Below are 57671 nucleotides of genomic sequence, written 5' to 3'. Positions count from 1 at the left end.
CAACGGTTTCTAAAAACGCGTTTGACTGATCAATAGCTAAGTTTTCTTCATAAAAAATAGCACCATGAAATTCGTCCTCAGTCATAGTTGGTAATTTAACTGTTCGACTAACAAGACCGCTAACTGTTGCATTAAGACATGCACTTGGGATAAGGAAATCTTGTCTAGTTCCATAAAGCTTTGTTACCGATGCTGGATCACTCAATACTGCAAGTTCACTATCAAGTTTTTGAAAATTCTTTTGAGCTCGAAGTTTTTGACAGGCTTCATCTAAAACAGTATTAATGGCTCCTTTACCGACCCAACCGTCTATAAATTGAATATTTTCAGCAGCATGACGGTCAACGATATAATGCATAGCTGCTGAGTCAATCCCCTTCCCACGTATAATTGAGATACTGTAGTGCGGTGGCGTTACCCCGTATCTAGCTTTGAGATAACGTTGAACGAGAATGCCGATAGGTGTTCCTGCTCTGGCAAGTGAAACTAGAACAAGTTCAGGTCCTTTTGAACTCCATAATTTTTCAGCAAGAGCGACTGTGGCAGATGCTGTTTCAAAAGAGAGTTGGTCTAAGCTATTAAAGTAAAGGTCCATGTAAGTTTTTGTAGGTGCGTATTCTAAAGGAAGCATTTCAGAATAATGGATACCTTGCTGGTTTAATTTTTCACGTTCTGCAGTATCTAAGATGGGGACTTTTCCTTTAACATCTTGTAGTAAGAAAGTTACACTTTCTGCTGGGTAACTGGTGCGAACAAAACGCATGCGTTTCCTCCTATTTATATTTGTTTTATTGTTGGATAAAAATAATTTCTTGTCTTGAATATGGCTGTAATTGTTCCTTGATGGACTCTTCGAAAGCCTTTGTCATTTCTTCGTAGACGATGATGTAGCGGTCAACTTCCTCAGTTACATTGTAAAGATATGTTGATCGTTGGCTATCATATGCGCTAGGGAGATGAATAGCATTTTTGATGAGGTAATTATCCTCAGTTGAGATAGCTATAGGACTTCGTGTCGTTGAACGAACCTTCGCACCAATTTCTTGTGCAAGGAGAATTGGAAGCCACATATTTTCTTCAGTTCCGATTACTCTTACTTCATACGAGTCTCGATCTAGTGGGGAGTCATCTAACTTAGAAATGAGAGTCTCAAGAGACTTGCTGTAATTTCTGAATTCAGTTTGAGTTAATCCAAGACGTGGATTATTTTTAGAAGATAAGGTAACCTTTTCATTTTGATCCAAGTTATTCTCGGGAAGACTCTGATAATCGATAGAAATGGTCGGAACATCATCCTTAAGGTGTCCCTTAATCAAGTAGATAGTGTCGATATTTTCTTCTTTATAAATAGAAGCATGAGCCATATTTTGCCAGTTAAGGATGGAAGCCACTGCATACTTAGTTCTTTTATTCAATTTTTTAAATTCAGTAATGAAGTTAAGAATAGTATTTCCTGTCGTAATTTCATCTTCAATAAACAAAATAGTGTCATACTCAGGAATGACCTCACGGTAATACAATTTCTGATTTGTTGCGTGAGAATGTTCTTCTTCAAATGAAAGTGTTTGGATAGTTGTATCCAAATCTTCTCGTGTTGTTTGTAGGTAGAAAACGGCGTTTAGGTCATCATTTTCCAAACAAAAATGCATGATGGCTTGACCGATGGCAGTAGCAGTCTCGGCAAAGGCGATGATGAGTATGCGTTCTTGTGAACTTAAATGATTTTTAAGTTGTTCGTAAAGTTCTTTAAAAAGCTGAATTGTTGTATTGGCTTGACTAGGATAATGCTTAGCTTGATATTTATTAACAAAGAGATAGTCTCTTTTAGGATTCTTGTATCGTTTACAGATATGAATCAGATCATCTGGATTAGAGCTTGATTTATTTTCGATTATATTTACAAAATCATTTAGTTTTAATTGATAGGTCATATCAATACCTTTCTATGTAATGGTTCATTAGTTTACATATAGAATAGTAAAAATTGTACAGTTTTTTTGATTTATTTCTCCACCTTCAATTCATACAACCCTCTCACCGCATTACATCCATAGATGGTCTGAGCCTGTTTCAGATCTTTTACAGTCAGGACTTTTTCTTTCAGCTTATTTTCAGCTATAAGACTTTGTCTGTAGATGCCATTTAAGAGGCCGAGGTGAACTGGTGGTGTGTAGAGTTGGTCTTCGATTTTAAGAACGATGTTACCGATAGAGGTTTCTAGGAGTTGTCCCTCGTGATTATAATAGATTTGTTCGTGAGGTTCGATACTAAGGTGAGGACGGTAACTTGTTTTAAAGAAGGTATAGGGGCTATCCAACGGATATCTTTGCTCAACTAACCTTGCTTGGTAAAAGTCATCAGATAAGTTTGTTAATTGGCTATGTTCAAACTTCAGTTCACCATCTTTTTTAAAGGACAATTTAAGACGGTAGTCTGTGTCAAAATCTAGTGATTGGCACAGAGCTGTGGCTTGATAGTGCGCTTTTTCTGCATTGAAAGGATAGTCGAAGTATCGGCTACTCTCTTGTAAACGTTTTATATGCTCCTCCAGAAAGAGAAGTTTTCCTTGATGAATACGACCGGTAGAAATGAGATAGAATTTTGGGTTCTGACGGTATAGAACAGCAGCTTTTTGCTTGGTTTCTTCGTATTCGGATTCCCAGTTACTGTCCCAGGTAATCCCCCCTCCGACACCATAGATAGCCTTGGTTTCTTCCATTTGTAGTGTCCGAATGGCTACGTTGAAAATACTAGGTCCCTGTGGCACCAAGATTCCAATGGCCCCACAATAAACACCTCGAGGTTGTTTTTCAACCCTCTTAATAATCTCCATGGTTGCTATTTTGGGGGCACCTGTAATAGATCCGCATGGAAAAAGGGCTTGGAAGACATCGCATAAACTTCTATTTGTCAGGAGTTGCGTTTCAATTGTCGAAGTCATTTGCCAAACTGTAGAGTATTGTTCAACTTGGCAAAGGCTCTTAACATCTTCACTTCCTATTTTAGAAATACGATTCATGTCATTTCTAAGAAGATCGACAATCATCATATTTTCAGAGCGATTTTTCTGGTCCTGAGCTAGCCATCTTGCTTGTGCAAGGTCAGTTTCACTTGTTAAACCTCGATTGGTAGTACCTTTCATAGGACGAGTAGTCAACTTATCGCCATCTTTTTTAAAGAAGAGTTCTGGACTTATAGAAATGATAGAAACGTCATCGTGCTGAATAAAGGCATTGTAATGTGCATTTTGCTCAACAACCAATCGATTGTAGATGGCAAAGGGATCAGCTGTCAGGTTCTGTTGAAGTTGAACAGTATAATTGACCTGATAAGTATCACCTTGTCGAATATGGTGGTGTATATGCTCAATAGCAGCCTTGTATTCCTCAGCAGAAGTTAGCTCTTGCCAAGATTTTGGTAAGGTAATAGGGTCATAAGTAAGTGGAATAGGCTCTGTTTGAACAGTTTCATGAACAGTGAAGTAGAGGAGATACTCAGACATTAATGGACCATCAATAACCTGAAATTTTGTCTCGAAGGCAGGGGCTGCTTCATAGGAAACATAACCTACTGCATAATAACCTTCATTTTGATAGGCTTCGAGTTCATCTAAAAGGGGTTTGACTTCCTTAATGTCCTTTGTTTTTAGTTCTTTAATGGTGTCTGTAAAGATTTGTCTGACACCAAGTTCTTTAAAATCAATAACAGTTTTCTTATGCATACTTAGAGTATAACATAAGAAGTTTCCCTCTGGTTCTTTTTCATGTTTTAATTATCTTTCTCAAAATTTTAACCAAAAATGAACTTTTCAGATAGTTTTACATATGTTATAATGATAGGGACTAAAAGAAGATTTTAGAGGGAAATATGACTGAAAAAAATAACTTTGAGAAAGGCAACAGCAACCTTTCAAACAATAAAATGAAAAAAGGCACTTCTAAGAATTCATGGAAGCACCAGATGTACGAGCTAGAAATAGCTATTGCTAAAGAGTCAAGTAACAAAAAAAGAAATGAACTCATTAAACTTCATAATGGCTATATGAGTGAGTATGATAGCTTAAAGAAACAAATCATATGGTTAGCCGTCTTGGGAATTTGTTTCTTATTAGTATTGGCAATTTTTGGTTATTTTATTTGGAATAGTTACAATAGTGAGAATATGTCTTATACATCATCTTGGCTTCAAGAGAGGGTACTGAGCACTTATAGAGCTTAGTGTTCTGATCCTAGTAAATAATAGAGTCTCTAGACAAAAGTCTAGGGATTTTTTGATATAAAAAGGGATTTAGTAAGTCAATATATAGTTATTAGCTATAACGATATCTAAGCAAAAGGAGATAACAGAAGTCGGTAACCCTTTATTTTATAGGGTATAGTCTAAAACTATATATAGAGAAAACTAATAGCAATTATACAGCTACCCATTTCTTTGGTAAGATAAGTTCAACAACAAAGAGGAGGACACAAGATGTCAACTACTATCATTGGTTTCCCACGTTTGGGTGAATTCCGCGAATTAAAATTTACAACAGAAAAATACTTTAGAAATGAAATTACTGCAGATGAACTTTTAGCAGCAGCCAAAGACTTGCGTGCAAAACACTGGAATATTGTTAAAGAGAAGGGTATCACTGAAATTCCTTCAAATGATTTTTCACATTACGATAACTTCCTTGATGCAGCTTTCCTTTTCAACGTCGTACCTGAATCTGTTCAAAACTTGGATTTGACAGATCTTGAACGTTACTTTGCTTTGGCGCGTGGTTACCAAGGTGAAAAAGGGGATGTACGTGCCCTTCCTATGAAAAAATGGTTTAATACTAACTACCATTACATCGTTCCTAAATTTGAAAAAACAACAGAAGTTAAACTTGCTGGTCACAAGATTTTTGATGAGTACCAAGAAGCAAAAGAATTGGGTCTTAATACACGTCCAGTTGTGGTTGGACCATTCACTTTCCTTCAATTGTCTGATTTTGAAGATGGTGTAAAAGCTGAAGACTTCGTAGATAGCTTTGTTTCTGCATACCAAGATGTCTTTGCAAAATTGGCAGAGCTTGGTGCTACTCGTATTCAACTTGATGAGCCAGCTCTTGTTAAAGATTTGACATCTGAAGAAAAAGCTCTCTTCTTGAACCTCTACAACAAGCTCTTGGCTGATAAGAAAGGCCTTGAAGTTTTGATTCAAACTTACTTTGGTGATGTTCGTGATGTCTACAATGACCTTGTGAACTTGCCAGTTGATGGTATTGGTCTTGACTTTGTTGAAGGTAAGAAAACACTTGAATTGGTTAAAGGTGGTTTCCCAGCTGATAAGATTCTCTATGCCGGTATCGTCAATGGTAAAAACATCTGGCGTAACAACTACGAGAAGAGCCTCGCAATTCTTGAACAAGTTCCAGCTGAAAATGTTGTTTTGACAACCTCTTGCTCACTTCTCCACGTACCATTTACAACTGCTAATGAAGATTTTGAACCAGCTATTTTGGACCACTTCGCCTTTGCGGTTGAAAAATTGGGTGAATTGCGTGACTTGGATGCCATCCGCAATGGTCAAGGTGCAGAAGCACTTGCTGCTAACAAAGAACTCTTTGCGACTGAGCGTGTTGGTGAAAATGCTGAGCTTCGTGCTCGTATTGCAGGTTTGACTGAAGCCGATTACACTCGTTTGCCAGCGTTTGCAGAACGTGAAGCGATTCAAAAGGATGCTTTCAAACTTCCATTGCTTCCAACAACAACTATCGGTTCATTCCCTCAAACTAAGGAAGTTCGTGCTAAACGTTTGGCTTTCCGTAAGAATGAATTGTCACAAGAAGAATACGATGCTTTCCTTGCTGAAATCACTGATGAATGGATTAAATGGCAAGAAGAAGTTGGATTTGACGTTCTTGTTCATGGAGAGTTTGAACGTAATGACATGGTTGAGTACTTCGGTCAGAACTTGTCAGGTTACCTCTTCTCTAAAAATGGTTGGGTTCAATCATACGGTATGCGTGGGGTTAAACCACCAATCATTTGGGGTGATGTCACTCGTCTTAACCCAATCACTGTTAAATGGTCTAGCTACGCTCAAAGCCGTACAGACAAACCTGTTAAAGGTATGTTGACTGGACCTGTAACTATCCTTAACTGGTCATTCCCACGTGAGGACATCTCTATTAAGGATTCAACTCTTCAAATTGCTCTTGCAATCAAAGACGAAGTGCTTGACCTTGAAGCTGCAGGTGTGAAAATTATCCAAATTGACGAAGCTGCTCTTCGTGAAAAATTGCCACTCCGTCGTAGTGACTGGTATGAGGATTACCTCGACTGGGCAATTCCAGCTTTCCGTTTGGTACACTCAACTGTAGCACCAGACACACAAATCCACACTCACATGTGTTACTCAGAATTTACAGATATCATCCCAGCCATCGACAACTTGGATGCTGACGTTATCTCATTTGAAGCTAGTCGTTCAAATCTTGAAATTTTGGATGAACTTAAAGCACAAAACTTCCAAACAGAAGTTGGACCTGGGGTTTACGATATCCACTCACCACGTGTCCCACAAGACGGTGAAATTGACCACACTATCGAAGCAATCTTGGCTAAAGTACCAAGTGGTAAAGTCTGGATTAACCCTGACTGTGGTTTGAAGACTCGCGGAATCAAAGAAACTAAAGAAAGCTTGATCAAGCTTGTAGAAGCTGCAAAAGCAGCTCGCGAAAACTTGTAAGCAGAAGTTATCATACGTTGAAGACCTTCTTCCTTAAGTGTAGAAGGTTTTCAATAGCTAATAATATTCTAAAGATTTTTGCAAGCAGGCTATGATTAACAAGTGTACGCTACTTATGAAGTCAGTAGGCACTTAAAACTGCTTTTGTCTTAACAAAAATCTAAAATAAGAAGGTATAAAATATGACAAGCCAAACACCATCACTCTCTTTTGAAGTATTTCCACCCAACCCAGCAGTGGGTAATGAAAAAATTCTACGTGCCCTCGAGGATATGCAAGGATTGGCCCCACACTTTATCAGTGTGACAGCAAGTAATAACAAATATAATATCAAAGAGACGACGGTTCCTTTGGCAGATCATATTCAAAATGACCTAGCCATCCCAACGATTGCCCACCTTCCAGCTATCTATTTGAGTAAAGAAAAGGTTGCTGATACCTTACGTGACTTGGATGCTGTTGGTGTACACCGTATCTTAGCTCTACGTGGCGATATTATCCCAGGTGTGGAACCTCTTAAAGATTTTAGATATGCCACTGATTTGATTGAGTTTATCAAGGACCAAGCTCCTCAATTTGATATCATCGGTGCCTGCTATCCTGAAGGGCATCCCGATTCAGCAAATCAAATCTCTGATATCCAAAACCTCAAGAAAAAGGTTGATGCAGGTTGTTCTAGCCTTGTAACCCAACTCTTCTTTGACAATGAACGTTTCTATGATTTTCAAGATAAATGTACCTTGGCAGGTATTGACGTACCAATTCATGCTGGAATTATGCCTATCTTGAATCGTAACCAAGCTCTACGTTTGCTTGAGACTTGTGAAAATATCCATTTACCACGTAAGTTCCGTGCCATTTTGGATAAGTATGAACATGATCCTGAGTCACTTAGAGCGGCAGGTCTTGCCTATGCTATTGACCAGATTGTCGACCTTGTTACGCAAGATGTTGCAGGCGTTCACCTCTACACCATGAATAATGCAGAAACTGCTCGTCATATTCACGAAGCGACTCATTCCTTATTTAAGCATCATTCACAAGTTAGTGCTCTATAATTGAATCATAAAATTACCACCTATAGTTTAATCTATAGGTGGTTTATTGGTTCTAGTAGCAAAAAAGATAGCTTGCTTCCGTAATCCAAGTTTTGTCGGTATAAAAAAGACTTAGAGCTTAGCTCTAAGTCTTAAATATTATTCGCCTACGAAAGCATTGATTTCTGCTTCGATATTCGCAATTTTTTCTTTAGCATCTGCTTCAGATTCACCAACTGTAGCGATGTAGAATTTGATTTTTGGTTCTGTACCTGAAGGACGAACGGCAAACCATGAATCATCAGCCAAGATGTATTTAAGCACGTTACTTGGAGGAGTTGTTAATTTTTCAACGCCATCAGCAGTAGTTGCTGTTTGTTCCAAGAAGTCTTCTGTCTTAGCAATGTCTGTGTTGTTGAATTGTTTAGGAGCATTGTCACGGAATTTATCCATGATTTTCTTGATTTCAGCAGCTCCGTCAACACCTGAAAGGGTAACAGAGATAGTTTTTTCTGCGAAGTAACCATATTGTTTGTAGATTTCTTCGATACCGTCTGCCAAAGTCATGCCACGTGAACGGTAGTAAGCAGCGATTTCAGCAACGATAAGAACAGCTTGGATAGCGTCTTTGTCACGTACGAATGGTTTGATGAGGTAACCGAAGCTTTCTTCGAAACCAAGCATGTAAGTGTGGTTGTGTTGTGTTTCAAATTCATGAATTTTTTCACCGATAAATTTGAAACCAGTCAAGACGTTAAACATAGTTGCGCCGTAGCTTTCTGCAATCTTAGTAACCAACTCAGTTGATACGATTGATTTACAGAGGGCAGCATTGGCAGGAAGGGTACCAGCTGTTTTGTGAGCTTCAAGAATATATTTAGCAATGATAGCTCCGATTTGGTTACCAGAAAGGTTGAGGTAAGAACCATCTGGTTGGCGGATTTCAACACCAAGGCGGTCAGCATCTGGGTCAGTTGCAACCAATACATCAGCGTCTACTTTGCGACCAAGTTCTTCAGCAAGAGCAAATGCTTCTTGGTTTTCAGGGTTTGGAGATTTAACAGTTGAGAAGTCAGGGTCTGGTACAGCTTGCGCTTCAACAACTTGTACAGCTTCAAATCCAGCTTGCGCAAGAGCACGACGTGCCAACATTTCACCAGTACCATGAAGTGGAGTGTAGACAATCTTCATGTCACGACCGTATTCATTGATCAAGTCTTGGTTGATGTTAACGCCTTTCACTTCTTTCAAGTATTCAGCGTCGACGTTTTCACCGATAACTTCAATCAAGCCGTTAGCTTTGCTTTCTTCAAGATCAGCCAATTGTACAGTGAAAGGATTTTCGATAGCGCGGATGTAATCTGTCAAAGCATCGGCATCTGCAGGTGGCATTTGTCCACCGTCTTCACCATAAACCTTGTATCCATTAAACGGAGCAGGGTTGTGGCTAGCTGTTACCATGATACCAGCAAATGTGTGGAGATGACGAACAGCAAATGACAATTCAGGTGTTGGACGTAGGCTTTCAAATACATAAGATTTGATACCATGAGCAGCCAAAACTTGAGCAGATTCAAAAGCAAACTCAGGAGAGAAGTGACGGCTATCGTAAGCAATAGCAACACCACGTTTTTTAGCTTCTTCCCCTTTTGAGTCAATCAATTGGGCCAAACCTTCAGTTGCTTGGCGAACAACGTAAATGTTAATGCGGTTAGTACCAGCACCAATCAATCCACGCATACCAGCTGTACCGAATTCAAGGTTGGTATAGAAGGCATCTTCTTTCGTTTTTTCATCCATTGCGACCAACTCATCACGAAGGTAAGCAGGCAATTCAGCGAAGTCGAGCCATTTTTGATAATTTTCAGTGTAAGACATAGCAATCTCCTTTATATTTTTAAACGCTTACATTATACCATAATTAAAGAAAAAAAACATGGTAATTACCATGTTTTTTCTTTATTTTTTCAATCGCAGTAACACTGGTGTGATACTTAGAGTTAACAGACCGGCGATAATCATTTCAGCAATCGAATTTGTTGTGAAAATAGTTGCCATTAGTGTTTTGCCACCTGCTGTGTAGAAGTTAGGAATTAGGAAGTAGATACCAAGAAGTACAAAAAATGTATTTGTGAAAGCACCTAAAACCCCAGATAGAGCCAGACCTAGACGGTTTTGAAGTAACTTGTAGACAAAGTATGGGAAAATACCGATTAGGATACGAGGGACGATGGCAATGACTGCTGATGCCCAAGTTCCCCCTTCAACAAAAGGACTAAAGAGATAGCTACTAACCGTATAGATAACAGTGTTGCGAATAATACTCATAATTCCCATGAAGCCACCCAAATAAGCTCCAATCTTAGGACCGTAGACGATGCTAGCGATAATAACTGGGATATGGGTTAGGGTTGGTTTGATTGGAAGTACAAAAGCAGCAAAGATGGTTTGACTGAGTACTTCGATTACAACCATTGTAGCTATCAAGAGGGATAACTGAGCCGTTTGGTTTGCTTTATTTTTCTTATTCATCATAAACTCCTTTTTATTCTCTGCAAGGCTATTTTGTTAAAGCATTGTCAATGGATTCAATAATGTCATCAATATCAGCTAAGGCACCACGTCCTGTATCTCCACAAGCCAGTAAACCTGATTTTGGAAGAATTTCTTGGTAGCCAAGGTCATGCAAAGTATCTAGATTCTTCTTAGTCAGTGGATTTTCATACATTTTCGTATTCATTGCAGGGGCAATTAGTTTAGGTGTGGTGCTAGGTAAAGCTAAAGCAGTAGCAGTAAGCATATTATCAGCTAGGCCGTGTGCTAATTTGGCAATGGTATTTGCTGAAGATGGAGCTACAACAAAGAGGTCAGCTTCTTTACCTAAGTCAATATGATTAATACGTTCAGCCAATTTTTCTTCCATGACATCAGTGTGAACAGGATTCTTCGAAAGGACTTGAAGTGTCAGAGGGGTGATAAAGGCTTGAGCAGCTTCAGTCATAATGACGTGAACGTCATAACCTTTTTTCTTTAACCTACTTGTTAGATCAGCTGCTTTATAGGCGGATATTGATCCTGAAACAGCAAGGATGATACGTTTAGTCATGGCATATCCTTTCAAATAAAGCTTGAGCAATTGCAGATTTAGTCGTAACTTTCTCCTCGTTTTTTTCGTCAACAAGATAGGCAATATGCTGATCTGGAGTAATATCACTCAAGTCGTTGGCAACAATAATATCAGCTTTGTTGCGTTTCAGACTTGCACGAGCAACCTCAAAAAGCTCTTCTTTTCTTACATTAACCAAAAGTTTGAAGCCAATCAATTGAATATCAGGATTCCATTGTTTGACGAGGCTAATGATCTTCGGTGTTTTTTTTAGAAAAAGAACCTGATAATCAGAAGCCGATGATATCTTGCTTTCAGTGTTAGATTTATGCAAGAATTGAGCGAGATCTTCGGTGTCCTCCAGTTCAGCAAAATCCGTCATATAAATAGGAGTATAATCAGAGACTGCCATACTATGTATAAGAACATCGTGCTCTTTGACGAGTGGCTCCATCTTTCTGAGAAGACTTTCTACGTTCGTAATTTCTGTAATCTTTAGATTTTCTTTCGGTTCTGGTTTAACCGCTGTCTTGGTCGTTACTAAGGTTACTTGGTGACCCTTAGCTAAGAAAAGTTCAGCGATTTCCTTTCCTAGATAACCTGTTGAATGGTTTGTGATTCCACGTACAGCATCAATCTTTTCAGTGGTACCACCCGATGTAATCAAAATTTTCATAGTAGTATTGTACTAAAAATTGAGTCTTTTGTAAATAATAGTAGGTATTTTTGGGGTGTACCCCTATAAATTAAAGTTATAACGATTTATAACAAAACAAAAACCGAACATTGAAAAGTAATTAACCAAAAATAATGCGTTTTTTATCAAACTCTGATATAATAGATTCTAGAAAAATATAGAGGAGTGTCTCATGAAAACAGATATCGAAATTGCTCAAAGTGTAGAATTAAAACCAATCACAGAAGTAGTTGAAAAAGTTGGAATCGGCTTTGACGATTTGGAACTCTACGGAAAATATAAGGCAAAATTGTCATTTGATAAAATCAATGCAGTCAAAGACAATAAGCCAGGAAAATTGATTTTGGTGACAGCTATCAACCCAACACCAGCTGGTGAAGGGAAATCAACCATGTCAATTGGTCTTGCAGACGCTCTTAACAAAATTGGTAAGAAAACAATGATTGCCCTTCGTGAACCATCTCTTGGTCCGGTTATGGGAATCAAAGGTGGTGCTGCAGGTGGTGGTTACGCTCAAGTGCTTCCGATGGAAGATATCAACCTCCACTTCACAGGGGATATGCACGCTATTACTACAGCAAATAATGCTTTGTCAGCCCTTCTTGACAACCATATTCATCAAGGAAATGCTCTCGGCATTGACCAACGTCGTATCATTTGGAAACGTGTGGTTGACCTTAATGACCGTGCACTTCGTCATGTAAATGTTGGTCTTGGCGGACCACTTAATGGTATTCCACGTGAAGATGGTTTTGATATTACTGTTGCGTCTGAAATCATGGCGATTCTTTGCTTGGCTACTGATATTAATGACCTTAAAGAACGTTTGGCTAATATTGTAGTTGCCTACCGTTATGACCGTACACCAGTTTATGTACGTGATCTTGAAATTGAAGGTGCGCTTACCCTTATTCTTAAAGATGCCATCAAACCTAATTTGGTACAGACAATTTATGGAACACCAGCCTTGGTACACGGTGGTCCATTTGCCAATATCGCTCACGGATGTAACTCAGTTCTAGCTACAGCTACAGCTCTTCGTTTGGCTGATTATACGATTACTGAAGCAGGTTTCGGTGCTGACCTTGGTGCTGAAAAATTCCTTGATATCAAGACTCCAAACCTCCCAACAACTCCTGATGCCGTTGTTATTGTTGCGACACTTCGTGCCCTCAAAATGCACGGTGGGGTAGCCAAAACTGACCTCTCTGAAGAAAATGTTCAGGCCGTTCGTGATGGCTTCGCAAACTTGAAACGTCATGTGGAAAACGTTCGTAAATTTGGTCTTCCAGCAGTCGTTGCTATTAACGAATTTGTTGCTGATACTGAAGCTGAAATTGCAGCCCTTAAAGAACTTTGTGCAGAAATCGATGTTCCTGTTGAATTGGCTAGCGTTTGGGCTAATGGTGCTGATGGTGGTATTGACCTTGCCAACGCAGTAGTTGATGCTGTTGAAAATGGTAATGCCAACTATAAACGTCTTTATTCTGATGATGATAGCTTGGAAGAAAAAATCACTAAGATTGTTACTGAAATCTATGGTGGTAAATCAGTTGTCTTCGAGAAAAAAGCTAAGAACCAACTCAAACAATTTGCAGAATTCGGTTGGGATAAATTGCCAGTATGTATGGCCAAAACACAATATAGCTTCTCAGATAACCAATTCTTACTTGGAGCACCAGAAGGTTTTGATATCACTATTCGTGAATTTGTTCCTAAAACAGGTGCTGGATTTATCGTAGCTCTTACAGGTGACGTCATGACAATGCCTGGTCTTCCAAAAGCACCAGCAGCCCTCAAGATGGACGTAGCTGAAGACGGAACAGCTGTTGGTTTGTTCTAAGAAGAAATATCGATATAAAACAGTACCTATTGGTGCTGTTTTTTGTTTGAGTTATGAAAAACTTAAGGAAAGTTTAGTAGACTAAATCTAAATAAAAGAAGATCAAAGCACTAGATGATTACGTCTATTTTAGATATAATGATAAAACTTAGTCAAAGTGTTATTTGTATCTTTGACACCTAACAAGGGGGATAACTATGATTAAAATACTACTAGTAGAAGATGATTTGAGTTTGTCGAACTCAGTTTTTGATTTTTTAGATGACTTTGCTGATGTGATGCAAGTCTTTGATGGAGATGAAGGTCTCTACGAAGCTGAAAGTGGCGTCTATGATTTGATTCTTTTAGACCTTATGTTACCTGAAAAAGATGGTTTCACGGTTCTTAGAGAATTACGTGAAAAAGGTGTAACAACTCCTGTACTTATCATGACGGCTAAGGAAAGTCTAGATGATAAGGGTCATGGCTTTGAACTGGGTGCAGATGACTATCTAACCAAACCTTTCTATTTAGAAGAGTTGAAGATGCGTATTCAAGCACTTTTGAAACGATCTGGTAAATTTGACCAAAACACACTTTCTTTTGGTGATGTTCGTGTCAATCTTGCTACAAATTCAACCTTTGTGGGGGATAAAGAAGTAGAACTTCTTGGTAAAGAGTTTGATTTATTAGTTTACTTCTTACAAAATCAAAACGTGATTTTGCCTAAGTCACAAATTTTTGACCGTCTTTGGGGATTTGATAGTGATACCACGGTATCAGTTGTTGAGGTTTATGTTTCTAAAATTCGTAAGAAACTTAAAGGAACAGACTTTGCTGCCAACCTCCAAACCTTGAGAAGTGTGGGGTATATTTTGAAGAATGCTGACTAAATTTTTCAATTATCTCTTTAGGAGAATCAAGTCAGACGGATTTAAGTCGTTCATTCATTTCTTTGCCACTTTTTCTGGTATTTTCCTTATCATGACTGTCATGATTTTACAGATTTTGAGTTACGGCGTTTATTCCAATGTGGACTCAAGTCTTAAAATGGCAGCCGCTAAGACCAATTCTTATTTAGAAATGGAAATGCTAAAACGGGAACTTTTTCTGACTTCTGAGGTGGATCAAAATAATACGACAACCATTTACCAAGCCTATGATAATAAAGAGTCGACAGCTGAAACACCTGACTCGAGTGGCTCTAAAAAAGAACCTAAGAAGAAATCAAGAATTGAAGATGCCCCTCACGATTTATCTGTTGCGGCAAACACCAGTGTCTTAGTGCTTGATAAGAATGGAAAAGTCCTCAATGTCGTTGATAAATTTTCAAGCTTATCCAATTTACCAATAGATAAAAATAACATTGATGTTATCAGCAAGGGAAGTGCTCAGAATTATTTCGATCAAACAGAAAAGTACCGTCTGATTACTGAGAAAGTAGACAATAGTCTCTATCCTGATGCTAAGTACCTTGTTATTGCGATTAATACAACTCAATTGGAAGAAGCCACTGAACGTTATGTTAAGCTAATTGTCATCATGATGAGTTTCTTCTGGCTCTTATCTGTTGCGGCTAGTATGTATTTGGCCAAGTGGTCAAGACGTCCTATCCAGGAAAGCTTGGAGAAGCAGAAGGCTTTTGTTGAAAATGCTAGTCATGAGTTACGCACGCCACTTGCAGTTATCCAAAACCGTTTAGAAGTTCTTTTCCGAAAACCTGAGAGCACCATTTTAGATAATTCTGAGAATATCGCATCAAGTCTTGATGAAGTACGTAATATGCGTCTTTTGACGACTAATCTCTTGAACTTGGCTCGTCGTGACGATGGTATTAAACCAGAAATCGAAACCTTAGAACCTGCTTTCTTTGATACAGTATTTACCAACTATGCCATGATTGCAGAAGAAAATGAGAAAGGTTTCACGGCTCAAAACCAAGTAGGTCGTCCAATAAATACTGATAAAACACTGTTGAAACAGTTAATGACTATTTTATTTGATAATGCTATCAAATATACGGAAGAGGATGGACATGTGACCTTTACTGTCCGCACTAATGACCGCCATCTTTATATTTCTGTAGCTGATAATGGTCCTGGAATATCAGATAGTGATAAGAAAAAAATCTTTGATCGCTTTTATCGAGTAGATAAGGCTAGAACCAGACAAAAAGGTGGGTTTGGACTTGGCTTATCCCTAGCGCAACAAATTGTTTTAGCCCTTAAAGGAACAATTGTTGTTAAAGATAATCAACCAAAGGGAACGATTTTTGAAGTTAAGATCACCGGAGTTTAATTAATAAAGAAAACCTGCTAGACGATAATCTAGCAGGTTTTTTAGGTAATAAAAAAACTCCTAAATGGAGCTTTCAATTAGTTAGCCAATTTAGCTGCAAGACGTGATTTATCGCGGCTTGCTTTGTTTTTATGAATCAAACCTTTAGAAGCGGCTTTATCGATGCTAGCTGATGCAGCACGGTAAGCTTCTTCAGTTGGGTTAGCGTTGAATGCTTTAATAGCAGTACGCAAAGCTGATTTTTGAGCTGAGTTTTTTTCGTTTTGTTTAACGTTAAGTTCAGCGCGTTTGATAGCTGATTTAATATTTGCCAATGTTTTCACCTCCAAAATTTATCTAACTATGTCATTATACGTTATTTTAGGCCCCTTGGCAAGCTTTTTCTATTTTTTTAAGTGGATGAAGTCGATTTTATGATTGTCTCCCTTGTGAAGAATCAGTTCAGCTCGACTTCGTGTAGGTTCGATATAATTTTCCAGGTTAACCAAATTGATATCACGCCAGGTTTTTTGTGCTAAAGATAAAGCTTCATCCTTACTAAATTTAGTAAAACTATGGTAGTAGTTGTTTTCATCTTTTTTGGCAAGCTCAAGAAGGGTTTGAAAACGTTCAAGATACCAGGATTCGATATTATTAACTTCAGCGTCAATGTAGAGAGAAAAATCAAAATAGTCACTCATGTAAAGTCGTTGGTTAATAGGGTTCTGGAAAACATTAATCCCTTCGACAATTAGAAAATTGGGCTGTCTGATTTCTTGGGTAAGTCCTGGTACAATATCATAAATTTCATGAGAGTAAACAGGAATATTGACATCACCACCATTTTTTATAGTATCTAAAAAGTTGAGAAGAAGTGGCATATCGTAGGACTCAGGGAAGCCCTTACGATTAAGGATGCCTTTTTCTTTCAAGGTTTGGTTAGGATAGAGAAAGCCATCAGTTGTCACAAGTTCAACATTAGATTGGGGAAAGGTACGCTGCAACAAGAGTTGAAGCAAACGACTGGTAGTGGATTTGCCAACAGCAACTGAACCAGATACCCCAATAATAAATGGACGGTTAGTCTGTGATTTTTGTAAAAAGATACTCTTAGAAAAGGTTAGATCGTTGGCAGTTTTCTGATAGATACGAATGAGATTGATAAGGGGAAGATAAATGTCACTAACTTCTTGCACATCGATCTTATCATTAAGGCTGCGAATGGAATCCAGTTCTTCTGCAGTCAATGGGGCATTGTCCTCTTTATGAAGGCGTTGCCATTCCTTGCGTGATATCGTTTCGAAATTGATAAATTCATTTAACATAAATAACATTATAGCAGAAAAAAAGGTCGAATGTAAGCCTTGTCATTTCACTAGCCTTACTTTTCTATTTATGATACGATAGAGAAAAAGTACTATCTAGAAGGAAAAAACAATGTCAAAAATGTATTATGCTGAGACGCCAGATGCGGCTCACGATATTCACGATTTAAAGGTAAACTTATTAGGAGAAAGTTTTCAGTTTTATACAGATGCTGGGGTTTTCTCTAAAAAAATGATTGATTTTGGGAGTCAAGTGCTTTTGAGTGCATTAGATTTGGAAGCTGGCAAAACGCTTTTAGATGTGGGTTGTGGCTATGGTCCTCTCGGTATCAGTTTAGCCAAGGTCCAAGGAGTTAAAGTCACTATGATTGACATCAATAGTAGGGCGATTGATTTAGCTAGACAAAATGCTCAACGAAATAAGGTTGAAGCTACTATCTTCCAATCAAATATCTATGAAAATGTCACTGGAAGTTTTGACTATATTATTTCTAATCCACCTATCCGTGCGGGCAAGAAAGTGGTTCATCAAGTTATCGAGGAGGCATATGATTATCTCAATCAAGGTGGTAACCTAACTATTGTTATTCAGAAAAAACAAGGTGCTCCGTCAGCTAAGGCTAAGATGGAGGATGTGTTTGGTAATGCTGAAGTCGTTAAAAAGGCTAAAGGATATTATATCCTTAGAAGTGAGAAATTATGAGAACAGTTGATTTAATTGAAAAGAAAAGAGATGGTGGCGAGTTAAGCACAGAGGAAATTTCATATCTCATTAATGGCTATGTGTCTGGGGAAATACCAGACTATCAGATAGCTGCTTTGGCGATGGCGATTTATTATCAAGGTATGTCTATTCGTGAAATCCATGATTTGACCACTGATATGGTTGCTTCAGGTGAACAATATGATTTGTCAGAAATTCCAGGTGTTAAGGTAGATAAACATTCGACCGGAGGCGTTGGTGATAAGGTAACCATCATTCTGATGCCGCTTGTAGCTAGCTTTGGTGTTCCAGTGGCTAAGATGAGTGGTCGTGGTCTCGGACACACAGGTGGAACGATTGACAAATTAGAGTCTATCAAAGGCTATCAGGTTGAGCGTAGTAAGGAAGAATTCATTCAGCAAGTTAAAGACATTGGGATTTCCCTTATTGGTCAGTCTGAGCATTTGGTTAAGGCTGATAAACTTCTTTATGCCTTGCGTGATGTCACTGCAACAGTAGATTCCATTCCTCTAATCGCAAGCTCTGTTATGTCCAAAAAGATTGCAGCAGGCGCTGATAAGATTTTACTGGATGTTACTGTTGGTCAAGGCGCTTTTATGAAAAATATGTCTGACGCTGAGAAGTTGTCTGAAACCATGGTTGCACTAGGTCATGAGGTCAATCGTGAAACGATTGCAGTTATTACAGATATGAGCCAGCCACTAGGTAAGGCTATTGGTAACCGTTTAGAAATCACAGAGGCTATTGAAATTATGCAAGGTAAGGGACGTGAAGATATCACTGACTTTATCTGTGAGTTGGCTGAGATTCTATTAGATTTGGCTCAGGTTGAAGCTAGTCAGGAAGAGATTCGTCAGCACTTAGTGGGTGGAAAAGCCCTTGCTAAGTTTGAAGAACTCATTCAAGCTCAAGGTGGTGATTTGACTGATCTTTATCGTCATAGCAGTGCTCCTGTCGTGACAGATATTCATGCTCATGAAACAGGTTACATTAAAGAGTTACCTGCAATGGCATTTGGAAAATTTGCTATGCAATTAGGAGCAGGTCGAGCTACGAAGTCAGATAGTCTTAATTATGAAACAGGAATTGTATTTGAAAAGAAAGTTGGCGATTCTGTGACTCAGGGAGACCTTATTGCCAAGGTCTATAGCCAAGAAATTTTATCTGAAAAAATGCTGACTGAATTCGAAAAAAATGTTATTATGGGTAGTGAATGTAAAGAAACGACAGAAATATTAAAGATAATTCGCTAACCCTTAATTTAATTCTAATCAAGGAGTTTGTTTATGTATGTTAATAGCTATATTGACCATACCTTACTAAAAGCTGATGCTAATAAAGAACAGATTCTTTCCTTAATTGATGAGGCTAAGAAGTATGAGTTTGCCAGCGTCTGTGTTAATCCAACTTGGGTCAAAACGGCAGCTGAATTGCTAAAAGATAGTTCTGTTAAAGTTTGTACGGTTATCGGTTTTCCTTTGGGAGCATCGACTTCTGCAGTTAAGGCTTTTGAAGCCAAGGATGCTATTGCCAATGGGGCGGATGAAATTGATATGGTAATCAATATCGGTGCTCTTAAATCTAGAAATCTTAAATTAGTTGAAGACGATATTAAAGCTGTTGTTGAAGCTAGTGGAAGAAAACTTGTGAAGGTTATTATTGAAACTTGTCTATTGACTGATGAAGAAAAGGTCGAAGCTTGCCAATTAGCAAAACTGGCAGGTGCAGATTTTGTGAAGACATCTACAGGGTTTTCTACTGGTGGTGCTACCATTGAAGATATTGAACTTATGCGAGAAGCTGTTGGTCCTATTATGGGAGTCAAGGCATCTGGTGGAGCACGTACACTTGAGGCGGCTAAAGCCTTTATCAAAGCTGGTGCAACCCGTATTGGTACTTCGTCAGGAGTGGCCATTATGAAAGGTCAAGAAAGCCATGACAGTTACTAACAAAGAGAAAGTGATAGAAGCAGCTCGATTGGCAGCAGAAAATGCCTATGTTCCCTACTCTAAGTTTAGAGTTGGTGCGGCTTTGATTACAAAAAATGGAGAAATCTTTCAAGGCTGCAATATAGAAAATGCCTCTTTTGGATTGACCAATTGTGCAGAAAGAACGGCCATTTTTAAGGCGGTATCCGAAGGGTACAGAGATTTTGAATGTCTTGCAGTCTACGGAGATACCAAAGATCCCATCTCACCATGTGGTGCTTGTCGCCAAGTAATGGTTGAATTTTTAAAATCTGATTCTAAAGTGATTCTTATCGCTGAAGATAACTCGACAGTCGAGATGACAGTCGGAGAGTTGTTACCATACTCTTTTACGGACTTACAATAGTCTAGTTGTTTTATTCTTTATTAAGCAAGTTTTCTTGCAAGTTATAGGAGGAGTGTTCAAGATGAAATTGAACAAGAAAATTATCGGACTTGGCCTTGTTGCTGTAGCAGCACTTGGTCTTGCAGCATGTGCACGTGGCGGACGCGGTGGATCATCAGCTGATTCAAAAGTTAAAGCTGCTATCGTTACAGATACTGGTGGTGTTGATGATAAATCATTTAACCAATCAGCATGGGAAGGTCTTCAAGCTTGGGGTAAAGCTAACAAACTTGAAAAAGATTCTGGCTACAATTACTTCCAATCTGGTTCAGAGTCTGACTTTGCAACAAACTTGTCTTCAGCACAAAGTCAAGGCTACAACCTCATCTTTGGTGTTGGTTTTGCTCTTCATGATGCAGTAGCAGATGCAGCTAAAGAACACGAAGATGTGAACTATGTAATTATTGACGATGTTATTAAAGACCAAAAGAACGTTGAAAGCGTTTTGTTTGCCGATAATGAAGGTGCTTACCTTGCAGGTATCGCAGCAGCTATGCAATCAAAAACAAATAAAGTTGGTTTCATCGGTGGTCAAACATCAGACACAATTACACGTTTTGAAGCTGGTTTCACAGCTGGTGCTAAGTCAGTAAAACCTGACATCGATGTACAAGTTCAATATGCTGAATCATTCTCTGATGCAGCTAAAGGGACAACAATCGCTTCAACAATGTATGCTTCAGGCGTTGACGTAATCTACCAAGCTGCTGGCGGTACTGGTACTGGTGTCTTCACAGCTGCTAAAGAAGTTAACGAAAAACTTGATGCTGAAAGCGATAAGAAAGTATGGGTAATCGGTGTTGACCGTGACCAAACAGCAGAAGGTAATTATACATCTTCAGACAAGAAAAAATCTAACTTTGTTTTGACTTCAACAATTAAACAAGTTGGTACAGTTGTTAAAGATATTGCTAACGGACAAGTCAAAGGCGATAAATTCGAAGGTGGTAAAACTAAGACTTACGGTATCAAAGACGGTGGTGTTGACATTGTAACGTCTAATCTTCCTTCAGATATCAAAGATGCAGTAGAAAAAGCTAAAGAACAAATCAAGAATGGTGAATTGAAACCAACTGATGGTCTTAGCAAATAATAGTTAAGTATAAGTCTTTATAGAACTTAGACTGAGACAAATTTTTGTCTCAGCAAAGGGAAGCAGTTAATGATCCCCTTTGCTGAAATAAAAATTATTCTTGGAAGGAGATTGTATGACGAAGCCAAATGTCATTGAGATGCACGATATTACCAAAAAATTTGGTGAATTCGTGGCAAATGACCATATCAATCTTGATGTGAGACAAGGAGAGATCCATGCCCTCCTCGGTGAAAATGGTGCAGGTAAGTCAACTTTAATGAATATGCTTTCAGGTCTTTTGCAACCTACGAGCGGTACCATTAAGGTTAAAGAACAAGAGGTGACGATTGATTCACCATCTAAAGCAACGAAACTGGGGATTGGGATGGTTCACCAACACTTTATGTTGGTTGAAGCTTTTACAGTTGCTGAAAATATCATCCTGGGTAGTGAGGTAACTAAAGCTGGTGGTGTCCTTGATATGAAGAAGGCTATCAAGGAAATTACTGAACTCTCTGAAAGATACGGTCTTGCGGTAGATCCAACTGCCAAAGTTGCAGATATCTCTGTTGGTGCTCAACAGCGTGTTGAAATCCTTAAGACTTTGTATCGTGGGGCTGATATTTTGATTTTCGATGAGCCGACTGCGGTATTGACTCCGTCTGAAATTACTGAACTTCTAAACATTATGAAGACCTTGGTTAAGGAAGGCAAGTCGATTATTCTGATTACCCATAAGTTGGATGAAATTCGAGCAGTTTCTGACCGTGTCACTGTCATTAGACGTGGTAAATCAATTGATACGGTAACGATTGAAGGGTCAACAAATGCTGACTTGGCTGAAATGATGGTTGGCCATCAGGTTTCCTTCAAAACAGATAAAATTCCTTCAAATCCAAAAGAAGTTGTTCTTTCTATTAAAGATTTGGTGGTTAACGAGAACCGTGGAGTTCCTGCTGTTAAAAACCTGTCATTGGATGTTCGTGCTGGTGAAATCATCGGTATTGCCGGTATCGATGGCAATGGTCAGACAGAACTTGTCCAAGCGATTACAGGACTTCGTAAAGTTAAGTCAGGTGATATTACCATCAAGGGTGAATCGATTATTCATAAGACAACGCGTCAGATTACTGAAATGAGTGTTGGTCATATTCCTGAAGATCGTCACCGTGATGGTATGGTCCTTGAAATGACAGTTGCTGAAAATATCGCTCTTCAAACCTACTACAAAGAACCAAATTCTAAGAATGGTATCTTGAACTATAGTGTCATCAATGCGAAAGCGCGTGAATTGATGAAAGAATTTGATGTTCGTGGTGCAGGAGAGTTAATTGCTGGTGGTGACTTGTCAGGTGGTAACCAACAAAAAGCTGTTATCGCTCGTGAGATTGACCGTGACCCAGAACTTCTTATTGTAAGTCAACCAACTCGTGGTCTTGACGTTGGTGCTATTGAGTACATCCGTAAACGTATTATCGCTGAACGTGATAAAGGTAAGGCTGTTATTGTTGTCAGCTTTGAATTGGATGAAATTCTTGATATGTCAGACAGAATTGCAGTTATCTATGATGGCGCAATTCAGGGAATTCTAGATCCTGCTGAAACGAATAAGCAAGATCTTGGTATTCTTATGGCTGGTGGACAATTGAATAAGGAGGAAGCAAATGTCTAAAAAATTACAAAATTGGGCAGTTCCTTTAATTGCTGTCCTCTTGGGAATGTTGATTGGAGCCGTTTTGATGTTAATCTTCGGTTACGATCCATTCTGGGCTTACTACGATCTCTTCACAACGGCCTTTGGTTCATTGAAAAATATTGGTGAAATTCTTCGTGCCATGAGTCCGCTGATTCTGATTGCACTTGGATTCGCTGTTGCATCTAAGGCAGGTTTCTTTAACGTTGGTTTGCCAGGACAGGCCTTGGCAGGATGGGTTTCTGCTGTATGGTTTGCCTTGTCATTCCCTGATTTGCCAAAGGTGGTTTCAGTTATCTGTACAGTCATTATTGGTTTGGTTGCAGGTGGTATCGCTGGGGCTATTCCAGGTATTCTCCGTGCTTACTTGGGAACAAGTGAGGTCATTGTAACCATCATGATGAACTACATCATTTTGTATGTGGCAAACAATATTATTCGCTTTGGGTTTACAGCTGATATGTTGCGTTCTTCAGAAGCATCTAACAAGGTTGTAGCCTCAGCTAGTTATCAAACAGAGTTCTTATCTCAAATAACTGGTGGTTCGCGTTTCAATATTGGTTTCTTCCTTGCTCTTGCTGCTGCCTTCTTAGTTTGGTTCTTGCTTAAGAAAACAACAACTGGTTTTGAAATTACATCTGTAGGTCTTAATCCTCATGCATCAGAGTATGCAGGGATGTCATCTAAACGTGTTATTATCATGTCAATGATTATCTCAGGTGCTCTATGTGGTCTTGGAGGAACAGTAGAAGGACTTGGTACATTCCAAAATGTCTTCGTTCAAAACGCTTCATTGGCTATCGGTTGGAACGGTATGGCGGTTGCGCTTTTAGCGTCTAACTCACCTATCGGTATTCCATTTGCCGCCCTCCTTTATGGTGTCTTGTCTATTGGTAAGAGTGGTATGATTGGCGTGCCACCTGAAATCATTGATGTTGTTTCAGCCTTGATTATCTTCTTTGTTGGTGCTAACTACATCATTAGATATTGGGTTCGCCCTCGTCATAAATCAGTGAAAGCTAAAGGAGGACAAAACTAATATGGACTTTATTACAATTATAGCCTTGATCGTTGCCTCTATGTTGAAATACTCAGCACCATTGATTTTTACAAGTATCGGTGGAACTTTCTCTGAACGAGGCGGTATCGTAAATGTCGGCCTTGAAGGAATTATGGTAATTGGTGCTTTCGCAGGTGTTCTCTTTAACTTGACTTTTGCAGAAAGTTTTGGAAATGCGACACCTTGGATTGCTGCGATTGTAGCAGGTCTGATTGGTGTTCTCTATTCATTGCTCCATGCGGTTGCGACAATTAACTTCCGTGCTGACCATGTTGTCTCTGGTACAGTTTTGAACCTTATCGCACCATCTTTGGCAGTATTCTTGACACGTGTTATCTATGGTGCTGGTCAAACACCTGCTATCAGTCATAACTTTAAGACTGTATCATTCCCAATCTTGGATCATATTCCATTCTTGGGTAAAGTTTTCTTCACTAATGTTTCTTTGGTAGCATATGTTGCCATCTTGGTTTCAGTAGCATCATGGTGGCTTATCTTCAAGACACGCTTTGGTTTGCGACTTCGTTCAGTTGGTGAACACCCACAGGCAGCCGATACACTTGGGATTAACGTCTACCGTATGCGTTACTATGGCGTTATGATTTCAGGTTTCCTTGGTGGTGTTGGTGGTGCAGTTTATGCACAATCAATCTCAAACAACTTTGCTGTTACAACAATTGCAGGTCCTGGTTTCATCGCCTTGGCTGCTATGATTTTTGGTCGTTGGAGTCCAATCGGGGCTATGCTTTCAAGTTTGTTCTTTGGATTGTCACAATCATTAGCAATCATTGGAAAACAGCTCCCACTCATTTCACATGTACCAAATGTGTATTTGCAAATTGCACCATATATCTTGACTATTATTGTCTTGGCTGCTTTCTTCGGTAAAGCCGTTGCACCTAAAGCAGATGGTGTTAACTACATCAAATCTAAATAAACACACTACAGTGTTTCAGATAAGAAGGTCTATCGGCCTTCTTTTTTATTCGAGAAAAAAAGCTTGTCAGTGCTTACTAAAGTAGGTGTCGACAAGCTTTTGTTTTTTTATGAAAAATGTGGGTTAAAGACCTTCTCATGACCAATAGTGGTGTCCCATCCATGACCTGGGAAGACTCTGTAGTGGTTAGGAAGTGTAAAGAGTTGTTCTTTAATACTAGTGAGTAATTGTTCGTGGTTCCCTGTTGGAAGGTCCCAGCGTCCAATTGTTTCTTTAAAGAGGGCATCACCAGAAAATACAGTTTCCTCTTTATCAAAGATAAAAGAAACACCTCCAATAGAGTGTCCTGGGGTTGGAACAACTTTAAACTGGAAATCCTCGATGTTATAGTCCTGAGTGAAATCGAAGTAGTATTCTGCCGGATTGACAATAACGTCTTCCATATCGTCATGACGTGGAAGTCCAGATAAATTATCAATAGGATTCAGCAACCAGTCTTTTTCAGCTTCGGCAACGTAAACAGGAGGATGATTGTATGCCTGACGGACTGCCTCAACACTCATAATATGGTCGTAGTGTGTATGTGTCAAAAGGATAGCAGCAACTGGTTTGTCGATTGCTTTTAATTCAGCTAAGATACTAGAAGTATCACTTCCTGGATCAATGACTAGGCAGGCTGTATCGTTTTCTAAAATATAGGTATTTTCCTGAGCAACAGGATTTAAAATTCGTCTTATTTTCATAGCTCTAGTGTAGCACGAATTTAAGGCTTTTTCCAATATCAGAATGATGGCTTTGTCTTTTTTTGGTGCTTTGGATATGCTATAATAAGGTCACTATGAGTGAAAAAAACACGAATAAATATGCCATTGTTGACTTGGAAGCAACCTCCGCTTCGTCAACGGCTAGTATTATACAGGTGGGAATTGTCATCATGCAAAATGGTCAGGTGATTGACGAATTTGCGAGTGATGTCAACCCACACCAAGAACTCGATGATCACATTATTCATTTAACAGGGATTACCGATCAGCAGTTGGCTCAAGCCCCAGATTTCTCAGAAATTGCTAGAACCATTTTTGAACTGATTGAGGACTGTATTTTTGTTGCCCATAATGTTAAATTTGATGCCAATTTGCTTGCAGAGGCTCTTTTCATGGAGGGCTTCGAACTAAGGACTCCTCGTGTTGATACTGTCGAATTGGCTCAGGTCTTTTATCCGACGTTAGAACAATATAAGCTATCTCATTTATCCAAGGTTCTTAATCTTGACCTAGCTCAGGCCCATACCGCTATTGAAGATGCGAGAGCGACCGGACAGCTTTTGTTTCATTTGATGGATAAGATTACCAGCTTACCTAGACAGACCATTGAGATGCTTTTGACCTTTTCAGATAATCTTCTTTTTGAGACTGAGTTGGTTATTCGTGATGCTATAAGAGGTCAAAATTTAGGCCTTTCAAAAGAATATGTCATGCTTGAAGAATCTGGAATTGTTCTTCGTAGACCTTTGACTTATAAGTCTGAACGAAAACTATCTCAAGATTTTGATACCAATATTGCTCTCTTAGATTTGGAATCACGGCCTAAACAAAAAGAGTTTGCAGAGGCAGTTAGAAGGGAGCTTGATAATACTGATATTTCAATGATTCAGGCGCAGACTGGAATTGGGAAAACCTATGGCTACTTGCTTCCCTTGTTGGCGCAATCTGATGTAGATAAAGTGGTGGTGGCTGTTCCTACCAAGCTCCTTCAAAATCAGATTATGAATCAGGAAGCTAAAGCATTATCGGATGTCTTTAATATTAACTTTCATAGTCTCAAAGGACCTCAGAATTATATCAAGTTAGATGCCTTCTACCAAACCTTACTTCGTCAGGATAGTAACCGTTTGATTAATCGTTACAAAATGCAACTTTTGGTGTGGTTGACTGAAACAGAGACAGGAGATCTTGACGAAATCAGACAGAAACAGCGCTATATGGCTTATTTCGATGAGATTAAGCACGATGGTAAGTTAAAAGCTGACAGTCTTTTTGCTGAATATGATTTTTGGCAACAGTCCTATCAAAAAGCCCAAGAAGCAAGGGTAGTTGTTACTAATCATGCTTACCTGTTGACGCGTATGGAAGATGATCATGATTTTGTCCGAGGAAAGACTCTTGTGATTGATGAGGGGCAAAAGATGGTTCTGGCTTTGGAACAATTTTCACGTCATCAAGTCAATCTTACTGTCCTGTTGCAACATATTCATCGAATTCTTGATAGTGGTAGTCAAAGCTTGCTTCAACAACGCTTGCTCGAAAATCTGCAGTTTGAAGTTAGCCATCTAATCCAAGAACATCAACAATTTCCTCAGAAGCAGTATAATCGCCAGCAATTAGATCGTTTGCTACAAACCATTTCTGAACTGGAAGGTGAAAGTGATTTGATGGAGATGTTGTCTCCACTGAAGACACCGCTTTACAGCCATTTCTGGCTTGAAACAGATTATTATCAGGAACATCGTGTGACTTATTTAAAGGCATCACGCCAAGAGCTCTTAGAGCTTTCTGCTTATCTACCAAGTGCCCAAAAAGTGATAATTGTTTCAGCAACTATTGATGTGGGACCTGATGTAGATGTGGCTGATTTGTTGGGCTTAGATCAGGTACGTAAGGTTAGCCTCCCAATGGACACTTTACCCAATCAAGCTATTTGGATTGATCAAAGCATGCCTATGATTGGTATTGCTTCTGAGGAAGAGTATGAAGTTGCTCTTGCAAAGCGTCTCCAGAAGCTATCTGAAATGGAATACCCAATTTTAGTACTATTTACATCTCGAAAGAGTATGATGGCTGTTTCAGATTTATTGGATCATAGGGAAGTTCGTCACCTAACTCAAGAGAAAAATGGGACTGCTTTTAATGTCAAAAAACGTTTTGATAGAGGTGAGACCAATCTCCTTCTGGGTATGGGGTCGTTCTGGGAAGGTGTGGACTTTGCCCAACAAGATAGGGTAATTGAGGTTATTTCACGTCTGCCGTTTGACAATCCTAAGGATCCATTCTATCAAAAGATTGAATCTTGGTTTTCTAAGCAAGGAAAGAGCACCTTTGATAGTTACAGTCTTCCCATGACGGTTTTACGTTTTAAACAAGCTATTGGACGTGCTCAAAGACGTCCAGAACAGCGCTCGGCTATTCTTCTTATGGATAATCGCCCGCTCGTTAAGAGTTATGGAAAACTATTTCTAAAAGAAGTGACACAAGAAGTTGCGCTTAAGCCCGCTAAGTTCGAGGAAGTCAAAGAGGATATTCAGGATTTCTTAAAAAAAGAAAGTTAACTTTTTCAAACCAACCTTTTCTATGATTACTCAGGTTTTATAAATTTTACTGACTTATAAAAAAGATAGACTTAATTGCTCAATACTAGCTATATTGCTATGTAAAGATTTATCATTTTCTGATATAATAAATTCAGAAACTTTTTTAGGAGGCATTATGAGTAAACAACGTTCACCCTGGACCAAAAAGCAACAGTTCATTTTTGGAATAATTGTAATCGTTGTGACCTTAATTGCCTCTTTGACTGCTATTCTTATTGTAGCGACTAAGCCTTATGTAGACGCTGAAAAGAAGGTTATTGCCATAGCAGAGAGCAAAGCAGATATTAAGACTGTTACTGAATTTGATATCTACCATGGTGAGGCTACCTATTACGGACTTCTTGGAAAGTCTGGTCAAGGTGAGAAACTGGCCGTTATCGTGAGTCATGATTCAGGTGAGGTTGATATCTACAAGCAATCTGATGGTATAAGTAAGTCAGTGGCCAAGAAAGCTGCTAAGGCCTATGGTGCTAAGGATATATCCTATGTCCACCTAGGAAAATATGGCAAAACTCCTATTTGGGAAGTGAAGTCAGGAACCCAGTATTATCTGGTTGATTTTATCTCAGGTCAGGTTATTAAAGTGGAAGGACTATAATGAAATGACAAAATTATCAAATCGTGTATTACAAATGGAAGAAAGTGTTACTTTAGCTGCCAGTGCGCGTGCTAAAGCTCTTAAAGCTCAAGGGCGTGATATCTTGAGTTTGACACTTGGTGAACCAGATTTTGTGACACCTAAGAACATTCAAGATGCTGCCATTGCCTCTATTGCAAATGGTAAAGCAAGTTTTTATACCGTGGCTTCTGGACTTCCAGAACTTAAGGATGCGATTAGCACTTACATGGAAAATTTCTATGGTTATGCTGTAAAACCAAATGAGGTTGTTGTCGGCACTGGTGCGAAGTTTATCTTATATGCTTTCTTTGCTACGGTCATCAATCCTGGTGATGAAGTCATTATTCCAACACCTTGCTGGGTTTCTTACGTAGACCAAGTTAAAATGGTTGAAGGTGTTCCGGTCACTTTCCAAACGACTGAAGCTAATCAATTTAAAGCAACGGTTGAACAACTTGAAGCGGCTCGTACTGAAAAAACTAAAGTTGTCTTGCTTAATTCTCCATCAAATCCAACAGGAATGATTTATAGTAAGGAAGAATTGCAAGCAATTGGTGACTGGGCGGTTGAGCACGATATCTTGATTTTAGCAGATGATATCTATGGCCGTTTGGTCTATAATGGCAACACCTTTACTCCAATTTCTAGTCTTTCAGATGCCATTCGTAAGCAAACAATTGTGATTAATGGTGTTTCAAAGACTTATGCTATGACAGGTTGGCGTGTTGGTTTTGCTGTCGGAGATCCAGAAATTATTTCAGGTATGGCTAAGATTATCAGTCAAACGACATCAAATCTTACAGCAGTTTCTCAATATGCTGCGATTGAAGCCTTAACAGGTGATCAGTCTTCGATCGAAGAAATGCGTCAAGCTTTTGAGGAACGTTTGAATACGATTTATCCACTCCTAGCTGAAGTGCCTGGCTTTGAAGTCATCAAACCTCAAGGTGCCTTTTACCTCTTCCCAAATGTTAAAAAAGCGATGGAAATTAAAGGCTACACAAATGTTAATGATTTTACAAACGCTATTCTTGAAGAGGCTGAAGTCGCTTTGGTAACAGGTGCAGGATTCGGCGCACCTGAAAATATTCGTCTTAGCTATGCAACAGACTTGGATACTTTGAAAGAAGCAGTCCGCCGAATCAAAGCCTTTATGGAAAAATAGAATTAATATAGATCAAAAGAAAAGAGAAGTAATTACATGTCTAAACAATTAGTTTCAATTATTGATGTGCCTAAATACGTGGGCGAAGAAATCACTATCGGTGCATGGGTAGCTAACAAATCAGGTAAAGGAAAATTAGCCTTTCTTCAATTGCGTGATGGAACTGCCTTCTTCCAAGCGGTAGCTTTCAAACCTAACTTCATCGAAAAATACGGTGAAGAAGAAGGTACTGAAAAATTTGATACTGTTAAACGCCTTAGCCAAGAAACATCAGTTTATGTGACTGGTGTGGTTAAAGAAGACGAACGTTCAAAATTTGGTTACGAGTTGGATGTGACAGCAGTAGAAGTCATCGGTGAATCACATGATTACCCAATCACACCAAAAGAACACGGAACTGACTTCTTGATGGATAATCGTCACCTTTGGTTGCGTTCACGTAAACAAATGGCTGTCCAACAAATTCGTAATGCGATTATTTACGCAACTTACGAATTCTTTGATAAAAATGGTTTCATCAAATTTGATAGTCCAATTTTGTCAGGAAATGCAGCTGAAGATTCAACGGAATTGTTTGAAACGGATTACTTTGGTACACCTGCTTACCTAAGCCAATCTGGTCAGCTTTACCTTGAAGCTGGTGCCATGGCTCTTGGTCGTGTATTTGACTTTGGTCCTGTTTTCCGTGCCGAAAAATCAAAAACACGTCGTCACTTGACTGAGTTCTGGATGATGGATGCTGAGTATTCATTCTTGTCACATGATGAGTCACTTGATTTGCAAGAAGCTTATGTTAAGGCTCTTATTCAAGGTGTTATTGATCGAGCGCCACAAGCTCTTGAAATCCTTGAACGTGATGTAGATCTTCTTAAGAAATACATTGCTGAGCCATTCAAGCGCGTGTCATATGATGAAGCTATCGACCTTCTTCAAGCACATGAAAATGATGAAGATACAGACTACGAGCACCTCGAACATGGAGATGACTTTGGTTCTCCACACGAAACTTGGATTTCTAACTATTTTGGTGTTCCAACATTCGTTGTTAATTATCCAGCAAGCTTTAAGGCCTTCTACATGAAGCCAGTTTCTGGTAATCCTGAGCGCGTTCTTTGTGCAGACCTTTTGGCTCCAGAAGGTTATGGTGAAATCATCGGTGGTTCAATGCGTGAAGATGACTACGATGCTCTTGTAGCTAAAATGGATGAACTCGGAATGGACCGTTCAGAATACGAATTCTACCTTGACCTTCGTAAATATGGTTCAGTACCACACGGTGGTTTTGGTATCGGTATTGAACGTATGGTTACTTTCGTAGCTGGAACAAAACACATCCGTGAAGCTATTCCATTCCCACGTATGTTGCACCGTATCAAACCATAAGTAAAATTCTTTAGGAGTGCAAAAGTATGAAAAGATGGTTACTTGGTCTTTTGACCTTACTTTGTATGGTTTCGATGGTAGCTTGTAGCAAGACTACTCCCTCACTAGAGGGTGAATGGCAGGCACAAGATGCCTTAAAGAAGGATTATACGATTGTCTTCAAGAAAGATAAGGTCAAGATTGGTGAGCAGGATTATAACTATACAGTGGATGGTCCCAAGTCTAAGGATGACTTTACCTATTATTCGCTAAAAGTAAAAGATCAGGGAAAAGAAACGTCTTATACGGTATTTTTCCCAACTCAATCCAAAGAGGTTGCTCTTTTTCTACAACCAAATGATGAGAAAGAACCCATTAAGGGTCAAATGCTCTTTGCACTTAATAAAAAAGAAAAACCAGACTACTATAGCTATGTCAAAAAGTATCTGAAATAGTAGGAGAAGGATTAGCCTAGCGCTGATTCTTTTCTTTTTGGAATTATATGTTTCAATTTTCAGAATATTTTGTTATAATAGCAACATATTAGTCAAAGGAGAACTATCATGGCAAAAACTATTCATACTGATAAAGCACCAGCAGCAATCGGACCTTATGTTCAAGGTAAAATCGTAGGCAATCTTTTGTTTGCTTCTGGTCAAGTGCCATTGTCACCAGAAACAGGTGAAATCATTGGTGAAACAATTCAAGAACAAACAGAACAAGTGCTTAAAAATGTTGGTGCTATTTTGGCAGAAGCAGGTACAGACTTTGATCACGTTGTTAAAACAACTTGCTTCCTAAGTGACATTAACGATTTCGTTCCATTTAACGAAGTGTATGCAACTGCCTTTACATCTGATTTCCCTGCACGTTCTGCGGTAGAAGTGGCACGTTTGCCAAAAGATGTTAAAATTGAAATCGAAGTTATCGCTGAGATTGATTAATGAAGAGAGCCTTGGCTCTTTTCTTTTTTTCTCAACTATGATAGACTATTAAAGATAAATCATTTTCGATGTTTGGGAGACACCATCGCTAAAAAAAACCATTACTGGCGTTTTTTTGGCTCCCCCAAGGGGCCTTTTTATGTGTCTCAGACATCACGAATAAAGAGGAATATTATGAAACGTCAATCAGCTTTGGTCGTCTTTAGTGGCGGTCAAGATTCTACTACTTGCCTATTTTGGGCTCTAAAACATTATGAAACAGTTGAATTAGTTACTTTTGCTTATGGACAACGTCATAGCTTGGAAATTGAAGTAGCTAAAGAGATTGCGCAAGAACAAGGGCTTAAACACCATGTTTTGGACATGTCTTTGCTTGGTCAAATTACTGAAAATGCTTTAACATCTGATATTGAGATTGAGGCAGAAGAAGGTGAAGTTCCTAATACCTTTGTGGACGGGCGTAACCATCTCTTCCTTTCTTTTGCAGCTGTTCTAGCTAAGCAACGTGGTATTACTGATATTGTTACGGGTGTTTGTGAGACAGACTTTTCTGGTTATCCAGACTGTCGTGATGTATTTGTCAAATCGCTTAATGTCACACTTAATCTAGCCATGGCCTATGATTTTGTTATCCAAACCCCACTCATGTGGTTGGATAAGGCTGAGACTTGGGCTTTGGCTGACCAACTAGGAGCTTTTGACTATGTTCGTGAAAAAACACTAACTTGCTATAACGGTATTATTGGAACTGGTTGCGGGGAATGCCCTGCCTGCCACTTACGTCAAAAAGGTCTTGAAAAATATCTAGCAGAAAGAGGAGAAGCTTAATGTTCTTTGCACCGAAAGAAATCAAAAAAGAAACAGGTGAGTCCTTGGTTTACAATCCTCACCGTACAATGGTTTCTAAAGAGTTTACTTTTGATGCTGCCCACCATCTCTTTAATTATGAAGGTAAATGTAAATCACTTCATGGTCATACCTACCATCTTCAGATTGCAGTAAGTGGCTACTTGGATGAGCGTGGCATGACCTATGATTTTGGTGACCTTAAGCGCATTTATAAGGACCATTTGGAACCTCACTTAGATCACCGTTATCTCAATGAGACATTGCCTTATATGAATACAACTGCGGAAAATATGGTTTTCTGGATTTTCCAGACGACGAGTCAACATTTGCCAGAGGAGAGAGGACTTCGTTTGGAATATGTGCGTCTTTATGAAACACCAACAGCCTTCGCAGAGTTTAGACGGGAGTGGTTGGATGACTAGAGAACGTGTACTCAAACTGCCAGTACTTGAAATTTTTGGACCGACCTTTCAAGGGGAAGGCCGAGCTATCGGGCAAAAGACCATGTTTGTAAGGACAGCAGGATGTGATTACCATTGTGATTGGTGTGATTCTGCCTTTACTTGGGATGGGTCAGAGAAGCCAACACGTATGACAGCTGATGAAGTTATTGAAGCTTTGGATGCGCTAGGAACTTACGACTATGTCACTCTTTCTGGAGGGAACCCAGCTCTTTTAGCGGCAAATATGGCTGAACTCGTTTCAAAACTCAAGGCTAGAGGAGTAACTTTGGCCGTTGAGACACAGGGTTCTCGCTGGCAGGAGTGGTTAAAGGATATTGATCAAGTAACCTTAAGTCCTAAACCACCATCATCCAAGATGGAAGTCAATATGGAAACCCTTGACTTTATTGTTTCACAACTTGATCCTGATAAAGTTACCTTTAAGGTTCCTGTTTTCGACGATGATGATTTAGCCTTTGCTAAAATGATTCAAGAACGTTATCAGCCAGATGTCATGTTTCTTTCGGCTGGTAATCCTGAACCGAAAGCAGAAGGTAATATTGTCCAACATCAATTAGATCGCCTCAAAGAGCTTTGGGAGACAGTAGCCGCTGACGACTCGTGGGGCAATGTGCGTGTTCTCCCTCAGCTTCATACTCTACTCTATGATAATGAGCGCGGTGTCTAATCTTCACATTCTATAAGCTTAGAATTGATAGTATTTTTACTTTTTTAATGATTAACATTAGAAATTTAGATTAAAAATTGACCACATAAAGGTCTATAAAAATTAACAGCAAAGGAAGAAAAATGTCACAACAAGAAGAAATGAAAAACCTCACTCTCCTTGGTAATAAGGAGACACCTTATATTTTTGAATACTCTCCACAAGTCTTGGAGTCTTTTGATAATCGTCATACTGATAATGATTACTTTATCAAATTCAACTGTCCAGAATTTACGTCACTTTGTCCTATTACTGGGCAACCTGATTTTGCCAGTATTTATATTTCTTATATTCCAGACCAGCTTTGCGTTGAGTCTAAATCTCTAAAGCTTTACCTATTTAGTTACCGTAATCACGGAGACTTCCATGAAAACTGTATTAATACCATTGGTAAAGATTTGGTGGAGCTTTTGAACCCTCGTTACTTGGAAGTTTGGGGTAAATTTACACCTCGCGGTGGTATCTCGATTGACCCTTATTATAATTACGGTCGTCCAGAAACTAAGTATGAAAAGATGGCAGAGCAACGTCTCTTTAATCACGATCTTTACCCAGAAAATATTGATAATCGTTAATATCATGCTAAAAGTCCTTATGCAAATAATGGGCTTTTTTTCTTGGTTAAACACCTGTCTTTAGGGCGTAAAAGAAACCTGATGAATTATTTTCTACAATGAAAAGTAAGGGTATTGTTAGTTTTTCATTGGTCTGTTCTTAGAAACTTCTATTATTAAAATAATTTGACAATAGAAGTTTTATTTCTTACAATTAAGGTGTAAATAGAAATGTAAGCGATTGCTTATAAAAGGTATATTTGTTTTTAAAAAAGGGGACGAAAACAATGAGAAAAAGTTTACGTTTAATTTCGTGTGCTGTTCTGGGGGCAGCCATACTAGCACCAACGGTTGTTGGTAATAATCGTGCACAGGCCGATAGTTATTATGGCCGAGGTTACTATAATAACTATTCTTATAATCCATGGTATAACAACTATTATCCAAACTATGGTTATAACTACGGATACAATGGCTATTATCCAGGCTATAATTACAATTATGGCTATAACTACGGTTACAATAATTACTATCCAAACTATAACTATGGCTATAATTATAACTATGATTATGGCTATAACAACTATAATCCTGGTTACAACAACTACAACGAATCAGGTACTTACCGCTATAGCAATGGCTATTTGTACTACATCTTGAGTGATGGTAGCTACTATGTTAACTATAACGGTCGTTGGGTTCGTGGTGGTGACTATAATAACAACAATAGTGGTTCTAACAATACACCAACGACAGGTTATGAGGTTTTGAGAAATGACCCTCACTACCGTTATGAAAATGGTACTCACTATTATTTGAAAGATAATGGCGATTATTACTATTATTCAAATGGTAAGTGGGTACTTGTTAAGGCTTCAAGCACAGATTCTGAAGCTCCAACAACTTCAACTGTAGATTCAACGTCATTAGCAAGCCCAGAAGCACCATCAACCGTAGGTTCAACTTCATCTGCAAGTTCAGAAGCGGCCTCAACCGTTGCCTCAACTTCATCTGCAAGTTCAGAAGGGGCCTCAACAATAGATTCAACCTCAGTGGGTAGCTCAGAAGGGGCTTCAACAGTAGATTCAACTTCAGCGGGTAGCTCAGAAGGAGCCTCAACAGTAGATTCAACCTCAGTGGGTAGCTCAGAAGGAGCCTCAACAGTAGATTCAACTTCAGTGGGTAGCTCAGAAGGAGCTTCAACAGTAGATTCAACCTCAGTGGGTAGCTCAGAAGGGGCTTCAACAGTAGATTCAACTTCAGAAGCAGTATCGACTGGTAACTCAAGCTCTGCTGTAACGTCTGAATCTTCTTCAGCAGCAACTTCAGAGACAGGTTCAACATCAGAAACAAGTTCTGAAGCTCCTGAACTTGAAAAACCACCATATGCGCCTGAAACAAACATTGACTATGATAAGTTGCCAAAACCAACATTGCCACCAACAGATTATCGCATGTACTCAGATCCACGATTTGTAGATGACAACGGTACCTATTACTACCGTGTGGCTATGACTGATGAAGAAAATGCTCGCGGTATCGATGGTTACTACAAATGGGTTGATGGTAAGTGGAAACTCTACAATGGTACTGCCAATGATGACCCTGAGCTTGACCCAGACTTCCATAAACCAGCAGGAAACGATGAATACATGTACGATGACAACGCATCAAGTGTTAAATTGTATTCTGAAAATGTTGTTGGTACTGGTAAAGCAGGTGAAGCTTTGCCATTCCAAAATGTGGATGAATTCAAAGATTATGTTATTAAGAATTTTGCTCCAAAATTCTTAGATAATGCTGGCTGGGATTGTAATGTAACTTGGGAAATTGAAGATGTTGACAACTTCAACGCTTCTAAAGGCAGTGCTTGGGCACGTGACTATGTTATTACAGCTAATCTCAAGAGCGGTGTTGACGACAAAAAATATAGTGATGTTGAATTTGGTTATGTTAAATTTGTTTATCATGTAGAACCAACTGAAAACTCTGATTACGTTGAAGTGGACTCAGCTAAGGCTGCCTTTAATGAAATCAATGCGCAACGTACATCAGCTGGTTTACCAGCACTTACATGGTCTGATGATCTATACAATAGCACAACCCTTCCACATGCCAAAGATATTTCACACACTTACAGCAGTGATGGTATTGTTTATCGTCGTGAATCTGATGGTTCAGTTGTAGCCAATAAATGGTTGAGTAGTGGTATTCGTGAACTTCTCATGAGTCCAGATGCTACTCAAGCAGCAGTAGCTTGTGTTGTCGCTGGTGACGGTACTTACTACTGGACTTTAAATTACCAATAAGAAGAGTTTAAATTAATTGTCCCAACAATGGAGGAGTCTGAGGTTAGTCTTGGACTCTTTTCCTTTATCTATTGAACGTTTAAGCTTTCAATATGGTATAATAGAGCCTAGAAAGAAGGCGAAAATATGCAGGTTAAGAGAGTTCAGGATTATATCTCAAAAGAGTGGTTCGATGAAACCGATGGCTCCTATTTCGAACGTCTAAATAGTCGTTTGCAGGTGCTTTTGAAAAAAGATTACCCTGATTTACGAGGAAATGATTTTATTAGTAATATCAGCCTTTTAGACTATAGGTTAGTTTTTCTTGATGAAGTTATTTCTAATGCTAATGAGAAAAACGAACACGTTCGGGAAACTGTTCACGATGTCACCAAAAGTTTGTTGTACGAGGATCAGGATATCCAGGAACAATTGGATAGTAGAATTACTTTTGGCCAAAAAGTAGCGGATGAAGTGGCCCGGTTTGGTGGATCTTGGACTTTTATCTTGTCATTTGTTGCTTTTATGGCTATTTGGATGGGGCTGAATGTTGTTCAACCCTTTGGAATTGCCTTTGATAAATATCCATTTATTCTGTTGAATCTGGCCTTGTCTACTCTAGCGGCCGTTCAGGCACCATTGATTATGATGAGTCAGAATCGAGCATCGGATTACGACCGTTTACAAGCGCGTAACGACTATCACGTCAATACCCAGTCTAAGGAAGAAATCCGACTTTTGCATGAAAAAATTGACCACTTGGTTCAACAAGACCAATCAGATCTTCTGACAATTCAAAAATTGCAGACAGAAATGATTATGGGGGTTAGCCAACAAGTTGAGAAGATGTCAGACGATATTCGTGCCTTGAAAGAAGAAAGACTAGAAAGGGAGTCTCATGGGAACGAAAAAAATTAATTTAGTTGTTGTAACAGGGATGAGTGGTGCAGGTAAGACTGTAGCAATTCAATCTTTTGAGGATATTGGATACTTCACCATTGATAATATGCCACCCTCTTTGGTACCTAAGGTTATCGAATTGGTAAAACATAGTGAAGAGACAGATAAGATTGCTCTTGTCGTTGATATGCGTAGTCGCTTGTTCTTCGATGAGATCAACGATATTCTGGATAAATTGGAAAGTAATGAGGAACTTAATTTCAAGATTCTATTCTTGGATGCCACGGATGGTGAATTGGTTTCTCGTTATAAAGAGACACGTCGTAGCCACCCATTAGCGGCAGATGGCCGTGTTTTGGATGGCATCAAGTTAGAGCGTGAGCTTTTGTCACCGCTTAAGAGTTTGAGTCAAAACGTGGTAGATACGACAGAATTGACTCCACGCCAACTGCGTAAGGCTATTTCTGAACAGTTCTCATCTGAACAAGACCAATCTTCTTTCCGTATTGAAGTTTTGAGTTTTGGTTTTAAATATGGATTGCCATTGGATGCAGACCTGGTTTTTGATGTCCGTTTCTTGCCAAACCCTTATTATGATCCTGCACTTCGCAACCTCACAGGTTTGGATAAAGAGGTTTTTGATTACGTCATGAACCATAAGGAATCAGAAGAGTTTTACAATCATTTGACACAGCTTATCAAACCAATCTTGCCTGGCTACAAGAAAGAAGGTAAGTCTGTTCTTACCATTGCTGTTGGCTGTACAGGTGGTCAACACCGTAGTGTAGCCTTTGCACATCGTCTGGCCCAAGACCTAAAAAATGATTGGACAGTCAATGAAACTCATCGTGATAAGGATCGACGTAAGGAGACAGTGAATCGTTCATGAAAAAACCAAGAATTACAGTAATAGGTGGGGGAACTGGTATCCCAGTCATTCTTCGTAGTTTGCGTCATAAGGATGTTGATATCACTGCTGTGGTAACTGTAGCTGATGATGGCGGTTCTTCGGGAGATTTGCGTGATATCATGCAACTGACACCTCCAGGGGATTTGCGTAATGTTTTGGTAGCTATGAGTGATATGCCTAAACTTTATGAAAGAGTTTTCCAATATCGTTTTGATAAAACCGATGGTGCTTTGGCTGGTCATCCACTCGGAAACCTAATCATCGCTGGAATTTCAGAAATGCAGGGATCTACCTATAATGCCATGCAGCTTCTGACGAAGTTCTTCCACGTTACAGGAAAGATTTATCCAGCTAGTGAGACAGCCTTGACGCTTCATGCCGTTTTTCAGGATGGTCATGAAGTAGTAGGGGAGAGTAGTATTGCCCAGTACGATGGCATGATTGAACGCGTTTATGTGACCAATACCTATAATGATGAAGAGCCTAAGGCCAGTCGTAAGGTTGTTGATGCTATTATGAATAGTGATATGATTGTTTTAGGTCCTGGATCTCTTTATACGTCGATTTTGCCCAACCTTGTGATACCAGAGATTCGTCAGGCTCTTATCGAGACCAAGGCTGATGTGACTTACATTTGTAATATTATGACTCAGTACGGAGAAACGGAGCAATTCTCAGATGCCGACCATGTGGCTGTTCTTAATCGTCATCTTGGCTCCGATGTGATTGACAATGTCTTAGTTAACATCAAGAAAGTGCCTAAGGAATACATGGCTAGTAATAAATTTGATGAATACCTTGTTCAGGTTGAGCATGATTTTGAGGGCTTACGTCGTGAAGCAAAAACAGTTGTGTCTTCTAATTTTCTGCGACTTGAAAATGGTGGTGCCTTCCACCATGGTGATTTGGTAGTGGATGAGCTCATGCACCTAGTGAGGAACAAGTCATGAGTTTCACGATTAAGGTTAAAGAAGAGATAATTGCTGCTTCAAGCAAAGACAAGGCTGAATTGTCAGCATTGATTAAGATGTCCGGTTCGGTTGGATTGACCAATCAAGGATTGACTCTTTCCATCCCAACAGAAAATGCAAAGATTGCGCGACATATCTACCAATTAATGGAAAGTCGTTATCAAAGTAATCCTGAATTGAGACATCACAACAAGACCAATCTCAAGAAAAATCGTGTTTACACGGTTTTTGTTGCTGACCATGTCAATGATATTTTGTCCGATTTACAATTGGCGGATTCTTTCTTTGGCTTTGAAACAGGCATTGAAACATCAGTAATGGAAGATGACGAAGCTGGAAGATCCTATTTACGAGGCGCTTTTTTGGCAACCGGAACGGTACGTGATCCTGAAAAGGGTCGTTATCAATTAGAAATTTTTTCCGTTTACCAAGACCACGCAGAAGACTTAGCTTCTCTCATGAAAAAATTTATGCTCGATGCTAAGGTTTTGAGTCATAAAAATGGGTTTGTGACCTATCTTCAAAAAGCTGAGGACATTATGGATTTTCTCCTTGTTATCGGCGCAATGAACTCTAAGGATACCTTCGAAGAGGTCAAAATTATGCGAGAAACCAGAAATGATCTGAATCGTGCCAATAATGCGGAAACAGCCAATATTGCTAGAACGATTAGTGCTAGCATGAAAACAATTAATAATATTATCAAGATTATGGATACGGTTGGCTTGGAGATTTTACCGGTGGAGCTGCGCCAAATTGCCCAACTTCGTATTGCCAACCCAGATTACTCTATCCAGCAGATTGCAGATAGTATAGAACCTCCTCTGACCAAGAGTGGTGTTAACCATCGTCTCAGAAAAATCAATAAGATTGCGGACGATTTGTAAGTAGAAAGGAAGCTTTTATGGCTTGTACAACGATTTTAGTAGGTAAGAAAGCCTCATATGACGGCTCTACCATGATTGCACGTACTGAGGATTCTCAATCAGGCGTTTTTACGCCCAAAGAATTTCTCGTCGTGACCCCAGAAGACCAACCACGTCATTACCAGTCTGTGCTTAGCAATTTTTCAATTGATTTGCCAGATAATCCTCTACGTTATACTTCTGTCCCAGATGCGCTTGGGAAAGACGGTATTTGGGGTGAAGCTGGTATTAACTCAGCTAATGTTGCCATGAGTGCAACAGAAACAATCACGACTAATGCGCGTGTTCTCGGCGCTGATCCTCTTGTTAAAGATGGTTTTGGAGAAGAGGATATGTTGACTTTGGTCTTGCCATATATCAAGACGGCGCGTGAAGGTGTCCTTCGTTTGGGGCAACTTCTTGAAACTTACGGAACTTACGAATCTAATGGTATTGCTTTCTCAGATACTGAAGAAATTTGGTGGCTAGAGACCATTGGTGGTCACCATTGGATTGCAAGACGTGTTCCAGATGATGCCTATGTCACTAACCCAAACCAACTTGGCATCGATCACTATGAGTTTGAAAATCCAGACGACTATTTAGCCTCACCAGACATTCGAGATTTTATTAATAAACATCACTTGGATTTGACTTATTCTAATGAACACTTTAATCCACGTTATGCTTTTGGTAGCCAACGAGATAAGGATCGTCATTATAATACACCACGTGCCTGGGCTATGCAGAAATTTTTGAACCCAGAAAAAGACTATGATCCAAAATCATTCTTTATTCCATGGTGCCAAAAACCATACCGTAAAATTACAGTTGAAGATGTTCAATACGTTTTGAGTCTTCATTACCAAGATACACCTTATGACCCTTATGGACCTCAAGGAGATGCGGTAAGTCAACGCCAATTCCGTCCAATCGGTATTAACCGTACTAGTCAAACAGCTCTCTTGCAAATGCGTCCTAACAAACCATCAGAAACAACTGGTATTCAGTGGTTAGCCTATGGATCAATGCCATTCGGTACAATGGTGCCATTCTGGACTCAGGTCGGAACAACACCTGCTTATTTCCGTCAAACAACTGATAAAGTAGATACAGGTAATTTCTACTGGAGTAATCGCTTGATTGCTGCTATCTGTGATCCTCATTTCCAACAGCATGAAGCTGATTTAGATGCCTATGTAGAAACAACTATGGCTCTTGGCCATGCCATGATTAATCATGTTGATACCGCTTTGGCTAATGATGAAAGTATTGATTTTGAAGCAGAAAATCAAAAAATTAGTGATAAGATTCAGTCAGAAACAGATAAACTATTGGCAAAAGTCTTAGATGATGCAAGTAACTTGATGACCAATCGTTTTTCTATGAGTGATTAAAGTCATCAAAAAAGCCTTTCCATAAAATTGGAAAGGTTTTTTAGTATTCTAAACATTACTTGTTTTCTTCATCTAGTTTCGAGAGAATCTGATAAAGTGTAATGAAAAAGAAAAGATTGACTGAAATGAGAAGGCCTGATGCCCATGGCAAATCGCTTTCTAAATTTCGAAGAGGTGAATTCCAAGCAAAGTGTGCCGCAAAAGCACCGCAAGCATAAAGAATACCAATAAGACTGTACTTGGAATTAATGAGTTTTTGACGTGAACGCCATATAAGGACTAGCCCTATAGCAAGGAAGGACGTGTAAAGCCAGTGAGACGATACAGCACCAATAGTTCGACCAAGAATCCCTGAAACCGTATAAGAAAAACCATCAGGCAAATCTGAAAGAATATAGGAGAAATCTTCACTAATCTGGAAGCCAAGACCTGCCGTAATAGCGACAAGCAAGAGCCCCTTGTAACTTTTTGTTGGCACCATATAGATAGCAAAGAGAAAAGCAGCTAGTTTGAGGGGTTCTTCAACTAGGGGGGCCATAAGGGCATCCTCAAAGCGGTAGAAGAAACTCTTTGAAGAAAGATGAGCAGTCACCCAGTCGTGAGAAATGGTATTGGCATAACCAGCTATCCATCCTGTAATAAAGACTCCACCAATTAGAGCAAATATGAGAACAAGTGGTTTCACCTGCCATCTCTTGCCTAAGTACAGAATCAGAAATATTCCTGGTACGATATAACATAAGGCAATCAGTGTTGATAGTCCAATAATACCGTATGCCGAACCAGACAAAGCGCCTGAAGTGTATGATTGCGTATCATAAGTCAGGCCTATGGCTGAAAGCAATAAAAAAAGATATAGGATTAATTTTCGAAACATGTATAACCTACTTTCCAAATGATATTTCCAGTATATCAAATAATTCTTTCTCGTCGAAATATTTCATTTTTTTTATTTTAGGACTTGCAAAATAAATGAAGTGTGATATACTTAACCAGTAAACTATTAACTGGTTAAGTATTTTGAAAGGAATATCATGAAAAAGAAACGCATTTTTGGCCTAGCAGGATTAGCAGCAGTTGTTTTAGCTGCTGGTGCAGGTATTTATTATACGACTAGTCACCACGGTTCAAAAGGAAATGGTGATTTGAAAGTTGTGACGAGCTTTTACCCTGTTTATGAATTTACCAAGCAGGTTGTAGGAGATGAGGGAGAGGTGTCTTATCTCATTCCTGCTGGAAGTGAAGCCCACGATTTCCAACCATCTACTAAGAATGTCGCTGACATTGAAAAAGCAGACACTTTTGTCTACCTAAATGAAAATATGGAAACCTGGGTTCCAAAAGTTGAAAAGTCTATCAACACAAAAAATACAAAAGTCATTAAGGCAAGTCAAGGCATGGTTCTTTTACCTGGAACAGAGGAAGAAGATCATGATCATGGTGGAGAAGAACATCACCACGAATATGATCCCCATGTTTGGCTCTCACCTAAACGTTCTCAAAAATTAGTTGAAACTATTAGAGACGGTTTGATTGCTCAGCATCCAGATAAAAAAGCAGTCTTTACAACCAATGCCGAGAAATACCTTAAAAAATTAAAGACTTTGGATAAGGAGTATACTGAAGCCTTTAGTCAAGCAAAACAGAAAAGTTTTGTTACTCAGCACGCAGCTTTTGCCTACCTTGCCTTAGATTACGGTTTGACACAGGTACCAATTTTAGGTGTTTCAGCTGAGTCCGACCCTTCTGCAAAACGTATCGCTAGCCTTTCTAAGTATGTCAAAGAATATGATATTAACTATATCTATTTTGAGGAAAATGCTTCAAGTAGTGTTGCTAAAACCTTAGCTAACGAAGTAGGAGTTAAGACAGCAGTTTTAAATCCAATTGAATCACTAACTAAGGAACAGTTGAAAAAAGGTGAAGACTATATCAGTGTTATGACTGAGAACCTAAAAAATCTTCGTTTAACAACGGACGTTGAAGGTAAAGCTATTCAACCTGAAACGGGAAGTGATGACAAGAAAACGGTTCAAAATGGTTACTTCGATGACAAAGATGTTAAAGATAGAGAACTTTCGGATTGGTCTGGTGAGTGGCAATCGGTTTATCCTTATCTTCAAGATGGTACTTTAGATCAAGTATTTGAATACAAATCTCTATTAAATAAAGATAAAACTGCACAAGAGTACAAAGAATACTACACTAAGGGCTATCAAACAGATGTTTCTAAAATTGCCATTGATGGTAAAAAGATGACCATGACTTTCATAAAGAATGATGGAAGTAGTGTGACACACACTTATCGTTATGATGGTTATAAGATTCTAACCTATGCTTCTGGTAAAAAAGGTGTTCGTTATCTCTTTACAGCAACTGATAGTCAAGCAGCAGATAACCCTTACCAGTATGTCCAATTTTCAGATCATCAAATAGATCCAACAACTTCAGCACATTTCCATATTTTCTTTGGAAATAGTAGCCAAGATGAGATTCTAAAAGAAATGGATAATTGGCCAACTTACTATCCTGGAAAACTTAGTGGCTTTGAAATTGCACAAGAAATGGTTAGCCATTAATACTAGAAATGCACTCATTCGTGAGTGTTTTTTCTTTTTTAAAAAAATCTTTCATTTCTTAAACTCTTAGAAAATTTCTAGTGTCATTAGTTTTAAACAGAAATTTAAAGCATCGTATTTTTTCTAAAAAAATCCTGTAAAAAATTAAATAATTACTACATTTTTTCATTCTTTAGTGGTACAATAATAGTACGATTTTCAGATGATCAGGAGAGACCCATGAACCAGTATTTAGTAGCGATACATTATATTCAACTGCTTCAAGCAGAACTCGATATTCTAAATCATGATGCACGCTTGCTTTTTGATTTAAAGATTGAACCAAATCTTGCTAAAAGAGAGCTTGCTGACTTGAAAGTATCCCTATCTAAATTATCTGACAAAAACCTTTATATCGAAGGTACAATCTGGTATCAGCCAAGTTTGTTTGCAATCATTGATCAAAATTTAGGGGTTATTGATGACTGGCTCAAGGAATTAGATGACTTCTTTGAATTTACCTATAGTACAACAGTTTTCACTGTTTTGAAAGAAAATGAAAATCGAAGTTACGACTTATTACTTGGTCTCTATAGCCGTCTTGAATACGTTATTTCAGAAATAAAAAATTGCCGTTAGATGACTAACGGCTTTTAGTATATAGAAAAATTAGGCTCTATTTTAAATATCAAATAATTTGACAAAATACCCAAATGTGTGTAAAATAAAATTTGAAAATACTCTAATAAAAATAACGTTAAGTTAAAGGAAAATAATAACTAAGTGAGTAAGCAGGGGTTTAAATTGGGGGATTTTGTTAAATATTATTTGGTGAGCCTTGTGTCGCTGAGCTTTTTATGTCTTATTTTGTATGGGCTATATTCTTTAAACGGGCTCATTCCTTTTTCTCTAGATGGAGCTTCAGGCCTTGAAGTTAGGCATTATTCAGGACAGACCACCTCTTCTGTAAAAAAAGATGGTGATTATAAGGTTCAGGATATTAGTGGTGAAACTAAGAGCTACAATGTAGATTTGAAAGTAACAAACGATGGGGATAAGGTTATCCAAACCTATGTCTTTGAGTATAAAAAATGATTCTATAATAAAAACTCACAGTCTTAGCCAGATTGTGAGTTTTTTAGATGTCTTTTACCAAAGTCCTAATATCTTTTGCATGAGAAGAGAAGCAAGACTAATTAATAACCAACAGACTCCTCCCACTAGAAGTGCTGAGCCTCCTTTAGTGATTAGTTTTTTGAGATTTGTTTGGAAACCGATAGCTGTCATTGCCATAATAATCATAAATTTTGAAAGGTCTTTTAATGGTGAAAAGACGGCAGGTGTTACACCGAGTGACATTGCAACAGTTGTAATCAGTGAGGCCAAAAGGAACCAAAGGATAAAGTTAGGCACTGCTTTGCTTAGCGAGAATGCTTCCTTTGTATTATCCTTTCGTGACTGCCATACAGATAGACCAAGAGTTATAGGGATGATAGCAAGTGTTCGAGTCAATTTAACAATTGTTGCTTGCTCTAGGATAGATGTTCCATGTAAGCTATCCCAAGAACTAGCTGTAGCAGTTACAGAAGAAGTATCGTTGACAGCTGTTCCAGCAAATATGGCAAAGCCTTGATTACTAAGTCCCAACCAAGATCCCAAGTGAGGAAAGATTAAAGCCGCTAAGATGTTAAAAAAGAAAATTACCGAGATTGCTGTTGCAATAGATTCATCTTTAGCCTTGATTACAGGAGCAGTTGCAGCAATAGCAGATCCCCCACAAATAGAAGAACCAACACCTACTAAAGTAGCAATTTCACTATCTAGCTTGAACACACGATGGACGACATAAGCAGTAAGCAGTGCCGTAGTAATAGTCAGTAGAATAATGGGAAGTGACGTTACGCCAACCTTAAAGACTTGAGAAAGATTTAGTCCAAATCCAAGAAGAATAACAGCGTATTGTAATACTTTTTTTGATGTAAACTGCATCCCAGTTTTGAGCTTTTCAGAGTCTGTCACTACAATGCCAAATAAGAGGCCAATGAAAAGACCAATGACAGGTCCTCCAATAATAGGAAATAAGACTCCAAGAGTCCAGGCTACAAGCGAAATAAGTATTGCAATACTTATACCAGGTAAGAATGATTTGATTTTCATTTTTCATCTCCTTAAAAATTACCCACATTGTATCTTATTATTTAGGATATGTAAAGGTGTTGTTAGGGATAGTTCTGAGGAGAAACTATCCCTATAACTTGCTAAGGAGTGTTATTTCTGATAGAATAGTATTAAAATATTATAATTGAAAATTTTATGAAGGAAGGGTTGTATGTATCGTCATTTAAAGAAGTATATGATTTTTATCGTGGGAGCTTTTGTTTGTTCGCTCTTTTTGGTTCTAGCTTTTACAACAGATAGAAAAAATGATAACAGTGTTAATGCTAAAGCTGAAGCTGCCTACAATCAAACTACGACGGCTTTTATTGATAGTATCGGAGAGACTGCGAGACAGATTGGTCAAGATTACAATATCTATGCTTCTGTTCTAATTGCTCAAGCTATTCTGGAATCAAATTCAGGTCAGTCAGGTTTGAGTCAAGCTCCTTATTACAACTTCTTTGGGATTAAGGGCTCTTATAATGGAAACTCCGTTACTATGCGTACTTGGGAAGACGATGGTACAGGGAAGACTTATGAGATTGATGAACCTTTCCGTTCTTATGGAAGTCTGAGTGATTCCCTAGCAGATTATGCTGCTTTGATGACGTCATCTACTTATGCAGGTACTTGGAAATCAAATACAAGTAGTTATGCAGATGCCACTCAGGCACTGACAGGGACTTATGCTACAGATAGTCTTTACGCTTCTAAATTAAATAGCATTATTGCATACTATGGTTTGACTGCCTACGATCAAGCTCCAGTTACCCAAGCAACTGGTTCAACAAGTGGCCTTGTTTGGAACAGCTATAGAGGCTCATACACAGATGCTGAGACCTTATCTATAGATGAGGCCTGGGCAAGCTATAAAAATTATAAATAATGATGAGAGTCGAAAGGCTCTTTTTTGTGCTTTGAATTGGATAGTTTTGGCAATAAAAAGTCCCCAACATTATGTGCTGGGGACTAACATCTATTAGTTGTCAAAAGTGACTTCTTTAACGAGGTTATCAAGGAATTTTTCCCCCATTTTAGAGAGGGTTGCCTTTTCATGCTTCAAGTAAACAATATCAATTTCATCATCAATATCAAGTGGGATAGAGACAATATTATCACCATTCAAATTACTATTTAAAATACCTGTAGCAATGGTGTAACCATCCAAGCCGATTAATAGGTTGAAGAGTGTCGCTCGGTCTGAAACTACGATAGACTTTTTATGGGGAATCTGAGAGAGAATCTCTTCAGAATAGTAGAAGGAATTATGAATCCCCTGATCATAGCTAAGGTATGGAAATTCTTCTAAATCTTCCAAAGAGACAACTTCATGCTTAGCCAATGGGTTTGACTTGCTGACAAAGATATGGGGTCTAGCTTTGAAGAGACTGGTATATGTGAGGCGGTTGTCATCAAACATCTTAGTTAAGACATCTCGATTATAGCTGTTAAGGAAGAGAACGCCGATCTCTGAACGGAAGTTCTTAACGTCCTCAATGATTTCATAAGTACGTGTTTCGCGTAAGAAGAGCTCGTAACGTGTCATATCAGCTCTCTTGAGAAGTGAGACGAAGGCATTGACAACAAAAGCGTAGTGTTGAGAGGAAACACTAAACAATTCACGTGTTTCTGTGTGACTCTTGTAGCGTTCTTCCAAGAGATTCGTTTGTTCCACTACCTGACGTGCATAAGAGAGAAATTCAACTCCATCCTTGGTTAAAGTGATTCCCTTGGGGTTACGGATAAAGATATCAATTCCCATTTCTCTTTCCAAGTCACGAACAGCATTTGAAAGACTTGGTTGCGTAATGAAAAGTTGTTTTGCAGCTTCATTCATTGAGCCGGTTTCGACGATTTTGATAATATAATGTAATTGTTGAATTCGCATAGCCTTATTATAGCATATTTTAAGGATTATTCCTTAGGATAAGAGGCAAGTAAAAGGTCTTTTTAGGACTATACCAATTTTTATGCTTGACAATGTCAAATATATCGAATATACTGTCCTCGTTAAGCTTTTTAAAGAGCTTATTGACTATACCAATTTTAAATGAAGGAGACATGACCTCTTTGATCAGAGGTTATTATTAAAAATATGTGTGGAATTGTTGGTGTTGTAGGTAACACAAATGCAACTGATATCTTGATTCAAGGACTTGAAAAGCTAGAATACCGTGGTTATGATTCAGCTGGTATCTTTGTAGCTGGCGATGCATCTAGTCAATTGGTTAAGGCTGTTGGCCGTATTGCGGAACTTGCTGCTAAAACTGAAGGAGTAGAAGGAACAGCAGGTATCGGACATACTCGTTGGGCAACTCACGGTAAACCAACAGAGGATAATGCTCACCCACACCGCTCAGAAACAGAACGTTTTGTTTTGGTTCACAATGGTGTTATTGAAAACTATCTTGAAATTAAGGAAGAATACCTTTCTGGTCACCATTTCAAAGGCCAAACTGATACTGAAATTGCAGTTCACTTGATTGGAAAATTCGTTGAAGAAGATGGTTTGTCAACTCTTGAAGCATTCAAGAAAGCTCTTCACATTATCCGTGGATCATATGCCTTCGCTCTTATGGATTCTGAAGATGCCTCAACAATTTACGTGGCAAAAAACAAATCACCACTTTTGATTGGTCTTGGTGATGGCTATAACATGGTCTGCTCAGATGCCATGGCTATGATTCGCGAAACTAATCAATACATGGAAATTCACGATCAAGAGTTAGTTATCGTGAAAGCTGATAGTGTTGAAGTTCAAGATTATGATGGTACTGTTAAAGAACGTGATAGCTATACAGCTGAACTTGACCTTTCTGATATTGGTAAAGGCACATACCCTTACTACATGCTCAAAGAAATCGATGAGCAACCAACAGTGATGCGTAAGCTTATCCAAGCCTACACAGATGACAAGGGACAAGTGACTGTAGATGCTGATATTATCAAGGCTGTTCAAGAGGCTGATCGTATCTATATCCTTGCGGCAGGAACATCATATCATGCTGGTTTTGCTTCTAAGAAGATGCTCGAAGAGTTGACAGATACACCAGTTGAGCTTGGTATTTCTTCTGAGTGGGGTTATGGTATGCCACTCCTTAGCAAGAAACCTCTCTTTGTCTTTATTAGCCAATCAGGTGAAACAGCAGATAGCCGTCAGGTTCTTGTTAAAGCTAACGAGTTGGGTATTCCAAGTTTGACAGTGACAAACGTTCCAGGATCTACCCTTTCTCGTGAAGCTGACCATACAATGCTTCTTCATGCTGGCCCAGAAATTGCCGTAGCTTCTACTAAAGCTTACACTGCTCAGATTGCGGCTCTTGCCTTCTTGGCTAAAGCAGTCGGTGAAGCTAATGGCAATGAAAAAGCTAAAGCTTTCGACTTGGTACATGAATTGTCACTTGTAGCACAATCTATCGAATCAACACTCTCTGAAAAAGAAGTCATTGACGAGAAAGTGGCAGCTCTTCTTGCAGAAACACGTAACGCTTTCTATATTGGTCGTGGTCAAGATTACTATGTTGCTATGGAAGCCAGTCTTAAATTGAAAGAAATCTCATATATCCAATGTGAAGGTTTTGCAGCAGGTGAGTTGAAACACGGAACGATTGCTTTGATCGAAGATGGTACACCTGTTATTGCGCTCTTGTCTGACGCTGTTCTTGCTAGCCACACTCGTGGTAATATTCAAGAGGTAGCTGCTCGTGGTGCTAAAGTGTTGACTATTGCTGAGGAAAATGTTGCTAAAGAAGGTGATGACATCGTTCTTAATAATGTTCACCCTTACTTTGCAACACTTCATCGTGGACTTGACGTCGATAAACCACGTAACTTGGCTAAATCAGTTACTGTTGAATAAAAATACTAACATCTCTTACAGTGTAAGGGATGTTGTTTGTTTTTATCCTTTTTACCCTTGCTTAATTGGAGAATCTAAAGTAGAATAATATCTATATCACAATCTTAGGAGAGAATTATGTCATTACCAAATTGTCCAAAATGTAACTCAGAGTATGTTTATGAAGATGGAATCTTGCTTGTATGTCCTGAATGTGCCTATGAGTGGGATCCAAACGAAGTTGCAGAAGAAGAAGGACTTGTGGTTCTTGATAGCAATGGAACACGTCTTGCTGACGGTGATACTGTTACAGTTATTAAAGATTTGAAAGTGAAAGGTGCGCCAAAAGATATTAAACAAGGCACACGTGTTAAAAATATTCGTTTGGTTGAAGGTGACCATAACATTGATTGTAAGATTGATGGTTTTGGTGCTATGAAACTTAAATCTGAATTTGTTAAGAAAATCTAAAATAAGCTTTAGGGATGCTAGACTTAAGTATTGTTTGTTTCTCAGGACAGACTATTTAAGTCTCCCAGGAGTGTGATTATGAACTCATTTTGAAAATTGGGTCTAGTCGCACTCCTTTTTACTATTTTCAAAATCTTATATCATTTTTTCAAAAAAATTGGTATAATATTCAATAATACTAAATAATTATAGGAGTTTATATGTCATACGTTTTGGAAGTATTACCAGCCCTTTTGAACGGTGCGGTAGTCACACTTCAAGTATTTTTCATTGTTATCGTACTGTCGATTCCATTAGGGATTGTACTTGCTTTCTTAATGCAGATTAAATTCAAACCTTTAAATTGGTTATTAACCCTTTACGTTTGGATTATGCGTGGAACGCCTCTCCTTTTACAATTGATCTTCGTTTATTACGTTCTTCCAAGTGTTGGGATTGTCTTTGACCGTCTGCCAGCTGCTATTCTTGCTTTTACGCTTAATTATGCAGCTTATTTCGCAGAGATTTTCCGTGGTGGAATCTTGGCTATTCCGAAAGGACAATACGAAGCAGCAAAAATGCTTAAACTTAGTCCTTTCCAAACCATCCGCTACATTATCCTTCCTCAGGTGGTCAAGATTGTCTTGCCAAGTATCTTTAACGAGATTATTAACTTGGTTAAGGATTCATCATTGGTTTATGTGCTTGGGGTTGGAGACCTTCTTTTGGAAAGTCGTACCGCTGCGAACCGTGATGCGACCTTAGCACCGATGTTTGTGGCCGGAGCTATCTATCTTATCCTTGTGGGTGTTGTGACTGTGGCTTCGAAAAACATCGAAAAGAAATTCAACTATTATAAATAGGAGACCTTATGTTAGAATTAAAAAATATTTCCAAGCAATTTGGTCAACACAAAATTTTTGATAAGTATAATCTGACAGTAGAAGAAGGAAAAATCTTGGCTATTGTCGGACCATCTGGTGGTGGTAAAACGACTCTCTTGCGTATGCTAGCAGGACTTGAAACCATTGATTCAGGGCAAATTATTTATGAAAATGAAGAGATTCCTTTGGATCAGATGGAAAGTCGTAACTTGCTAGGTTTTGTCTTCCAAGATTTCCAACTGTTTCCGCACTTGACAGTCTTAGACAATCTAACGCTTTCACCAATTAAGACGATGGGAATGTCTAAGGAAGATGCCCAGAAAAAAGCTCAAGCCCTACTTGATCGTTTAGGTCTTGGAGCTCACGGAAATGCTTATCCTTACTCTCTTTCTGGGGGACAAAAACAACGTGTTGCATTTGCGCGTGCTATGATGATTGATCCGAAAATTGTCGGCTATGATGAACCAACGTCAGCTCTTGACCCTGAGTTGCGTCAAGAAGTTGAAAAATTGATTTTGCAGAATCGTGAGACTGGGATTACGCAAATCGTTATTACTCACGATATGCAGTTTGCACAACATATCGCCGATGAGATTGTCACTATCAATCCAAAATAGTGAGGATTTTCCATGAAAAAAATAGTAAAAACGATTTTGCTAGGTTGTCTTGTCGTCTTGCCTTTGTTTGCGCTATCGGCTTGTAGCTCGCGCTCACATTTTGCAACTCAGAAAGACCAGTGGCAAACCTATACCAAAGAAAAGAAAATCAAAATTGGTTTTGATGCGACCTTTGTTCCTATGGGATTTGAGGAAAAGGATGGTAGCTATGTTGGTTTTGATATTGATCTTGCCACTGCAGTTTTTAAATTGTACGGTATTGATGTCGAATGGCAGGCTATTGACTGGGATATGAAGGAAACTGAACTGAAGAATGGGACAATTGACCTTATTTGGAATGGTTACTCAGTCACGGATGAGCGTAAGCAGTCTGCAGACTTTACAGAGCCTTATATGGTCAATGAACAAGTGCTGGTAACCAAAAAGTCATCAGGTATTGATTCTGTTTCAGGAATGTCTGGTAAGACCTTGGGTGCTCAAGCAGGTTCATCTGGATATGATGCTTTCAATGCTTCTCCAAAAATTTTGAAGGATATCGTTGCTAACCAAAAAGCAGTCCAATATTCAACCTTTACTCAAGCTTTGATTGACCTTGATAGTGGACGTATTGACGGTCTATTGATTGACCGTGTGTATGCTAATTACTACTTAGAAAAATCAGGAGTTCTGAATCAGTATAATGTCATGCCTGCTGGTTACGAGGGTGAAAGCTTTGCTGTAGGTGCTCGTAAGGCAGATAAGACATTGATTAAAAAAATCAATCAAGGATTTAGAACCCTTTATAAAAATGGAGAATTCCAAAAGATTTCTGACAAATGGTTTGGTGAAGATGTTGCCACCGACCAAGTTAAAGGGAAAAAATAGAAGGATAACAACATTCTAGAAGAGATGTTGTTATTTTTTTGTGAAAAATACTTGAAATATAAGAAGTTATATTTTATACTAATGTTAGTTTATAAACTAACGAAAGGGCGAGCATGGGATATTTTGATTATTCAAGAGAACCGCAAAGTGATATTGCTTTTGTAGATATGAAATCTTTCTATGCGAGTGTAGAGTGTGTTGAACGTGGGCTGCACCCTCTTAAGACTTCTCTATGTGTGATGAGCAGGGCTGAAAATGCTAATGGTTTGATATTAGCCTCCTCCCCCATATTTAAGCAGGTTTTTGGCAAGTCAAATGTTAGTCGTTCTTATGACTTACCTTTTGACATTCATTCTCGTAAGTTTCACTATTATAATGCCAAAAAGCAGGGACTTCCAACGGATAGAGATTTTGTAAATTACATCGAATCTTGGGCCAAGGTTACCTTTATCGTTCCTCCTAGAATGGACCTCTATATAAAAAAGAATATCCAAATTCAACACATTTTCCAGAATTATGCCAGTGTTGAAGACATTCTTCCTTATTCCATTGATGAGGGTTTCATTGATCTCACGTCGTCACTGAATTACTTTATTCCCGATAGAACAGTTACAAGAAAAGATAAGTTAGATATGATTTCAGGGCGTATTCAAAGAGATATTTGGAGGGAGACAGGTATTTACTCGACAGTTGGGATGTCTAACAGCAATCCCTTATTGGCCAAGTTAGCGCTTGATAATGAGGCCAAACATACGGCTACGATGAGAGCCAACTGGTCCTATGAAGATGTCGAGACTAAGGTTTGGAATATTCCCCATATGACCGATTTCTGGGGAATTGGAAAGCGGATGGAGAAGCGTTTAAACAAGTTGGGGATTTTCTCTATTCGAGAACTTGCTAATAGCAATCCTGATACTCTTAAAAAGGAGTTAGGTATTGTGGGCTTAGACCTCTTTTTTCATGCTAACGGTATTGATGAGAGTAATGTTCATCAACCTTATAAACCAAAGTCACATGGCTTAGGAAATTCTCAAATCTTGCCACGAGACTATGAGCGTCAAGCTGATATTGAATTGATTCTAAGAGAGATGGCAGAGCAGGTAGCCATTAGGTTAAGACGAGCCCATAAGAAAGCTTGTCAAGTTTCCATTAGCATTGGATTTTCAAAGTTAGAGAGCAAGCGTTCGTTACAAGCACAGATGAAGATTGAACCTGCTAACAATACAAGAGTACTAATAAGCCATGTTATTGAACTCTTTAGGAAGAAATATCAAGGAGGGACTGTTCGAAGTGTCAGTGTCTCTTATGCAAATTTTGTAGATGAAAGGCTTCAAATTCTTTCTTTATTTGATAATCCAGATGACATTGATAAAGAAGAAAGGCTTCAGGCAGCTATAGACAGTATTCGACAGGAATTTGGCTTTACGACCATTCAAAAAGCAACTGCTTTACAGGAGGCGTCTAGGAGTCTTGCTCGAAGTAAGCTTATTGGTGGACACTCTGCTGGAGGATTAGATGGCTTAAAATGATAGACCGTAGTTACCTTCCCTTTCAATCAGCTAGGGAACATCAAGACAGGGGAATGATGAAGTGGATGGGCTTTTTCTTATCAGAACATACAAGCTCCCTACATGAAGATAAGACTAAAGAAAATCTTAGGAGTCATTTGGATGATTTAGAGAAGTTTACTTTATTAAACCAGCTTTATTCAGGTCAATTATTGGGAAGTTTCCAGATAAAGGATCAAGGTAGGCGCTGTAGATGTAGTGGCTATGTGGTTGACTTGGATTTTAATCAAGTTACTATAAAATCTTGCAAGCGACATAAATGTATTCGAACAAAGGATATATTAGAAATTAGTTTGGGGGTTGAGACCATAGATGAGGAAGAGAAAAATTTATGATGATAAACTTCAAATTGATTATTTTTCTGATAGCTATTTAAAATTTGAAGAAGACTTTTATCGTTATTCTGCCATGGATATTCCCTTAACCTTTTTGACGGATGATATTATGAGGGAGATGGCTATCAGTCAAAAGAATTATTTTCTATTAAATAAAGAGAATGCCAGAGATGGACGCAATCATTATTTCCATTTTGAAGTTAGTCTTTTGGATTCCAAGATACCCGTAAGACAGTATAGGTATCTTGGAAATGATTGAATGATATTAATTTAGTCAAAGAAATAGTGTATTTTTGACTTGAAAACAGGATTTTTATGAAGTTTTTCGAAATCTAAGAAAAATATTATGTAAGCGTTGACAACACTTGTGCAAGTGCTATAATGAAGGTGTTAAAAGTTATCATATGGAGGTAATAAAAATGAGAGCAGTTGTTGTTAATCAAGCAAGCACAGGTGTTGAAGTTGTTGATCATGAAAAACCATCTGTAGTTGGTCATGGTCAAGCTTTGGTTAAAGTTGAATATTGCGGTGTCTGCCATACTGACCTTCACGTAGCTCATGGAGACTTTGGTCAAGTACCAGGTCGTATACTAGGTCACGAAGGTATTGGTATTGTCGAAGAAGTTGGTGAAGGTGTTGAAACACTTAAAAAAGGTGACCGTGTATCAATTGCTTGGTTCTTCGAAGGGTGTGGCCATTGTGAATATTGTACGACTGGTCGCGAAACACTCTGCCGTTCTGTAAAAAATGCTGGTTATAGTGTTGACGGTGGTATGAGTGACTATGCTTTAGTTACTGCAGACTATGCTGTGAAAGTTCCAGAAGGACTTAATCCAGCTCAAGCTTCATCTATTACTTGTGCGGGAGTTACAACCTATAAAGCTATTAAAGAAGCTAAAGTTGAACCTGGTCAATGGGTAGCTATTTATGGTGCTGGAGGACTAGGTAATTTGGCTATTCAATATGCTAAGAAAGTTTTCAATGCACGAGTAGTGGCTGTTGATATCAACCAAGATAAACTTGATTTGGCTAAAGAATCTGGTGCTGACTTAGTTGTGAACGGTAAAGAAGTTGAAGATGTAGCGGGTTATATCCAAGAAAAAACTGGTGGTACACACAGTGCTGTTGTAACCGCTGTTTCTAAAGTTGCCTTCAATCAAGCTGTCGATAGTGTACGTGCCGGTGGTACAGTTGTTGCCGTTGGTCTACCATCTGAATACATGGAGCTTTCAATTGTTAAAACCGTCCTAGATGGTATCCGTGTTGTTGGATCTCTTGTAGGTACACGTAAGGACTTGGAAGAAGCCTTCGACTTCGGTGCACAAGGCTTGGTAGTGCCAGTTGTTGAAACTGTTCCTGTTGATACAGCGGTAGAGGTCTTTGACCAAATGGAAAAAGGTGAAATTCAAGGACGTAAAGTATTGGATTTCACTAAGTAAGCAAACACCTATCTATGCTACTCTGACTATGTGAAGAGTCGAGTGGTGTAAACTTGAACTGATATTAGAAAGTTAGACAAATAATTTAAGTGAAGGATTTAGTTCTCTACTATATAGGACTAGGTCCTTTTAGTTTTACCTTAATTCATTTGTTGTTGTAATGTGTTCTGTCCTCAAAAAGATAGACAAAATTTTATTTATTTGAAAAGTAGTAAAAAAGTTATATAATGATTTCGTAAATAAAGAGTTAAAGAATATTATCATTTATAACAAGGAGTATGAAGTGGATTCTACCAACTTGGACTCGAAACTATTCATAGAATTTAAATCACGTGGGAAACGATGCCAACTTTTATATATATCCGATAGCCATAGTGAAGGGTTATATGAGATTGTTTCTATTGAACGAGAACGTCTTGCTATGTGGCTTCCTTGGGTGGAAGAAATGAAAAGTATTGAAAATGAAAGAGCGTTTATAAAGTATGCACGTGAAAAAATGGAGCGTAATGAGTTATTTATGTTAACAATTTGCGTCAATCAGACACCAGTAGGGATGATAGATATACATAATATTGATTTACAAAAACATCAAGCTGAAATTGGATATTGGATATCAGAAAAATATGAAAATCAAGGTTTTGTAAAGCAGGGATTAAAACAATTAATAAAAATCATTCCATCCAAATTTAAAATTGCTAAGCTTTTGATTTATAT

General features: G+C 38.7%; 57 protein-coding genes (1 of these 57 running past the window's edge). 44 read left to right on the top strand and 13 right to left on the bottom strand.

The features are described 5' to 3' along the window. The 3 genes from H7T98_RS04225 to pabB form a co-directional block, all read right to left on the bottom strand. Nucleotides 1-763: the 5' portion of a cysteine protease StiP family protein gene (locus H7T98_RS04225; protein ID WP_073690008.1), read on the bottom strand. The gene continues 326 nt to the left of window position 1, outside the view; the window shows 763 of its 1089 coding nt (coding positions 1-763); it begins with the start codon at nucleotides 761-763; its stop codon lies beyond the left edge, outside the window. Between the two features lie 25 nt (nucleotides 764-788). Beyond that, the gene (locus H7T98_RS04220) at nucleotides 789-1931 is read right to left on the bottom strand and encodes a phosphoribosyltransferase domain-containing protein (RefSeq protein ID WP_073690009.1); all 1143 of its coding nucleotides are present in this window, start codon (nucleotides 1929-1931) and stop codon (nucleotides 789-791) included. A 71-nt stretch (nucleotides 1932-2002) separates the two neighbouring features. Then, nucleotides 2003-3721 carry an aminodeoxychorismate synthase component I gene (gene pabB, locus H7T98_RS04215; RefSeq protein WP_201059698.1) on the bottom strand — a complete coding sequence of 573 codons (1719 nt, stop codon included), beginning with the start codon at nucleotides 3719-3721 and terminating at the stop codon, nucleotides 2003-2005. Between the two features lie 146 nt (nucleotides 3722-3867). Between pabB and H7T98_RS04210 the strand changes: the two genes are divergently transcribed. The 3 genes from H7T98_RS04210 to metF all read left to right on the top strand — a co-directional run bounded on the left by H7T98_RS04210 (nucleotide 3868) and on the right by metF (nucleotide 7778). After that, nucleotides 3868-4218: a hypothetical protein gene (locus tag H7T98_RS04210; protein WP_037600816.1), complete on the top strand. Its 351-nt coding sequence runs from the start codon at nucleotides 3868-3870 to the stop codon at nucleotides 4216-4218. Nucleotides 4219-4470: 252 nt separating this feature from the next. After that, nucleotides 4471-6720, top strand: a complete 2250-nt coding sequence (gene metE, locus H7T98_RS04205; RefSeq protein ID WP_004182386.1) for a 5-methyltetrahydropteroyltriglutamate--homocysteine S-methyltransferase — start codon at nucleotides 4471-4473, stop codon at nucleotides 6718-6720. 182 nt (nucleotides 6721-6902) lie between these two features. Further along, a complete protein-coding gene (gene metF / locus H7T98_RS04200; protein WP_201061345.1) occupies nucleotides 6903-7778 on the top strand; it encodes a methylenetetrahydrofolate reductase [NAD(P)H] in 876 nt (291 codons plus the stop codon). A 138-nt stretch (nucleotides 7779-7916) separates the two neighbouring features. Here metF and H7T98_RS04195 read toward each other — a convergent pair whose 3' ends face one another. The 4 genes from H7T98_RS04195 to H7T98_RS04180 form a co-directional block, all read right to left on the bottom strand. Then, nucleotides 7917-9635 (bottom strand): phospho-sugar mutase, encoded by a 1719-nt coding sequence (locus H7T98_RS04195; protein ID WP_175057619.1) that lies wholly within the window; start codon nucleotides 9633-9635, stop codon nucleotides 7917-7919. An 81-nt stretch (nucleotides 9636-9716) separates the two neighbouring features. Beyond that, nucleotides 9717-10289, bottom strand: coding sequence for an ECF transporter S component (locus H7T98_RS04190; protein ID WP_021144028.1), 573 nt, complete (start codon nucleotides 10287-10289; stop codon nucleotides 9717-9719). A gap of 28 nt (nucleotides 10290-10317) precedes the next feature. Next, a complete protein-coding gene (coaC, locus tag H7T98_RS04185) occupies nucleotides 10318-10863 on the bottom strand; it encodes a phosphopantothenoylcysteine decarboxylase (RefSeq protein WP_021144029.1) in 546 nt (181 codons plus the stop codon). Beyond that, nucleotides 10856-11539 (bottom strand): phosphopantothenate--cysteine ligase, encoded by a 684-nt coding sequence (locus H7T98_RS04180; RefSeq protein WP_002891136.1) that lies wholly within the window; start codon nucleotides 11537-11539, stop codon nucleotides 10856-10858. Before H7T98_RS04180 ends, coaC begins: the two co-directional genes overlap by 8 nt. Nucleotides 11540-11732: 193 nt before the next feature. Here H7T98_RS04180 and H7T98_RS04175 point away from each other — a divergent pair, with 193 nt between their 5' ends. The 3 genes from H7T98_RS04175 to H7T98_RS04165 all read left to right on the top strand — a co-directional run bounded on the left by H7T98_RS04175 (nucleotide 11733) and on the right by H7T98_RS04165 (nucleotide 15680). Next, nucleotides 11733-13403 carry a formate--tetrahydrofolate ligase gene (locus H7T98_RS04175; RefSeq protein WP_048675542.1) on the top strand — a complete coding sequence of 557 codons (1671 nt, stop codon included), beginning with the start codon at nucleotides 11733-11735 and terminating at the stop codon, nucleotides 13401-13403. Between the two features lie 197 nt (nucleotides 13404-13600). Beyond that, nucleotides 13601-14275, top strand: a complete 675-nt coding sequence (locus H7T98_RS04170) for a response regulator transcription factor (protein ID WP_002891134.1) — start codon at nucleotides 13601-13603, stop codon at nucleotides 14273-14275. Next, nucleotides 14265-15680 (top strand): sensor histidine kinase, encoded by a 1416-nt coding sequence (locus H7T98_RS04165; RefSeq protein WP_118171861.1) that lies wholly within the window; start codon nucleotides 14265-14267, stop codon nucleotides 15678-15680. The genes H7T98_RS04170 and H7T98_RS04165 overlap by 11 nt, the downstream gene beginning before the upstream one ends. Before the next feature lie 77 nt (nucleotides 15681-15757). On the opposite strand, the gene rpsT is transcribed toward H7T98_RS04165, so the two are convergent. Both rpsT and coaA read right to left on the bottom strand, forming a co-directional pair. Continuing rightward, nucleotides 15758-15994 (bottom strand): 30S ribosomal protein S20, encoded by a 237-nt coding sequence (gene rpsT, locus H7T98_RS04160; protein ID WP_004182129.1) that lies wholly within the window; start codon nucleotides 15992-15994, stop codon nucleotides 15758-15760. Between the two features lie 69 nt (nucleotides 15995-16063). After that, nucleotides 16064-16984, bottom strand: a complete 921-nt coding sequence (coaA, locus tag H7T98_RS04155) for a type I pantothenate kinase (RefSeq protein ID WP_022496694.1) — start codon at nucleotides 16982-16984, stop codon at nucleotides 16064-16066. A 112-nt stretch (nucleotides 16985-17096) separates the two neighbouring features. On the opposite strand from coaA, the gene H7T98_RS04150 reads away from it, so the two are divergent. The 8 genes from H7T98_RS04150 (at nucleotide 17097) to H7T98_RS04115 (ending at nucleotide 24846) form a co-directional block, all read left to right on the top strand. Beyond that, a complete protein-coding gene (locus H7T98_RS04150; RefSeq protein WP_014633038.1) occupies nucleotides 17097-17687 on the top strand; it encodes a class I SAM-dependent methyltransferase in 591 nt (196 codons plus the stop codon). Then, nucleotides 17684-18961 carry a pyrimidine-nucleoside phosphorylase gene (locus H7T98_RS04145; protein WP_059749185.1) on the top strand — a complete coding sequence of 426 codons (1278 nt, stop codon included), beginning with the start codon at nucleotides 17684-17686 and terminating at the stop codon, nucleotides 18959-18961. The genes H7T98_RS04150 and H7T98_RS04145 overlap by 4 nt, the downstream gene beginning before the upstream one ends. Nucleotides 18962-18994: 33 nt before the next feature. Then, a complete protein-coding gene (gene deoC, locus H7T98_RS04140; protein ID WP_021144037.1) occupies nucleotides 18995-19657 on the top strand; it encodes a deoxyribose-phosphate aldolase in 663 nt (220 codons plus the stop codon). Further along, entirely contained in the window at nucleotides 19644-20042 is a 399-nt protein-coding gene (locus H7T98_RS04135) for a cytidine deaminase (RefSeq protein WP_179969445.1), read from the top strand. Before deoC ends, H7T98_RS04135 begins: the two co-directional genes overlap by 14 nt. 67 nt (nucleotides 20043-20109) lie before the next feature. Further along, a complete protein-coding gene (locus H7T98_RS04130; protein WP_277619197.1) occupies nucleotides 20110-21174 on the top strand; it encodes a BMP family lipoprotein in 1065 nt (354 codons plus the stop codon). Nucleotides 21175-21289: 115 nt separating this feature from the next. Then, entirely contained in the window at nucleotides 21290-22828 is a 1539-nt protein-coding gene (locus H7T98_RS04125; RefSeq protein ID WP_201061343.1) for an ABC transporter ATP-binding protein, read from the top strand. Beyond that, a complete protein-coding gene (locus H7T98_RS04120) occupies nucleotides 22821-23888 on the top strand; it encodes an ABC transporter permease (protein WP_045768637.1) in 1068 nt (355 codons plus the stop codon). The genes H7T98_RS04125 and H7T98_RS04120 overlap by 8 nt, the downstream gene beginning before the upstream one ends. A gap of 1 nt (nucleotide 23889) precedes the next feature. Beyond that, complete coding sequence (locus H7T98_RS04115) at nucleotides 23890-24846, top strand: ABC transporter permease (protein WP_004182401.1); 957 nt, start codon at nucleotides 23890-23892, stop codon at nucleotides 24844-24846. A gap of 107 nt (nucleotides 24847-24953) precedes the next feature. On the opposite strand, the gene H7T98_RS04110 is transcribed toward H7T98_RS04115, so the two are convergent. Then, complete coding sequence (locus H7T98_RS04110) at nucleotides 24954-25589, bottom strand: MBL fold metallo-hydrolase (protein ID WP_045768638.1); 636 nt, start codon at nucleotides 25587-25589, stop codon at nucleotides 24954-24956. A gap of 95 nt (nucleotides 25590-25684) precedes the next feature. On the opposite strand from H7T98_RS04110, the gene H7T98_RS04105 reads away from it, so the two are divergent. From H7T98_RS04105 to H7T98_RS04030, 16 genes are all read left to right on the top strand, one after another. Continuing rightward, the gene (locus H7T98_RS04105; protein ID WP_045768639.1) at nucleotides 25685-28171 is read left to right on the top strand and encodes a bifunctional DnaQ family exonuclease/ATP-dependent helicase; all 2487 of its coding nucleotides are present in this window, start codon (nucleotides 25685-25687) and stop codon (nucleotides 28169-28171) included. Nucleotides 28172-28328: 157 nt separating this feature from the next. Beyond that, nucleotides 28329-28811, top strand: coding sequence for a DUF5590 domain-containing protein (locus H7T98_RS04100; RefSeq protein ID WP_201061341.1), 483 nt, complete (start codon nucleotides 28329-28331; stop codon nucleotides 28809-28811). Between the two features lie 4 nt (nucleotides 28812-28815). After that, nucleotides 28816-29997 carry a pyridoxal phosphate-dependent aminotransferase gene (locus H7T98_RS04095; RefSeq protein ID WP_045768641.1) on the top strand — a complete coding sequence of 394 codons (1182 nt, stop codon included), beginning with the start codon at nucleotides 28816-28818 and terminating at the stop codon, nucleotides 29995-29997. A gap of 36 nt (nucleotides 29998-30033) precedes the next feature. Next, entirely contained in the window at nucleotides 30034-31380 is a 1347-nt protein-coding gene (gene asnS, locus H7T98_RS04090; RefSeq protein ID WP_201061340.1) for an asparagine--tRNA ligase, read from the top strand. A 26-nt stretch (nucleotides 31381-31406) separates the two neighbouring features. Beyond that, nucleotides 31407-31814: a hypothetical protein gene (locus H7T98_RS04085; RefSeq protein ID WP_049546067.1), complete on the top strand. Its 408-nt coding sequence runs from the start codon at nucleotides 31407-31409 to the stop codon at nucleotides 31812-31814. A gap of 108 nt (nucleotides 31815-31922) precedes the next feature. Then, entirely contained in the window at nucleotides 31923-32303 is a 381-nt protein-coding gene (locus H7T98_RS04080) for a RidA family protein (RefSeq protein WP_002891112.1), read from the top strand. A 174-nt stretch (nucleotides 32304-32477) separates the two neighbouring features. Continuing rightward, nucleotides 32478-33131: a 7-cyano-7-deazaguanine synthase QueC gene (gene queC, locus H7T98_RS04075; protein WP_004182407.1), complete on the top strand. Its 654-nt coding sequence runs from the start codon at nucleotides 32478-32480 to the stop codon at nucleotides 33129-33131. Beyond that, nucleotides 33131-33574 (top strand): 6-carboxytetrahydropterin synthase QueD, encoded by a 444-nt coding sequence (queD, locus tag H7T98_RS04070; protein WP_045768642.1) that lies wholly within the window; start codon nucleotides 33131-33133, stop codon nucleotides 33572-33574. Before queC ends, queD begins: the two co-directional genes overlap by 1 nt. Further along, complete coding sequence (gene queE, locus H7T98_RS04065) at nucleotides 33567-34283, top strand: 7-carboxy-7-deazaguanine synthase QueE (protein ID WP_004182409.1); 717 nt, start codon at nucleotides 33567-33569, stop codon at nucleotides 34281-34283. The genes queD and queE overlap by 8 nt, the downstream gene beginning before the upstream one ends. A gap of 122 nt (nucleotides 34284-34405) precedes the next feature. Further along, entirely contained in the window at nucleotides 34406-34897 is a 492-nt protein-coding gene (gene queF, locus H7T98_RS04060; RefSeq protein ID WP_003097375.1) for a preQ(1) synthase, read from the top strand. Nucleotides 34898-35163: 266 nt separating this feature from the next. Beyond that, complete coding sequence (locus H7T98_RS04055; protein ID WP_195520231.1) at nucleotides 35164-37185, top strand: CAP domain-containing protein; 2022 nt, start codon at nucleotides 35164-35166, stop codon at nucleotides 37183-37185. Nucleotides 37186-37311: 126 nt separating this feature from the next. Continuing rightward, the gene (locus tag H7T98_RS04050; RefSeq protein WP_070476105.1) at nucleotides 37312-38082 is read left to right on the top strand and encodes a DUF1003 domain-containing protein; all 771 of its coding nucleotides are present in this window, start codon (nucleotides 37312-37314) and stop codon (nucleotides 38080-38082) included. Next, the gene (gene rapZ / locus H7T98_RS04045) at nucleotides 38063-38953 is read left to right on the top strand and encodes an RNase adapter RapZ (RefSeq protein WP_002891103.1); all 891 of its coding nucleotides are present in this window, start codon (nucleotides 38063-38065) and stop codon (nucleotides 38951-38953) included. The genes H7T98_RS04050 and rapZ overlap by 20 nt, the downstream gene beginning before the upstream one ends. Next, nucleotides 38950-39924, top strand: coding sequence for a YvcK family protein (locus H7T98_RS04040; RefSeq protein WP_175057615.1), 975 nt, complete (start codon nucleotides 38950-38952; stop codon nucleotides 39922-39924). Before rapZ ends, H7T98_RS04040 begins: the two co-directional genes overlap by 4 nt. Then, a complete protein-coding gene (gene whiA / locus H7T98_RS04035; RefSeq protein ID WP_175057614.1) occupies nucleotides 39921-40832 on the top strand; it encodes a DNA-binding protein WhiA in 912 nt (303 codons plus the stop codon). The genes H7T98_RS04040 and whiA overlap by 4 nt, the downstream gene beginning before the upstream one ends. 17 nt (nucleotides 40833-40849) lie before the next feature. Then, nucleotides 40850-42247: a C69 family dipeptidase gene (locus H7T98_RS04030; protein WP_201061338.1), complete on the top strand. Its 1398-nt coding sequence runs from the start codon at nucleotides 40850-40852 to the stop codon at nucleotides 42245-42247. A 55-nt stretch (nucleotides 42248-42302) separates the two neighbouring features. On the opposite strand, the gene H7T98_RS04025 is transcribed toward H7T98_RS04030, so the two are convergent. Next, nucleotides 42303-43124: a PrsW family intramembrane metalloprotease gene (locus H7T98_RS04025; RefSeq protein WP_201061335.1), complete on the bottom strand. Its 822-nt coding sequence runs from the start codon at nucleotides 43122-43124 to the stop codon at nucleotides 42303-42305. A gap of 157 nt (nucleotides 43125-43281) precedes the next feature. On the opposite strand from H7T98_RS04025, the gene H7T98_RS04020 reads away from it, so the two are divergent. From H7T98_RS04020 to H7T98_RS04010, 3 genes are all read left to right on the top strand, one after another. Further along, entirely contained in the window at nucleotides 43282-44826 is a 1545-nt protein-coding gene (locus H7T98_RS04020; protein ID WP_148512531.1) for a zinc ABC transporter substrate-binding protein AdcA, read from the top strand. 219 nt (nucleotides 44827-45045) lie between these two features. Further along, nucleotides 45046-45444 (top strand): hypothetical protein, encoded by a 399-nt coding sequence (locus tag H7T98_RS04015; RefSeq protein WP_004182418.1) that lies wholly within the window; start codon nucleotides 45046-45048, stop codon nucleotides 45442-45444. 144 nt (nucleotides 45445-45588) lie between these two features. After that, nucleotides 45589-45900: a hypothetical protein gene (locus H7T98_RS04010; RefSeq protein WP_037603153.1), complete on the top strand. Its 312-nt coding sequence runs from the start codon at nucleotides 45589-45591 to the stop codon at nucleotides 45898-45900. A gap of 54 nt (nucleotides 45901-45954) precedes the next feature. Here H7T98_RS04010 and H7T98_RS04005 read toward each other — a convergent pair whose 3' ends face one another. Further along, nucleotides 45955-46962, bottom strand: a complete 1008-nt coding sequence (locus H7T98_RS04005; protein ID WP_037603156.1) for a YeiH family protein — start codon at nucleotides 46960-46962, stop codon at nucleotides 45955-45957. Between the two features lie 172 nt (nucleotides 46963-47134). Here H7T98_RS04005 and H7T98_RS04000 point away from each other — a divergent pair, with 172 nt between their 5' ends. Beyond that, complete coding sequence (locus tag H7T98_RS04000) at nucleotides 47135-47848, top strand: glycoside hydrolase family 73 protein (protein WP_037603158.1); 714 nt, start codon at nucleotides 47135-47137, stop codon at nucleotides 47846-47848. 93 nt (nucleotides 47849-47941) lie between these two features. Here H7T98_RS04000 and H7T98_RS03995 read toward each other — a convergent pair whose 3' ends face one another. Continuing rightward, nucleotides 47942-48850 (bottom strand): LysR family transcriptional regulator, encoded by a 909-nt coding sequence (locus H7T98_RS03995; RefSeq protein WP_014634578.1) that lies wholly within the window; start codon nucleotides 48848-48850, stop codon nucleotides 47942-47944. Nucleotides 48851-49057: 207 nt separating this feature from the next. Here H7T98_RS03995 and glmS point away from each other — a divergent pair, with 207 nt between their 5' ends. The 10 genes from glmS to H7T98_RS03945 form a co-directional block, all read left to right on the top strand. Further along, nucleotides 49058-50821, top strand: a complete 1764-nt coding sequence (glmS, locus tag H7T98_RS03990; RefSeq protein ID WP_201061333.1) for a glutamine--fructose-6-phosphate transaminase (isomerizing) — start codon at nucleotides 49058-49060, stop codon at nucleotides 50819-50821. 117 nt (nucleotides 50822-50938) lie between these two features. Further along, nucleotides 50939-51271 carry a zinc ribbon domain-containing protein YjdM gene (locus H7T98_RS03985; protein WP_002891088.1) on the top strand — a complete coding sequence of 111 codons (333 nt, stop codon included), beginning with the start codon at nucleotides 50939-50941 and terminating at the stop codon, nucleotides 51269-51271. Nucleotides 51272-51471: 200 nt separating this feature from the next. Then, nucleotides 51472-52113, top strand: a complete 642-nt coding sequence (locus H7T98_RS03980) for an amino acid ABC transporter permease (protein ID WP_014634576.1) — start codon at nucleotides 51472-51474, stop codon at nucleotides 52111-52113. An 8-nt stretch (nucleotides 52114-52121) separates the two neighbouring features. Next, a complete protein-coding gene (locus tag H7T98_RS03975) occupies nucleotides 52122-52751 on the top strand; it encodes an amino acid ABC transporter ATP-binding protein (RefSeq protein ID WP_014634575.1) in 630 nt (209 codons plus the stop codon). A gap of 12 nt (nucleotides 52752-52763) precedes the next feature. Beyond that, complete coding sequence (locus H7T98_RS03970) at nucleotides 52764-53615, top strand: amino acid ABC transporter substrate-binding protein (RefSeq protein ID WP_070476083.1); 852 nt, start codon at nucleotides 52764-52766, stop codon at nucleotides 53613-53615. A gap of 113 nt (nucleotides 53616-53728) precedes the next feature. Continuing rightward, entirely contained in the window at nucleotides 53729-55144 is a 1416-nt protein-coding gene (locus tag H7T98_RS03965) for a Y-family DNA polymerase (RefSeq protein ID WP_201061331.1), read from the top strand. Next, on the top strand, nucleotides 55141-55518 hold the full coding sequence (locus H7T98_RS03960) for a hypothetical protein (protein WP_014634573.1): 378 nt from the start codon (nucleotides 55141-55143) through the stop codon (nucleotides 55516-55518). Before H7T98_RS03965 ends, H7T98_RS03960 begins: the two co-directional genes overlap by 4 nt. Next, a complete protein-coding gene (locus H7T98_RS03955) occupies nucleotides 55496-55777 on the top strand; it encodes a DUF5960 family protein (RefSeq protein WP_201041628.1) in 282 nt (93 codons plus the stop codon). The genes H7T98_RS03960 and H7T98_RS03955 overlap by 23 nt, the downstream gene beginning before the upstream one ends. A gap of 160 nt (nucleotides 55778-55937) precedes the next feature. Next, on the top strand, nucleotides 55938-56957 hold the full coding sequence (gene adhP, locus H7T98_RS03950; RefSeq protein WP_037611373.1) for an alcohol dehydrogenase AdhP: 1020 nt from the start codon (nucleotides 55938-55940) through the stop codon (nucleotides 56955-56957). 283 nt (nucleotides 56958-57240) lie between these two features. Then, nucleotides 57241-57671: GNAT family N-acetyltransferase (locus H7T98_RS03945; protein WP_201061329.1), on the top strand; the 431-nt coding region annotated here is incomplete at its 3' end.

It is taken from the genome of Streptococcus sp. 23.2, from assembly GCF_016648665.1.
Taxonomy (GTDB): Bacteria; Bacillota; Bacilli; order Lactobacillales; family Streptococcaceae; genus Streptococcus; species Streptococcus salivarius_E.
The sequence above is the reverse complement of the archived record's forward strand: the minus strand, read 5'-3'. Positions and strand labels throughout refer to the sequence as shown.

Coding starts and splice junctions, on each gene's coding strand:
- H7T98_RS04220 (WP_073690009.1), bottom strand. CDS start 1,931: ATGACCTATCAATTAAAACTAAATGATTTTGTAAATATAATCGAAAAT.
- pabB (WP_201059698.1), bottom strand. CDS start 3,721: ATGCATAAGAAAACTGTTATTGATTTTAAAGAACTTGGTGTCAGACAA.
- H7T98_RS04210 (WP_037600816.1), top strand. CDS start 3,868: ATGACTGAAAAAAATAACTTTGAGAAAGGCAACAGCAACCTTTCAAAC.
- metE (WP_004182386.1), top strand. CDS start 4,471: ATGTCAACTACTATCATTGGTTTCCCACGTTTGGGTGAATTCCGCGAA.
- metF (WP_201061345.1), top strand. CDS start 6,903: ATGACAAGCCAAACACCATCACTCTCTTTTGAAGTATTTCCACCCAAC.
- H7T98_RS04195 (WP_175057619.1), bottom strand. CDS start 9,635: ATGTCTTACACTGAAAATTATCAAAAATGGCTCGACTTCGCTGAATTG.
- H7T98_RS04190 (WP_021144028.1), bottom strand. CDS start 10,289: ATGAATAAGAAAAATAAAGCAAACCAAACGGCTCAGTTATCCCTCTTG.
- coaC (WP_021144029.1), bottom strand. CDS start 10,863: ATGACTAAACGTATCATCCTTGCTGTTTCAGGATCAATATCCGCCTAT.
- H7T98_RS04180 (WP_002891136.1), bottom strand. CDS start 11,539: ATGAAAATTTTGATTACATCGGGTGGTACCACTGAAAAGATTGATGCT.
- H7T98_RS04175 (WP_048675542.1), top strand. CDS start 11,733: ATGAAAACAGATATCGAAATTGCTCAAAGTGTAGAATTAAAACCAATC.
- H7T98_RS04170 (WP_002891134.1), top strand. CDS start 13,601: ATGATTAAAATACTACTAGTAGAAGATGATTTGAGTTTGTCGAACTCA.
- H7T98_RS04165 (WP_118171861.1), top strand. CDS start 14,265: ATGCTGACTAAATTTTTCAATTATCTCTTTAGGAGAATCAAGTCAGAC.
- coaA (WP_022496694.1), bottom strand. CDS start 16,984: ATGTTAAATGAATTTATCAATTTCGAAACGATATCACGCAAGGAATGG.
- H7T98_RS04150 (WP_014633038.1), top strand. CDS start 17,097: ATGTCAAAAATGTATTATGCTGAGACGCCAGATGCGGCTCACGATATT.
- H7T98_RS04145 (WP_059749185.1), top strand. CDS start 17,684: ATGAGAACAGTTGATTTAATTGAAAAGAAAAGAGATGGTGGCGAGTTA.
- deoC (WP_021144037.1), top strand. CDS start 18,995: ATGTATGTTAATAGCTATATTGACCATACCTTACTAAAAGCTGATGCT.
- H7T98_RS04135 (WP_179969445.1), top strand. CDS start 19,644: ATGACAGTTACTAACAAAGAGAAAGTGATAGAAGCAGCTCGATTGGCA.
- H7T98_RS04125 (WP_201061343.1), top strand. CDS start 21,290: ATGACGAAGCCAAATGTCATTGAGATGCACGATATTACCAAAAAATTT.
- H7T98_RS04120 (WP_045768637.1), top strand. CDS start 22,821: ATGTCTAAAAAATTACAAAATTGGGCAGTTCCTTTAATTGCTGTCCTC.
- H7T98_RS04115 (WP_004182401.1), top strand. CDS start 23,890: ATGGACTTTATTACAATTATAGCCTTGATCGTTGCCTCTATGTTGAAA.
- H7T98_RS04110 (WP_045768638.1), bottom strand. CDS start 25,589: ATGAAAATAAGACGAATTTTAAATCCTGTTGCTCAGGAAAATACCTAT.
- H7T98_RS04105 (WP_045768639.1), top strand. CDS start 25,685: ATGAGTGAAAAAAACACGAATAAATATGCCATTGTTGACTTGGAAGCA.
- H7T98_RS04100 (WP_201061341.1), top strand. CDS start 28,329: ATGAGTAAACAACGTTCACCCTGGACCAAAAAGCAACAGTTCATTTTT.
- H7T98_RS04095 (WP_045768641.1), top strand. CDS start 28,816: ATGACAAAATTATCAAATCGTGTATTACAAATGGAAGAAAGTGTTACT.
- asnS (WP_201061340.1), top strand. CDS start 30,034: ATGTCTAAACAATTAGTTTCAATTATTGATGTGCCTAAATACGTGGGC.
- H7T98_RS04085 (WP_049546067.1), top strand. CDS start 31,407: ATGAAAAGATGGTTACTTGGTCTTTTGACCTTACTTTGTATGGTTTCG.
- H7T98_RS04080 (WP_002891112.1), top strand. CDS start 31,923: ATGGCAAAAACTATTCATACTGATAAAGCACCAGCAGCAATCGGACCT.
- queC (WP_004182407.1), top strand. CDS start 32,478: ATGAAACGTCAATCAGCTTTGGTCGTCTTTAGTGGCGGTCAAGATTCT.
- queD (WP_045768642.1), top strand. CDS start 33,131: ATGTTCTTTGCACCGAAAGAAATCAAAAAAGAAACAGGTGAGTCCTTG.
- queE (WP_004182409.1), top strand. CDS start 33,567: ATGACTAGAGAACGTGTACTCAAACTGCCAGTACTTGAAATTTTTGGA.
- queF (WP_003097375.1), top strand. CDS start 34,406: ATGTCACAACAAGAAGAAATGAAAAACCTCACTCTCCTTGGTAATAAG.
- H7T98_RS04055 (WP_195520231.1), top strand. CDS start 35,164: ATGAGAAAAAGTTTACGTTTAATTTCGTGTGCTGTTCTGGGGGCAGCC.
- H7T98_RS04050 (WP_070476105.1), top strand. CDS start 37,312: ATGCAGGTTAAGAGAGTTCAGGATTATATCTCAAAAGAGTGGTTCGAT.
- rapZ (WP_002891103.1), top strand. CDS start 38,063: ATGGGAACGAAAAAAATTAATTTAGTTGTTGTAACAGGGATGAGTGGT.
- H7T98_RS04040 (WP_175057615.1), top strand. CDS start 38,950: ATGAAAAAACCAAGAATTACAGTAATAGGTGGGGGAACTGGTATCCCA.
- whiA (WP_175057614.1), top strand. CDS start 39,921: ATGAGTTTCACGATTAAGGTTAAAGAAGAGATAATTGCTGCTTCAAGC.
- H7T98_RS04030 (WP_201061338.1), top strand. CDS start 40,850: ATGGCTTGTACAACGATTTTAGTAGGTAAGAAAGCCTCATATGACGGC.
- H7T98_RS04025 (WP_201061335.1), bottom strand. CDS start 43,124: ATGTTTCGAAAATTAATCCTATATCTTTTTTTATTGCTTTCAGCCATA.
- H7T98_RS04020 (WP_148512531.1), top strand. CDS start 43,282: ATGAAAAAGAAACGCATTTTTGGCCTAGCAGGATTAGCAGCAGTTGTT.
- H7T98_RS04015 (WP_004182418.1), top strand. CDS start 45,046: ATGAACCAGTATTTAGTAGCGATACATTATATTCAACTGCTTCAAGCA.
- H7T98_RS04005 (WP_037603156.1), bottom strand. CDS start 46,962: ATGAAAATCAAATCATTCTTACCTGGTATAAGTATTGCAATACTTATT.
- H7T98_RS04000 (WP_037603158.1), top strand. CDS start 47,135: ATGTATCGTCATTTAAAGAAGTATATGATTTTTATCGTGGGAGCTTTT.
- H7T98_RS03995 (WP_014634578.1), bottom strand. CDS start 48,850: ATGCGAATTCAACAATTACATTATATTATCAAAATCGTCGAAACCGGC.
- glmS (WP_201061333.1), top strand. CDS start 49,058: ATGTGTGGAATTGTTGGTGTTGTAGGTAACACAAATGCAACTGATATC.
- H7T98_RS03985 (WP_002891088.1), top strand. CDS start 50,939: ATGTCATTACCAAATTGTCCAAAATGTAACTCAGAGTATGTTTATGAA.
- H7T98_RS03980 (WP_014634576.1), top strand. CDS start 51,472: ATGTCATACGTTTTGGAAGTATTACCAGCCCTTTTGAACGGTGCGGTA.
- H7T98_RS03975 (WP_014634575.1), top strand. CDS start 52,122: ATGTTAGAATTAAAAAATATTTCCAAGCAATTTGGTCAACACAAAATT.
- H7T98_RS03970 (WP_070476083.1), top strand. CDS start 52,764: ATGAAAAAAATAGTAAAAACGATTTTGCTAGGTTGTCTTGTCGTCTTG.
- H7T98_RS03965 (WP_201061331.1), top strand. CDS start 53,729: ATGGGATATTTTGATTATTCAAGAGAACCGCAAAGTGATATTGCTTTT.
- H7T98_RS03960 (WP_014634573.1), top strand. CDS start 55,141: ATGATAGACCGTAGTTACCTTCCCTTTCAATCAGCTAGGGAACATCAA.
- H7T98_RS03955 (WP_201041628.1), top strand. CDS start 55,496: ATGAGGAAGAGAAAAATTTATGATGATAAACTTCAAATTGATTATTTT.
- adhP (WP_037611373.1), top strand. CDS start 55,938: ATGAGAGCAGTTGTTGTTAATCAAGCAAGCACAGGTGTTGAAGTTGTT.